The sequence below is a fragment of the Pseudomonas lini genome (genome assembly GCF_030812475.1).
Lineage (GTDB): Bacteria > Pseudomonadota > Gammaproteobacteria > Pseudomonadales > Pseudomonadaceae > Aquipseudomonas > Aquipseudomonas lini_A.
In genome coordinates this window covers 113,203-169,787 of record NZ_JAUSSR010000013.1, presented here as the reverse complement: position 1 = coordinate 169,787, position 56,585 = coordinate 113,203, and the positions used below count along the sequence as shown (strand labels likewise).

53 protein-coding genes and 3 tRNA genes (2 of these 56 only partly in view) are annotated in these 56,585 nt (G+C 59.9%); 26 read left to right on the top strand and 30 right to left on the bottom strand.

Features of this window, described 5'->3' with window-relative positions:
- A protein-coding gene (locus tag J2W17_RS23815) for an acetyl/propionyl/methylcrotonyl-CoA carboxylase subunit alpha (protein ID WP_307340289.1) crosses the window boundary here: on the top strand, positions 1-300 show its final stretch. The gene continues 1,656 nt to the left of window position 1, outside the view; 300 of the gene's 1,956 nt are visible here — the last part of the coding sequence; the start codon falls outside the window, past its left edge; its stop codon occupies positions 298-300.
- 40 nt (positions 301-340) lie between these two features.
- On the opposite strand, the gene J2W17_RS23810 is transcribed toward J2W17_RS23815, so the two are convergent.
- The gene (locus tag J2W17_RS23810) at positions 341-988 is read right to left on the bottom strand and encodes a LexA family protein (protein WP_307340286.1); all 648 of its coding nucleotides are present in this window, start codon (positions 986-988) and stop codon (positions 341-343) included.
- Between the two features lie 130 nt (positions 989-1,118).
- Here J2W17_RS23810 and J2W17_RS23805 point away from each other — a divergent pair, with 130 nt between their 5' ends.
- From J2W17_RS23805 to J2W17_RS23785, 5 genes are all read left to right on the top strand, one after another.
- On the top strand, positions 1,119-1,460 hold the full coding sequence (locus J2W17_RS23805) for a DUF6124 family protein (RefSeq protein WP_307340462.1): 342 nt from the start codon (positions 1,119-1,121) through the stop codon (positions 1,458-1,460).
- Positions 1,461-1,645: 185 nt separating this feature from the next.
- Positions 1,646-3,664, top strand: a complete 2,019-nt coding sequence (locus J2W17_RS23800; protein WP_307340283.1) for an S-type pyocin domain-containing protein — start codon at positions 1,646-1,648, stop codon at positions 3,662-3,664.
- Positions 3,661-3,924, top strand: a complete 264-nt coding sequence (locus J2W17_RS23795; protein WP_307340280.1) for an immunity protein — start codon at positions 3,661-3,663, stop codon at positions 3,922-3,924. The genes J2W17_RS23800 and J2W17_RS23795 overlap by 4 nt, the downstream gene beginning before the upstream one ends.
- Before the next feature lie 82 nt (positions 3,925-4,006).
- Complete coding sequence (locus J2W17_RS23790) at positions 4,007-4,279, top strand: colicin immunity domain-containing protein (RefSeq protein ID WP_307340279.1); 273 nt, start codon at positions 4,007-4,009, stop codon at positions 4,277-4,279.
- A 654-nt stretch (positions 4,280-4,933) separates the two neighbouring features.
- Positions 4,934-6,085, top strand: coding sequence for a M14 family metallopeptidase (locus J2W17_RS23785; RefSeq protein ID WP_307340277.1), 1,152 nt, complete (start codon positions 4,934-4,936; stop codon positions 6,083-6,085).
- A gap of 276 nt (positions 6,086-6,361) precedes the next feature.
- Here the strand turns inward: J2W17_RS23785 and J2W17_RS23780 are convergent, their stop codons facing one another.
- On the bottom strand, positions 6,362-6,808 hold the full coding sequence (locus tag J2W17_RS23780; protein ID WP_307340274.1) for a winged helix-turn-helix transcriptional regulator: 447 nt from the start codon (positions 6,806-6,808) through the stop codon (positions 6,362-6,364).
- Positions 6,809-6,902: 94 nt separating this feature from the next.
- On the opposite strand from J2W17_RS23780, the gene J2W17_RS23775 reads away from it, so the two are divergent.
- The gene (locus J2W17_RS23775) at positions 6,903-8,102 is read left to right on the top strand and encodes an MFS transporter (protein WP_307340271.1); all 1,200 of its coding nucleotides are present in this window, start codon (positions 6,903-6,905) and stop codon (positions 8,100-8,102) included.
- A 118-nt stretch (positions 8,103-8,220) separates the two neighbouring features.
- On the opposite strand, the gene J2W17_RS23770 is transcribed toward J2W17_RS23775, so the two are convergent.
- Complete coding sequence (locus J2W17_RS23770) at positions 8,221-8,766, bottom strand: cytochrome b (RefSeq protein WP_307340267.1); 546 nt, start codon at positions 8,764-8,766, stop codon at positions 8,221-8,223.
- Entirely contained in the window at positions 8,763-9,848 is a 1,086-nt protein-coding gene (locus J2W17_RS23765; RefSeq protein WP_307340265.1) for a catalase family peroxidase, read from the bottom strand. Before J2W17_RS23765 ends, J2W17_RS23770 begins: the two co-directional genes overlap by 4 nt.
- A gap of 158 nt (positions 9,849-10,006) precedes the next feature.
- On the opposite strand from J2W17_RS23765, the gene J2W17_RS23760 reads away from it, so the two are divergent.
- From J2W17_RS23760 to zapE, 3 genes are all read left to right on the top strand, one after another.
- Positions 10,007-10,513: an RNA polymerase sigma factor gene (locus tag J2W17_RS23760; protein ID WP_307340262.1), complete on the top strand. Its 507-nt coding sequence runs from the start codon at positions 10,007-10,009 to the stop codon at positions 10,511-10,513.
- On the top strand, positions 10,510-11,262 hold the full coding sequence (locus J2W17_RS23755) for an anti-sigma factor family protein (protein WP_307340259.1): 753 nt from the start codon (positions 10,510-10,512) through the stop codon (positions 11,260-11,262). Before J2W17_RS23760 ends, J2W17_RS23755 begins: the two co-directional genes overlap by 4 nt.
- A 363-nt stretch (positions 11,263-11,625) precedes the next feature.
- On the top strand, positions 11,626-12,750 hold the full coding sequence (gene zapE, locus J2W17_RS23750; protein ID WP_307340256.1) for a cell division protein ZapE: 1,125 nt from the start codon (positions 11,626-11,628) through the stop codon (positions 12,748-12,750).
- 264 nt (positions 12,751-13,014) lie between these two features.
- Here zapE and J2W17_RS23745 read toward each other — a convergent pair whose 3' ends face one another.
- Positions 13,015-13,719, bottom strand: coding sequence for a YebC/PmpR family DNA-binding transcriptional regulator (locus J2W17_RS23745; RefSeq protein ID WP_307340254.1), 705 nt, complete (start codon positions 13,717-13,719; stop codon positions 13,015-13,017).
- A 230-nt stretch (positions 13,720-13,949) separates the two neighbouring features.
- On the opposite strand from J2W17_RS23745, the gene J2W17_RS23740 reads away from it, so the two are divergent.
- Entirely contained in the window at positions 13,950-15,365 is a 1,416-nt protein-coding gene (locus J2W17_RS23740) for a type VI secretion system Vgr family protein (protein ID WP_307340459.1), read from the top strand.
- Positions 15,366-15,368: 3 nt separating this feature from the next.
- On the opposite strand, the gene J2W17_RS23735 is transcribed toward J2W17_RS23740, so the two are convergent.
- Both J2W17_RS23735 and J2W17_RS23730 read right to left on the bottom strand, forming a co-directional pair.
- On the bottom strand, positions 15,369-16,760 hold the full coding sequence (locus J2W17_RS23735) for an FAD-dependent oxidoreductase (RefSeq protein WP_307340251.1): 1,392 nt from the start codon (positions 16,758-16,760) through the stop codon (positions 15,369-15,371).
- A 10-nt stretch (positions 16,761-16,770) separates the two neighbouring features.
- Complete coding sequence (locus tag J2W17_RS23730) at positions 16,771-18,096, bottom strand: MFS transporter (RefSeq protein ID WP_307340248.1); 1,326 nt, start codon at positions 18,094-18,096, stop codon at positions 16,771-16,773.
- Positions 18,097-18,363: 267 nt separating this feature from the next.
- Here J2W17_RS23730 and J2W17_RS23725 point away from each other — a divergent pair, with 267 nt between their 5' ends.
- Positions 18,364-19,236 carry a LysR family transcriptional regulator gene (locus tag J2W17_RS23725; protein WP_307340245.1) on the top strand — a complete coding sequence of 291 codons (873 nt, stop codon included), beginning with the start codon at positions 18,364-18,366 and terminating at the stop codon, positions 19,234-19,236.
- Between the two features lie 237 nt (positions 19,237-19,473).
- Here the strand turns inward: J2W17_RS23725 and J2W17_RS23720 are convergent, their stop codons facing one another.
- Positions 19,474-20,337: a LysR substrate-binding domain-containing protein gene (locus J2W17_RS23720; protein WP_307340242.1), complete on the bottom strand. Its 864-nt coding sequence runs from the start codon at positions 20,335-20,337 to the stop codon at positions 19,474-19,476.
- A 109-nt stretch (positions 20,338-20,446) separates the two neighbouring features.
- On the opposite strand from J2W17_RS23720, the gene J2W17_RS23715 reads away from it, so the two are divergent.
- Positions 20,447-21,556 carry a 2-aminoethylphosphonate--pyruvate transaminase gene (locus J2W17_RS23715; protein WP_307340240.1) on the top strand — a complete coding sequence of 370 codons (1,110 nt, stop codon included), beginning with the start codon at positions 20,447-20,449 and terminating at the stop codon, positions 21,554-21,556.
- 169 nt (positions 21,557-21,725) lie between these two features.
- A complete protein-coding gene (gene phnX / locus J2W17_RS23710; RefSeq protein ID WP_307340237.1) occupies positions 21,726-22,553 on the top strand; it encodes a phosphonoacetaldehyde hydrolase in 828 nt (275 codons plus the stop codon).
- Positions 22,554-22,746: 193 nt separating this feature from the next.
- Here the strand turns inward: phnX and J2W17_RS23705 are convergent, their stop codons facing one another.
- Positions 22,747-23,676 carry a 1-aminocyclopropane-1-carboxylate deaminase/D-cysteine desulfhydrase gene (locus J2W17_RS23705; RefSeq protein ID WP_307340234.1) on the bottom strand — a complete coding sequence of 310 codons (930 nt, stop codon included), beginning with the start codon at positions 23,674-23,676 and terminating at the stop codon, positions 22,747-22,749.
- A gap of 300 nt (positions 23,677-23,976) precedes the next feature.
- Positions 23,977-26,016 carry an NADPH-dependent 2,4-dienoyl-CoA reductase gene (locus J2W17_RS23700; RefSeq protein ID WP_307340231.1) on the bottom strand — a complete coding sequence of 680 codons (2,040 nt, stop codon included), beginning with the start codon at positions 26,014-26,016 and terminating at the stop codon, positions 23,977-23,979.
- 210 nt (positions 26,017-26,226) lie between these two features.
- On the opposite strand from J2W17_RS23700, the gene J2W17_RS23695 reads away from it, so the two are divergent.
- Complete coding sequence (locus J2W17_RS23695) at positions 26,227-27,357, top strand: carbon-nitrogen hydrolase family protein (RefSeq protein WP_307340227.1); 1,131 nt, start codon at positions 26,227-26,229, stop codon at positions 27,355-27,357.
- A gap of 3 nt (positions 27,358-27,360) precedes the next feature.
- The gene (locus tag J2W17_RS23690; protein WP_307340224.1) at positions 27,361-28,401 is read left to right on the top strand and encodes an AraC family transcriptional regulator; all 1,041 of its coding nucleotides are present in this window, start codon (positions 27,361-27,363) and stop codon (positions 28,399-28,401) included.
- Positions 28,402-28,736: 335 nt separating this feature from the next.
- Here the strand turns inward: J2W17_RS23690 and J2W17_RS23685 are convergent, their stop codons facing one another.
- From J2W17_RS23685 to J2W17_RS23640, 10 genes are all read right to left on the bottom strand, one after another.
- The gene (locus J2W17_RS23685; protein ID WP_307340221.1) at positions 28,737-29,579 is read right to left on the bottom strand and encodes a DUF2242 domain-containing protein; all 843 of its coding nucleotides are present in this window, start codon (positions 29,577-29,579) and stop codon (positions 28,737-28,739) included.
- 218 nt (positions 29,580-29,797) lie between these two features.
- Positions 29,798-31,669, bottom strand: a complete 1,872-nt coding sequence (locus J2W17_RS23680) for a SurA N-terminal domain-containing protein (protein WP_307340217.1) — start codon at positions 31,667-31,669, stop codon at positions 29,798-29,800.
- A gap of 233 nt (positions 31,670-31,902) precedes the next feature.
- Positions 31,903-32,175: an HU family DNA-binding protein gene (locus J2W17_RS23675; RefSeq protein ID WP_002552737.1), complete on the bottom strand. Its 273-nt coding sequence runs from the start codon at positions 32,173-32,175 to the stop codon at positions 31,903-31,905.
- Between the two features lie 148 nt (positions 32,176-32,323).
- The gene (gene lon, locus J2W17_RS23670; RefSeq protein ID WP_307340212.1) at positions 32,324-34,720 is read right to left on the bottom strand and encodes an endopeptidase La; all 2,397 of its coding nucleotides are present in this window, start codon (positions 34,718-34,720) and stop codon (positions 32,324-32,326) included.
- 407 nt (positions 34,721-35,127) lie between these two features.
- Positions 35,128-36,411, bottom strand: coding sequence for an ATP-dependent Clp protease ATP-binding subunit ClpX (clpX, locus tag J2W17_RS23665; protein WP_007946893.1), 1,284 nt, complete (start codon positions 36,409-36,411; stop codon positions 35,128-35,130).
- 110 nt (positions 36,412-36,521) lie between these two features.
- Positions 36,522-37,157 (bottom strand): ATP-dependent Clp endopeptidase proteolytic subunit ClpP, encoded by a 636-nt coding sequence (clpP, locus tag J2W17_RS23660; protein ID WP_064680636.1) that lies wholly within the window; start codon positions 37,155-37,157, stop codon positions 36,522-36,524.
- A 92-nt stretch (positions 37,158-37,249) separates the two neighbouring features.
- Complete coding sequence (gene tig / locus J2W17_RS23655; protein WP_154852717.1) at positions 37,250-38,560, bottom strand: trigger factor; 1,311 nt, start codon at positions 38,558-38,560, stop codon at positions 37,250-37,252.
- A 399-nt stretch (positions 38,561-38,959) separates the two neighbouring features.
- A tRNA-Leu gene (locus tag J2W17_RS23650) sits at positions 38,960-39,044 on the bottom strand.
- 56 nt (positions 39,045-39,100) lie between these two features.
- Positions 39,101-39,176 (bottom strand) — tRNA-His (locus J2W17_RS23645).
- Positions 39,177-39,216: 40 nt separating this feature from the next.
- Positions 39,217-39,293: transfer RNA gene (locus tag J2W17_RS23640), tRNA-Arg, on the bottom strand.
- A gap of 279 nt (positions 39,294-39,572) precedes the next feature.
- On the opposite strand from J2W17_RS23640, the gene folD reads away from it, so the two are divergent.
- Complete coding sequence (folD, locus tag J2W17_RS23635) at positions 39,573-40,427, top strand: bifunctional methylenetetrahydrofolate dehydrogenase/methenyltetrahydrofolate cyclohydrolase FolD (protein WP_307340201.1); 855 nt, start codon at positions 39,573-39,575, stop codon at positions 40,425-40,427.
- A gap of 546 nt (positions 40,428-40,973) precedes the next feature.
- The gene (gene pbpG, locus J2W17_RS23630; RefSeq protein WP_307340198.1) at positions 40,974-41,912 is read left to right on the top strand and encodes a D-alanyl-D-alanine endopeptidase; all 939 of its coding nucleotides are present in this window, start codon (positions 40,974-40,976) and stop codon (positions 41,910-41,912) included.
- Between the two features lie 465 nt (positions 41,913-42,377).
- Here pbpG and J2W17_RS23625 read toward each other — a convergent pair whose 3' ends face one another.
- From J2W17_RS23625 to J2W17_RS23615, 3 genes are all read right to left on the bottom strand, one after another.
- Positions 42,378-42,590: a hypothetical protein gene (locus J2W17_RS23625; RefSeq protein WP_307340195.1), complete on the bottom strand. Its 213-nt coding sequence runs from the start codon at positions 42,588-42,590 to the stop codon at positions 42,378-42,380.
- An 18-nt stretch (positions 42,591-42,608) separates the two neighbouring features.
- The gene (locus tag J2W17_RS23620; RefSeq protein ID WP_307340193.1) at positions 42,609-42,815 is read right to left on the bottom strand and encodes a DUF6021 family protein; all 207 of its coding nucleotides are present in this window, start codon (positions 42,813-42,815) and stop codon (positions 42,609-42,611) included.
- Positions 42,816-42,928: 113 nt separating this feature from the next.
- Positions 42,929-43,603, bottom strand: coding sequence for a peptidase C39 family protein (locus tag J2W17_RS23615; protein WP_307340190.1), 675 nt, complete (start codon positions 43,601-43,603; stop codon positions 42,929-42,931).
- Positions 43,604-43,823: 220 nt separating this feature from the next.
- Between J2W17_RS23615 and J2W17_RS23610 the strand changes: the two genes are divergently transcribed.
- On the top strand, positions 43,824-43,994 hold the full coding sequence (locus tag J2W17_RS23610) for a hypothetical protein (protein ID WP_307340187.1): 171 nt from the start codon (positions 43,824-43,826) through the stop codon (positions 43,992-43,994).
- 79 nt (positions 43,995-44,073) lie between these two features.
- On the opposite strand, the gene J2W17_RS23605 is transcribed toward J2W17_RS23610, so the two are convergent.
- Together J2W17_RS23605 and J2W17_RS23600 are read right to left on the bottom strand one after the other, a co-directional pair.
- Positions 44,074-44,823: a TerC family protein gene (locus tag J2W17_RS23605; RefSeq protein ID WP_307340185.1), complete on the bottom strand. Its 750-nt coding sequence runs from the start codon at positions 44,821-44,823 to the stop codon at positions 44,074-44,076.
- Between the two features lie 28 nt (positions 44,824-44,851).
- Positions 44,852-45,094 carry a hypothetical protein gene (locus J2W17_RS23600; RefSeq protein WP_307340182.1) on the bottom strand — a complete coding sequence of 81 codons (243 nt, stop codon included), beginning with the start codon at positions 45,092-45,094 and terminating at the stop codon, positions 44,852-44,854.
- 362 nt (positions 45,095-45,456) lie between these two features.
- Here J2W17_RS23600 and nhaR point away from each other — a divergent pair, with 362 nt between their 5' ends.
- Complete coding sequence (gene nhaR, locus J2W17_RS23595) at positions 45,457-46,356, top strand: transcriptional activator NhaR (RefSeq protein ID WP_307340179.1); 900 nt, start codon at positions 45,457-45,459, stop codon at positions 46,354-46,356.
- 4 nt (positions 46,357-46,360) lie between these two features.
- Here the strand turns inward: nhaR and J2W17_RS23590 are convergent, their stop codons facing one another.
- Positions 46,361-47,515, bottom strand: a complete 1,155-nt coding sequence (locus tag J2W17_RS23590) for an MFS transporter (RefSeq protein ID WP_307340176.1) — start codon at positions 47,513-47,515, stop codon at positions 46,361-46,363.
- A 274-nt stretch (positions 47,516-47,789) separates the two neighbouring features.
- Between J2W17_RS23590 and sstT the strand changes: the two genes are divergently transcribed.
- The gene (gene sstT, locus J2W17_RS23585) at positions 47,790-49,022 is read left to right on the top strand and encodes a serine/threonine transporter SstT (RefSeq protein WP_307340174.1); all 1,233 of its coding nucleotides are present in this window, start codon (positions 47,790-47,792) and stop codon (positions 49,020-49,022) included.
- 200 nt (positions 49,023-49,222) lie between these two features.
- Here sstT and J2W17_RS23580 read toward each other — a convergent pair whose 3' ends face one another.
- A complete protein-coding gene (locus J2W17_RS23580; RefSeq protein WP_307340172.1) occupies positions 49,223-49,732 on the bottom strand; it encodes a DUF1993 domain-containing protein in 510 nt (169 codons plus the stop codon).
- A 138-nt stretch (positions 49,733-49,870) separates the two neighbouring features.
- Here J2W17_RS23580 and J2W17_RS23575 point away from each other — a divergent pair, with 138 nt between their 5' ends.
- Positions 49,871-50,518, top strand: coding sequence for a YceH family protein (locus J2W17_RS23575; protein WP_307340169.1), 648 nt, complete (start codon positions 49,871-49,873; stop codon positions 50,516-50,518).
- Positions 50,519-50,742: 224 nt separating this feature from the next.
- Here the strand turns inward: J2W17_RS23575 and J2W17_RS23570 are convergent, their stop codons facing one another.
- Positions 50,743-51,561 carry a shikimate 5-dehydrogenase gene (locus J2W17_RS23570; protein ID WP_307340167.1) on the bottom strand — a complete coding sequence of 273 codons (819 nt, stop codon included), beginning with the start codon at positions 51,559-51,561 and terminating at the stop codon, positions 50,743-50,745.
- A 244-nt stretch (positions 51,562-51,805) separates the two neighbouring features.
- On the opposite strand from J2W17_RS23570, the gene J2W17_RS23565 reads away from it, so the two are divergent.
- The 3 genes from J2W17_RS23565 to J2W17_RS23555 all read left to right on the top strand — a co-directional run bounded on the left by J2W17_RS23565 (position 51,806) and on the right by J2W17_RS23555 (position 53,055).
- Entirely contained in the window at positions 51,806-52,174 is a 369-nt protein-coding gene (locus tag J2W17_RS23565; protein ID WP_307340164.1) for a hypothetical protein, read from the top strand.
- A gap of 403 nt (positions 52,175-52,577) precedes the next feature.
- Complete coding sequence (locus J2W17_RS23560; RefSeq protein ID WP_307340161.1) at positions 52,578-52,772, top strand: hypothetical protein; 195 nt, start codon at positions 52,578-52,580, stop codon at positions 52,770-52,772.
- Between the two features lie 100 nt (positions 52,773-52,872).
- On the top strand, positions 52,873-53,055 hold the full coding sequence (locus J2W17_RS23555; RefSeq protein ID WP_307340158.1) for a hypothetical protein: 183 nt from the start codon (positions 52,873-52,875) through the stop codon (positions 53,053-53,055).
- On the opposite strand, the gene J2W17_RS23550 is transcribed toward J2W17_RS23555, so the two are convergent.
- A complete protein-coding gene (locus J2W17_RS23550) occupies positions 53,052-54,113 on the bottom strand; it encodes an AI-2E family transporter (RefSeq protein WP_307340155.1) in 1,062 nt (353 codons plus the stop codon). The two genes, J2W17_RS23555 and J2W17_RS23550, sit on opposite strands and share 4 nt — an antisense overlap.
- A gap of 175 nt (positions 54,114-54,288) precedes the next feature.
- Between J2W17_RS23550 and trhP the strand changes: the two genes are divergently transcribed.
- Positions 54,289-55,614 (top strand): prephenate-dependent tRNA uridine(34) hydroxylase TrhP, encoded by a 1,326-nt coding sequence (gene trhP, locus J2W17_RS23545; RefSeq protein WP_307340152.1) that lies wholly within the window; start codon positions 54,289-54,291, stop codon positions 55,612-55,614.
- Positions 55,615-55,729: 115 nt separating this feature from the next.
- On the opposite strand, the gene J2W17_RS23540 is transcribed toward trhP, so the two are convergent.
- A protein-coding gene (locus tag J2W17_RS23540; protein ID WP_307340150.1) for a LysR substrate-binding domain-containing protein crosses the window boundary here: on the bottom strand, positions 55,730-56,585 show its 3' portion. It continues 8 nt past the right edge of the window; the window shows 856 of its 864 coding nt (coding positions 9-864); the start codon falls outside the window, past its right edge; the stop codon is at positions 55,730-55,732.

The window sequence follows — 56,585 nt, the reverse complement described above, 5'->3', positions numbered from 1 at the left end:
CTGTACCTGCAATGGGGCGGTGAATTGCGCCGCATCGAGACCTACGACCCGATCAGTGCCGTCGAAGCCAGTCACAGCCATCAGGGCGGGCTTGCCGCGCCCATGAATGGCAGCATCGTGCGCGTGCTGGTGGAGCCCGGGCAATCGGTCGAAGCCGGGGCGCAACTGGTGGTGCTGGAAGCGATGAAAATGGAGCACAGCATCCGTGCACCCCATGCCGGGGTGATCAAGGCGCTGTATTGCCAGGAAGGCGAGATGGTCAGCGAAGGCAGTGCGTTGGTCGAACTGGAAGAAGCGTGACCTGAAGATCGGTCCGCGCGCCTGGCACGGACCGCTCTGATCAGAACCTGATTGTCGCCTGGACCACCACGCCGATGATTCGGCATTCCGGCGTGTAAAGGGCTTTGGGGTACGTCGGATTGAGCGGGACCAGGTAACGCTGCCCGCCCTCCTCGATCAGCTTGCGAAAGGTGGCTTCGGCGCTGTCGGGCCACTGGGCGATCACCAGTTTGCCCGGCAGCGCTTCCACGGCCGGGTCCACCAGGATCAACATGCCCTCGGCAATGCTGATGCCGGTGGGTGCCGTCATCGCATCGCCTGTCACCTCCAGCCAGAACGCCGCGCCAAGGGCCGGGTAATCGGACAGCTCGAAACGCTCCGGGGCGTAGGCCGCAGGCTTGTCTTCGCGCACCTCGGTGGGGGCTCGCCAGCCACTGACCGGGTAGCGAAAGTACGGGTTGTACTTTTTCGCCAGGTCCTGGCCGTCGGCCTGCGAGGCGTCCGGCTCGCGGATCACCAGCGCCACCTCGAGAAAATCCAGGCCCAGCGCCTGCAGCACCCGGTTCATGTCATCGATGCCGGGCTGGCGACGTTTGTTCAGCCAATGGCCGATACCGCCCTGGGACATTCCGACTCGCTCGGCGAGTATCTCTTGAGTGATTTTGAGTTCACTCATCTTGGCCTTGACCAATTCAATCCATTTATCCATAGGCGAAACGATACGTGGGCGCCTCCGGTCATCAAAACACAAATTGTAGTATTTAAATTCTCGTCACAAATACACTTTGTACTAGGATTGTTTCACGGATATGAACCCCATCACGGAGCTTGCCATGACCATGACCATCCCCTGCAATGACCTGCCAGAGATGCCGATCGACACCACCCTCAAATCGCCTGAAGGCATTGCGGCCGCGCAGCGCGCGCTGGACTATTACTTGAAACCTGCTGTTTCAGAGGAAGTGGTCGAAACACGCTTCTTTGACGTGAACCGCAATGTCAGCCGCGAAGAGGCCCTGATCCATGCATCGGACCTGCTGCGTTGTGCCGCCGCCACCGCTTACGAGTCGGGCAACAACATTCAGGGCCCCAACCGGCATCTGGCCTTTTCGACGGTGCACATGATCGACATGGCCAGGGCGCTGGTGGATCGGTCCCTGGAGAGTGTTCAGAACGGCTGAGAACGGGGATGAGTTCGAAGGAACACGGGAAAGAAATTTCGATCTCGCAGATTAAATCATTCCTGATTAAGTCTTATCTCCCACTTGCAGAGACTCATTCTCTGTACCCATATTTTTTCTTTCGAAGCATTGAGCATCATGTTTAGAACCTAGCTGTTGCAGCATCAATCATAAAGGAGAAACACATGCCACAAAACGGTATTACCCTACCTCCTACAGTCGTGACACCTGATCCGCAACTTCCCGATCCCCCAGCCCCTTTCCCTGGAGGTGGAGTGTTTGCCAGGCCACTTCCATGGGATGGCAAAAATCTCGCCAACTCTGAAATTGATGCGTTTTTTAATAAAAAAGATATTAGGTCTCAGCACCTTACAATGTCGGTGTTAGCAACTGTCATCAACGCTCAAAGTTATATCGAGAATTCCTATACGGCTTACCTGCCGCAATTGACGGCGGATGTTGATGCCGAAATAATTGCTGCACTAGGGCCTAATTCTCTCTCTGCGTTTGAAAAGGCCAAGACTGAAAAATCCATCGTCGATAGTCTGATTGCGCAGAACACCGTGGAGCTGGCCAACAGCAACGCAGCCGCTAATGCCTTTTTTGGTAGGAATATGCTGGCGGTGAGAATAGAACAAAACTCGGTGGAGTTTTTAAATATTCTTCTTGGTAGCTCAAGTGCGCCCATCGAAATTTACAGGAGCTGGGAAGCGTCAATTGCAGCGACCTATAGGGCAAAAGTCCTCGAAATGAAGATCCGAATTCTTACCGAAAAGTCCGCAGTACTGGCCCAGACCGTTGCTACTGCCCAAGCCGAGGAGGACACACGCCTAGCGGCAGAAGCCGTTGAACAGGCACGCATTGCAGCAGAAGCAGAAGCGCAACGCATAGCCGCCGAAGCTGCAGAACAAGCTCGACTGGCCGCTGAGGCAGAGGCCCAACGCGTAGCTGCCGAAGCCGCTGAACAGGCACGCATTGCAGCAGAAGCAGAAGCAGAAACACAGCGTGTGACGCAACAGCAAGCCGCTCGGCAGACCGTGTTCAGCGCAGCCGGTACTTTCGCTATTCCTGCCAATGCCAGCGCTATCTCAGTGGTCGGACAAGGGCTTGTTCAGGTAGGTGAAGGTGCAGCCACCCTGGCTCAAGCTATCGCCAAAGCCATTGCTGAGCTGGGCCGGATAGCCCTGGCAGGCCCTGGCGCATACATCGCCGCGTTTGTCTCATTAGCGCTGTACTCCAGCTCGACAGCTGACGACTCACATGACCGTACGCCTGACCGTATCCGCTATGGTTTTGGCACGAATGCCGATCAGTTGGGGCTCCCGCCAGGTACGGACCTGCAAAGCATAGCTTTGGCTCAAGGCACAGTCGATTTGCCATTGCGTTTGATCAACGAAGCCAAGGGAAATCGATCGGTCATCTCTGTGGTCAGTACCGGTGTGAGCGTGCCCAAGGGTGTTCCTGTGCGAGCCGCAACGCTTAATTCCACGACAGGTCTGTATGAGGTGGTATTGCCCAGCGCTATCCCTGATCAGCCGCCAATCACTTTGACCTGGACGCCTGGCGATGCGCCGGGGAGTGATAACCCATCGAGTACAACACCTGCCGTACCTCAAGAGATCCCGGTATACACCGGCGTCACTCTCCAGCCGATCAAGGTTGAGGCTGAGACCTACCCAGGTGTACTACCCGCAGCGAATGACTTGATCATCTGGTTTCCACCAGACTCAGGGATTGCGCCGGTCTATGTGATGTTCAACAGCCCTTACGGCGAAACCAACGCCAAGGGAAAATACAGCGATCGCGACTACCACACGGACAAAGCCGGTGGCCCTATTCTTGATCTTTACTGGAGTACGGCGATCTTTACTCAGGCTGGAATTGAAAAGGTCAAGCTGCATACTGGTCGGTATGAAGAGTCTGCCGATAATAAAGTAATGATCGATCGCTTGGAGAAAATTCTGAAGGGTGAGTTGCAGGCCACCGATATCGATAAACGCTTTTACACCCATGAGATCAGGGAGCTGGAACGTTATCGAAATCTTGGAATTGAAGACGGAAAAATTCCAAAAAATGCAGCAGAGGTTTGGAATAACGCTCACACAGCCACCCTAGAAGACTATAAAATAGACGAAAGACATGAACCTTTGTATACGCCAGAAGCTGAAGAAGCATATGCCAGAGAACAGGAGGGCAAACAATGATTGACTTAGAAGGCATTTACAAAAACGAAAGCGTAGAAGATGTTCTTTTGCATTTCGCCCCGAAAACCTCCTACCCGAGCATTGATCGAATGTATGTTAGATATAATTTTGATGTTGTAGGCAACGCTGAACTTCACAGAGTATGGGGGCGCCTTATGGATGAAGGAAAATTGGCACAAGATGAAAAAGGCCGCACAATTAAAGGACCAAACTGGAAGGAACCGGCTTTCGTCACTGAAAAGAAATACTTTTTTGAGTAAAGTGTGATGCCATTGTCAAGAAAGCCTAGCTTAAGATGGGCTTTCTCTTATCTGGGGCTTGACGGCGTCCCTGAGTACTGCAATGAGTCTCGAACTGATCAATTTCGCAAAGCAATTTGTAGCTGGCGATTTGTCTGCCGGAACTTTCGCTGATCCTTATATTTCCAAATGGAGCGATGAGCGTGATGCGAACAAACTTAAAGACGATGATGATAATGTGTCGGAATGTGCATCAAGTATATTCGTACTTGCCGACTGCTATAATCCTGATTTTGATCGCAGGGAAAGTGAACTCGACGAAGATGGATTGAAATGTGAGGTGAAAGCGACTTTAGAAAAATTCAAGTTATCTTGATTTTTCCGTAGGCAGTTCAGGTAAGCCCAGTCCCTCAACAAACCAGGTCTCAGAGTCAGGCAGCAAATTTCAGGGCCCAAACCGACACCTGGCTTTTTCGACGGTGCACATGATCGACTTGGCCCGGTCGCTGGTGGATCGGTCCCTGAAAGAGTGCTCAGAACGGCTGAAACGAGGAGGCTTTCGCGGAGGACGGGGAAAAACTTTCCCATCGCGCAGATGAAATCGTTTGACTTGCAAACGAGAATGATTATTATTGCATGCAGCTGGTCGCGAGATCAGTCGATTGTCCAAGGGACCTTAGGTCGGTCTCCTGGACACTCTCCTCATCAGGCTAATCACGGTTTTTGACCCGGCTTTTTGCCGGGTCTTTTTTTGCCAGTTTTTCTGGCTTTTACCTTCAGGCTAATGAAGTCTTTTAGTGTTACAAATCCGAATGGCGCGGATGATATCAAAAGAATATTCATTGGCAAGAGAAGCCCGGCCACATTGGCCTGAACTAATCAAAAATAGCGCTTGAGAATCATTTGCACAGTCTCTAAGCTGCCTCCGCGTCAAGGACGACGCCCCCCTTCCAGCCCGTAATTTCCCCCCGGTTTTTCCCTTCCCAGCGTGTAAAGTACCAGCCATAAAAATCATATTCAGGAATCGACTATGACCGTGGCCAAATCCTCTCTCGACATCAGCGCCAACTTCGACAGCGGCAACATTGAAGTGCTCGATACCAGCAATCCGCTGCATGCGTTGCTGGCCATCCGCCCGGACACCCGCAGCCAGCATTTCCAGTGGTTTCACTTCAAGGCCAGCGGCCTGCATGTCGGCCAGGAGCACTGGTTCCGCCTGAACAACGCCAGCAAATCCTCCTACAACAAGGCCTGGGACGGTTATCAGGCGGTGGCGTCCTATGACCACGTCAACTGGTTCCGCGTGCCGACCATCTTCGAGGGCGACTGCCTGCGCTTCAGCCTCGAAACCACCGCCACCCATGCCTGGTTTGCCTACTTCGAACCCTATAGCCGCGGTCGCCACGACTGGTTGATCGAACAGGCCCTGACCAAGGCCGGCACCGAGCTGCTGGCCACCGGCAAGAGCGTCGAGGGTCGGGACATCCAGCTGCTGCGCAAAGGCACGGGCGCCGAAGGCCGGCGCAAGGTGTGGATCATTGCCCAGCAACACCCCGGCGAGCACATGGCCGAGTGGTTCATGGAAGGCGTGATCGAACGCCTGGAAAAGCATGACGATCCTGTGCTGCAGAAATTGCTGGCCAGCGCCGACCTGTACCTGGTGCCCAACATGAACCCGGACGGCGCCTTCCACGGCCACTTGCGCACCAACGCCATGGGCCAGGACCTGAACCGCGCCTGGCAGAGCGCCAGCCAGGAATTGACCCCGGAAGTGTTGTTCGTGCAACAGCAGATGGAGCAATACGGGGTCGACCTGTTTCTCGACATCCATGGCGATGAAGAGATTCCTTATGTGTTTACCGCCGGTTGCGAAGGCAACCCGGGTTACACCCCGCGTATAGAGAAACTTGAAGAACAGTTCCGCAGCCATCTGAAGCACCAGACCAAGGATTTCCAGACCCGGCATGGCTATACCCGCGACCTGCCGGGCAAGGCCAATATGACGTTGGCGTGCAATGCGGTTGGGGAGAAATTCGATTGTTTGTCGTTGACGCTGGAGATGCCGTTCAAGGACAACAATGATGCGCCGAATGCGTTGACGGGGTGGTCGGGGAAGCGGTCGAAGCAGTTGGGCAAGGATGTGTTGGTGACGGTGGCTGATGTGGTCGATAGCCTGCGCTGAAACGCCGAACCCTGTAGGAGCCGGCTTGCCGGCGAAGGCGTCTGCATGGGCGATGCAAGGCTCAAGGCCGCCTTCGCTGCGGTGCGGCGATCCGACAAGCCAGCTCCTACAGGGGTTTATGTCGGACACAAAACCTGTAATCAATGCTGATCAAAAATGTGGGAGCGAGCCTGCTCGCGAAAGCTGTGTGACAGTCGACATAAATAGTGACTGTCACACCGCCATCGCGAGCAGGCTCGCTCCAACAGGGGGAATGCGGCTGCGATCTTCGAACGATTACTCGGCCGCTATGCGCACACAATCTTCCGGCCCCAGCAACCGCCCATCCTCAGCACGCGGTTCCAGCGCCTGCAACGGTCGCCCGCTTTCCCGGTCAACCAGCCGCGAGTGCGCCTCCCCCTCTTCGAAGAAAAACGCCTCGCCCCATTGCCGCAATCCGATGATCAGCGGGAACAGGCCCTTGCCCTTCTCTGTCAGCACGTACTCCTGATACGCACTGCCATCTGACGCCGGTACCAGATCGAAAATCCCGTTGGCCACCAGCGAGCGCAATCGCGTCGACAGGATGTTCTTGGCCATCCCCAGGTTGCGCTGGAATTCACCGAACCGGCGAATGCCATCGAAGGCATCGCGCACGATCAGCAGCGACCAGCCATCGCCAATGGCCTCAACGGAGCGGGCCACCGGGCATTCGGCGCCTTCCAAGCTTGTACGTTTGGCCATGTTCGCGTTAACCCAGATTATGTAGTTGCAATATAAAACCGGTTTCCTTACCGTACAACTGGTTTCACTTTGAAACCACTTAAGGAGACCTGTGATGAGACATGACCAGCCATTGAGCGGCACCGTGGTGCTGCTGTTTGCCGTCGCCTGCGGCCTGGCCGTCGGCAATGTCTACTACGCACAACCGCTGCTGGATGCCATGGCCGAGGCGTTTGCCATGGAGCCTGCCACTATCGGCATCGTCGTTACCCTGACTCAGGTCGGTTACGGCGTGGGTCTGTTGCTGCTGGTGCCGCTGGGGGATCTGCTCAATCGTCGGCGCTTGATCGTCACGCAAACCCTGCTGTCGGCGCTGGCGCTGCTGATGATCGCGTGGGCGCCGAACAGTGTCTGGCTGTTGCTGGGAATGACCCTGACCGGACTGCTGGCCGTGGTCACGCAAGTGCTGGTGGCCTACGCCGCCACGCTGGCCATCCCGGCACAGCGAGGACGGGTGGTGGGCGTGGTCACCAGCGGGATCGTGGTCGGCATTCTGCTGGCCCGGACGGTTGCCGGCGGTATGGCTGATCTGGCCGGTTGGCGGTCGGTCTATCTGTTGTCGGCCGGCTTGACCCTGGTGATGGCGCTGCTGCTGTTTCGTGTGCTGCCCGCGCAGGAACAGGCGCGACCCGCCAGTTCCTACGGCGCCTTGATCGGTTCGGTGTTTACGTTGTTCAAGGAAGAAACGGTGCTGCGCCAACGGGCGGTGCTGGCGTTGCTGACGTTTGCCAGTGCCATGGTGCTGTGGACGCCCATGGTGCTGCCGCTGAGCGCCCCGCCGCTGTCGTTGTCCCACACCCAAATCGGCCTGTTCGGACTGGCAGGCGCCGCTGGCGCGCTGGCCGCCGCCCGTGCCGGGCATCTGGCAGATCGTGGCCTGGGGCAGTGGACCAGCGGTTTGTCACTGTTGCTGATGCTGGTCTCGTGGCTGCCGATCGCCCTCACCCAATCTTCGTTGTGGGCGTTGCTGCTGGGGGTGATTACCCTGGACCTGGGCTTGCAGGCGGTGCATGTCACCAGCCAGAGCATGATCTACGGCGTGCGCCCCGAAGCCCAGAGCCGACTGACTGCCGGCTACATGGTGTTCTATTCGATCGGCAGCGCCCTGGGCTCGATCGGCTCGACAGCGATGTACGCCTGGGGCGGGTGGCTTGGCGTGTGCCTGCTGGGCGCAGGCATCAATGCCGTGGCGTTGATCTATTGGTGGCAAACCCTGGCCACCAAAGACCAACCGCTGGAAGTGCCGTCACCCTGAACCTGTAGGAGCCGGCTTGCCGGCGAAGGCGTCTGCATGGGCGATGCAAGGCTTGAGACCGCTTTCGCTGCGGTGCGGCGATCCGACAAGCCAGCTCCTACATGGGTGCGGTGTGGGGTCAGCCACGATCCTTGCCACGCAACATGCTGTCCAGCACGTCGTCGCGACGTACCCAGGCGTGGAACAGCGCTGCGGCCAGGTGCAACAACACCGTCAGGAACAGCAGATACGCCAGGTAGCCGTGCGCCTTGCGCAGGAACGCGAACAGCTGCGCATTGGCCGGCACGATCGATGGCAATTGCACCGAGCTGCTGAGCATCACCGGGTCCCCCGCCGCCGAGATCATCGCCCAGCCCAGCAGCGGCAAGATCAGCATCAAGGCGTACAGCAACCAGTGCGAGGCCTTGGCCGCCAGCACTTGCCAGCCCGGCAGGTCCGCCGGCAGCGGCGGCTGTCGCGTGGAAAAGCGCACGAGGATACGCACGATCACCAGCAACAGAATCGCCACGCCCAAGGGTTTATGCAGATTGATCAGCCATTCATGACGTTCGGACACCGAGGCGGCCATGCCTGCGCCGATGAACAGCATGGCGATGACCATCAGCGCCATCAGCCAGTGCAGCAGTCGCGCCAGCGGTGCGAAATGGTTCGTATGAGCGCTCATTGAGCAGACTCCTGTTTAGCGGCGGGCAACTGACTGACTTCGCCGGTGCGACGCAGGTAGGATTTGGCGTAACCGGCTGAGCGAGCAGCGAGCAGCGGGTCGTCGGAACCTTCGATGCCGGCGGGCAATATCAGTGGGTCATAGTTGATGTCACGGCATTCGCCATTGAGTTGGGGCTGGGTGCTTTCGAGCACCAGGGTCCCGGCGTTGACGACCTTGCGCCCGTCGGGCCAGGCCTTGCTGGCGTCGTTGACCGGGTCGCCGGGGTTGGCCAGGGTGATGTTCAATTGCCAGCGCAGCGGTCCGGCGGCGATCCGCTGGACCAGGTCTTTCTCGAGGAAATCACCGCCCTCCGCTGCCGTGGCGCCCGGCGCATCCTGCGCCACCGGCACCATGCTCCAGCGTACCGCTTGCCGCTGTCCGGCCGCGTTCACCAGGTAAAACGCGTTGACGCTGTTGTAGGTTTCGGTCACGTAGCTGGCGGAGGGCTTGGCGGTTTTGACCCAAGCCAGGAACGGAGCCGCTTCGGGGTGCGCTCCGAAGAACGCCGGCACGGCGGCAGGATTGGGTTTGCCGGTGGCCGGATCCGGCGACTGCGCCTGTTGCAGCTGATAGAACGCTTCGGGCGTGCCCACCGGAAACACCGGCATGCTGTTCATCCCGGTGCGCCACTGTTGACCGTTGGCCTGGGTGAAACGCAATGCCAGGCTGCGGATCGGCACGCTGTTGTCCGGCGCATATGGGTTGCCGGCCGGCAAGGCGAAACGTCCGACCACCGGCGTTCGCGGCTCATTGAACACCTGGGCGCTGGAGTAGGCTCGCGCCTCGCCGCTGCTCTCGAAATGCCCGACCACGCACACGCCTTTGGCGTGGTTACGCCGGAAGCCCGGGTGCACGCCGTTGTTGGTTTCCAGCACATTGATCAACTTTTTCGGCGTCAGACGTTGTGGGTCAAGGGTGCCGTTGACGTAGGCAAAGGCCCCGGCCACCGCGGCGACCACCACGGCAATAGCGGCCAGGCGCAACGTCAGGCTCGCGGCACTCAAGGGTGGCCGGGTTGGCGGTGATGAGCGATCTACCATGAAAGACTCCTGGGCCAGCGGCCACAAGTGAGAAGAATCAGGCAGACGCACCCGGTGCAGGTTTATTCCATGGCCCGGTGTTTATTTTTTCCGACGTGGAATAACCTCGGGCGCCGGACGTCTTCCTGGTACACAGCGTAGAGACTGGTGCGAACTTCATGAACGATATCGACGAACAGCTCAGAGAAATCATTCCCAGATTGCGCCGGTTCGCCTTGTCGTTGACGCGCAATCCCAGCAGCGCCGACGATCTGGTGCAGGCATGCCTGGAGCGCGCGCTGTCGAGCTGGGGCAACAAACGTCCCGAGGGCGACCTGCGCGCCTGGTTGTTTTCGATACTGTATCGGCAGTTTCTTGATGCACACCGGCGCTCCCGGCGGTATGCGCGGATGCTCGAATTCTTTACTGGGCGCGATGACGCGCAGCCCTCGGTCGAGCGCACGGTGATCGCGCAATCGACCTTGCAGGCCTTCGATCAGCTCAATACCGAACAACGCGCGCTGCTGCTCTGGGTCTCGGTCGAGGGTTTGAGCTACAAGGAGGTCGCCGGGATCCTCGACGTGCCCGTCGGGACCGTGATGTCGCGCCTGTCCCGGGCGCGCCAGGCCTTGCGCGAACTCAGCGATGGCGAAATCGCCCGTCCTTCCCTGCGGAGACTCAAATGATCAGCATGCCCCCAAGCGAGCGGGACCTGCACGCCTATGTCGACCACCAATTGAGCGATGACGAGCGACGTCAGGTGGAGACCTTTCTGGCCGGCGACGCCGAAGTGGCGGCCCAGGTACGGGCCTGGCAACAGGATGCCCAACAATTGCGCGCCGCCCTGAGCGGCGCCTTGCAGCGGCCAGCCAACCCGGACCTCGATCCGGTACTGATTCGCCAGCGCCGCACACGGCAATCCCGTCGTCACCTGGCGAGCGCCGCGGTGTTGTTGATCGCGGTCAGCGTCGGCGGGTTCAGCGGTTGGCAGGCGCGGGAGATGACCCTGGTCGGAGTCCCGCTGCCGATGACGGATGCCCTGCAAGCTTATCGCCTGATTGCCCAGCAAGGCATTTTGCCGGCGGACTACAAAGCCGGCGACGACGGCGACATGCAGGGCTGGCTCGACCGCTATTTCACCCGGGCCCAGCGCTTGCCTGACCTCTCGACCGCGGGTTTCAAACCGGCCAGCGGACGCTTGCTCAGCACCGAACAAGGGCCGGCGGCGATGGTGGTGTATGAGGATCGGGGTGGGCACAAGATCAGCTTTTACGTGCGGCCGCCGGGACCGAAAAACTTCCTGCTGCCCCGGGGCAGTCGCAGCGATGGCGAGCTGCAGGCGGAGTATTGGTCGGGGGGTGGGTATAACTATGCGATGGTCAGCCCAAGTGATACGCCGGCAGCGCAGATGCTCAGGCAGACCGTGAGGTTCTGAGCGCCTGCTCCTACCGGATCGCCGGCAACTCGCTGAATGGTGGTCAACGCCAAACACAGTCACCTGCGTACAGCTTGATTGCAAAAAACGCCGAACCCTGTAGGAGCCGGCTTGCCGGCGAAGGCGTCTGCATAGGCGATACATGGCTCGAGGCCGCCTTCGCTGGCAAGCCAGCTCCTACAGGATCTGCGTACGGCTCAGGCGATGCTGCGGTGGACGGACCGCCTTCGCTGCGATGCGGCGATTCGACAAGCCAGCGCCTACAGGGTTTGCGTGCGGTGCGGTGGTCGGGTTGTTCGCCCTTTGGTTAAACTACGCCGCCGCTCGGGGGAGCCGGGCTGACCATTTCGGGGTGACATCACAGTGGCTGTTCGACCGCCCAACCGTTCGCGACTCAAACCAGGCTGGCCTGTACTGCGCCGCCTGTTTGGCAAGGTATCGTCAGCTGGCGGTACCGCAACCGGTCGTGTCATCCACGACTACTTTCACCGCAAGGCGCATGCCCAGGGCTACACCCTCAGCCATAGTCAGCAGCGAGTGATCGACTGCATGGCGCAGCGCGCCTCGACGTTGCCCGGTTCATCGGCGCGCACGTTGCCCGGTCTGTATCTGCATGGCGCTGTAGGACGCGGCAAGAGCTGGCTGCTCGACGGTTTCTTCCAGGCCCTGCCTATCGCGGAAAAACAGCGCCTGCACTTCCATCAGTTCTTTGCGCAATTGCATCAAGGCATGTTCCGTCATCGCGATCAGCCCGATGCGCTGGCGGCCACCCTCGATGAGCTGCTGCTCGACTGCCGGGTACTGTGTTTCGACGAGTTTCACGTTCACGACATTGGCGACGCGATGCTCATCGCGCGGCTGTTCAAGGCGCTGTTCCACCGGGGCATCCTGCTGATGGTCACCTCCAATTACCCACCCGAAGGCTTGCTGCCCAACCCGCTGTACCATGCGCGCTTCAAACCGGTGATCGACCTGATCAACGCGCGGATGCAGGTCATGGAGGTCGGCGGCCCGCACGACTATCGGAGTCAGGCGCGAACCCACGCCCAGCAACTGTTTACCCAGGGCCATTACGTCTGGCCAGCCACGCTGGCGCAACGTCAGGCCTTGAACCTGCCCGAGCCGGACGCTCCCGCCATTGCGCTGCCCGTCGGCACACGGCACCTGCCGGCCCGATTCTGTGAAGGACGAACCGTTGGTTTTACCTTTGGCGACCTGTGCGACCACCCCACGGCGGTCATGGATTACCTGGAGCTGTGCCGGCGTTTCGACCACTGGGTTATCGATGAACTGCCCGATCTCGCCGATTGTTCGATTGCGGCCCAGCAGCGGTTTATCAATCTGGTGGATGTTTTGTACGATCAGGACAAGCATCTGGTGTTGTTGGGGCAGCGTTCGTTGCAGGAAAGCCTGGGAGGTGATGCGATCGATCTGGCGCGCACGCGGAGTCGGTTGGGGCAGTTGGTGAAAGTGAGGGGAGTGGGCTGATCAGTATTGTCAGGTGTGGCTGCTGGCCCCTTCGCGAGCAAGCTCGCTCCCACAGGAGTCAGCGGTGGAACGCAGGTATGTGAACGACGCTCCACGCCCTGTGGGAGCGAGCTTGCTCCGGGCGGCGTTCCGACGATGGTCGTTAACGATGACGCGTACTTACAGGATAAACGCGGCGCTCTCGGGTTTTTCGCGAGCAGGCTCGCTCCTACGGGGTTTTGTGTACACCTGCAGGAGCTGCCGCAGGCTGCGATCTTTTGATCGTCAGCCCGCCAACCCGACAAACATGTCCTGCACATCATCATGGTTGTCCAGGCCTTCGAGGAATGCCTCGACTTCGGCCATCTGCTCGTCGCTGAGGCCGCTGACCGGGTTCTTCGGCTGATAGCCCAGCTTGGCCGACAATACCGTGAAGCCGTGATCCGGCAGTGCTTTCTGGACCGCGTCCAGGTCCGCAGGCTCGGTCAGGAACAGGGTCGCGCCGTCTTCACCCGGCTCGAAATCCTGGGCGCCGGCTTCGATGGCGGCCATTTCCGGATCGGCGTCCGGGGTGTTCGGGGAGGCCTCGATCATGCCGACGTGGTTGAAGTCCCAGGCCACCGAACCGGAAGCGCCGAGCTGGCCCTTGCGGAACGCGACGCGGATTTCAGCGACGGTGCGGTTGATGTTGTCGGTCACGCATTCAACGATCAGCGGCACCTGATGCGGGGCGAAGCCTTCATAGGTCACGCGATGGTATTGCACGGTTTCGCCCAACAGGCCCGCGCCTTTCTTGATCGCGCGATCCAGGGTTTCCTTGGGCATCGAAGCTTTCTTGGCCTGCTCGACCACCAGACGCAGGTGTGCGTTGGTGGCAGTATCGGCACCGTTGCGGGCAGCAATGGTGATTTCTTTCACCAGTTTGCCGAAGATCTTGCCCTTGGCGTTGGATGCCGCTTCTTTGTGTTTAACCTTCCACTGTGCGCCCATTACTCACTCTCTTATCTGTGGCGCCGAGACATCTATTGGCCGACGCTTTGCGCAAGTTTATACGGCCTAAAGTTGGCAATCGACCAAAAAATCCACCTGCTCGATCGGGCCATGAATCGACATCTTCACCGGTGTTTGTAGGGCGTTTCTGAATCGTCGATTTGCGGTGACTAAAAGGGGCCGTGGTTTCGTACCCTCTGCGCCTGTATTCCATGGCGGAAGCGCATTCGATGCTCAACGACAACGAAAGCCCCTTCACCCTGACACTGCTCGAGGACGATTTGAGTTTTCAGGTGGTGCAGTTCAGCGGACATGAAGCCCTCAACCAGCCCTATCGATTCGAGGTCGAGGTGATCGGCCTGCCGCCGGCCATGCCCTTCGATCAGTTGTTGCAACAGCCGCTGTTCCTCAGCCTGGGGCATGGCCAGGGCTTTCACGGCATCCTCCACAGCGTCAGTCGCGAATACCGGGGCGCATACCGGGTCGGTTACAACGTGGTGATGGTGCCCTACCTGCAGGCACTGGATCGCAATGGCCGGCGCCGGGTATTCCATGACCTCAGTGTGCCAATGATCTTGCGCCAGCTTCTGGAGGACCATGACCTGCCCGCCGACAGCTATCGCTTCGAGCTGGCGAACGGGCACTATCCATCGCGGCCGTTTTGCATCCAGTACGAGGAGAGCGACCTGGCGTTGCTGCAGCGCCTGTGCGAGGAAGAAGGCATTCACTACCACTTCGAGCATCAGTATGACGGTCATGTGCTGGTGTTGGCCGACGACTGCCTGAGTTTCCCCCAGGAGCCGCTGCTGACGCCGTTCCAGGCGAACGCTGCGCTGGACACTGCGCGGCCGGCGATCAGTGAGTTGTTCCAGCGCCATGACGCCCTGCCCTCGCACCCGCGAAGGGATGCCAGCAACCGGGGCGCGCAGAACGCCGGCGATGGCGCGGCCAACCATGCCTTCGGCAAGACAGCGCCGAGGATGGCCAGGCCTGATCCCGAGCAGGATCAACGCAGCCGTCGACAGTTGCAGCGCCTGCGATGCCTGCAGCAGCAGATTCATGGTCACAGCGATCACGTGGCCCTGCGCAGCGCGCGGATCGTGCAGGTGACGGAGCATCCGCTCGCTTGCTTCAACGATCAATGGCTGCTCATCGAGACTCGCCACCAGGGGCGCCAGCCTTCGAATCCGGCCCGGGACAGCAATGCCCTGATGTATCGCAATCAGTTCAGTGCCATTCCCTGGTCGACGGAATTCCGCCCGGCGTTCAAACAGCCCAGGCCCAGCATTCCGGGCTATCAGCCGGCCCAAGTGCTGGGCCCGACCGGGCAACCGCCGGCGCTGGACGATCGCGGCCGGATCCAGGTCAGGCTGTGGCCCACGACGCACGCCGATCCGGAGGAATCCGTCGGCCTCTGGCTGCCGCTCGCCGTGACAACGCCCCACGGCTGGATCGATCCCGGCCAACTGCCGAAGGCCGGCAGCGAGGTGTTCATCAGTTTTCTCGACAGCGATCCGGACCGGCCGGTGCTGTGTGTCGGCCTGGGACAGATTCACCCGCCTGAACCTGCCCGCCCCCGCGAACCGCGCAACGACACCCGCTTGCTGCTTGACTGGCTGGTGAATCGCTCGGACCTCACGCCCTGATGCTCAGCCCTTGTCGGCCTTGCCCGCCGCCGCGGCGAACTTCGCCAGGCGCACGTCGAGGTGTCGGGGCCGGCGCCCGTGATCCTCGGCGCGCTCCTTGCGGCGGATGGCGTTGCGCACCAGCAGTGAGCCGAGATAACGGATCGGCTCCGGCGGAAAAAAGCCCAACGGACCGTTGACCAGCGGCGAGCGGGTCCAGGCATTGTCCAGCCCCTGGACCATCGAGGCGAGAATCTGCCCGCCCATATGACAGGGGCCGACCCCGCTGCCGGAATAACCGAAACCGTAGAACACATTGCCGCTGGCGCTCATCTGGCCGAAGAACGGCAAGCCCGTCACCGAGCGATCCGAGGGACCGTTCCAGGTCGCCTCGATGTTCACCTCGGCAAACGCCGGGAAGAACTCGTTCAAGCTGTGCCTCAACAGACCGGCATAGGGCGATGGCTGATCGAACACCGGCAACATCCGTCCACCATAGGCGAAGGTGTTGCCGCCCTTGCCGAGCATGATCCGGCCGTCCGGGGTGTTGTGGTAGTAGTGCACGAAAATCCGCGAATCGAGCACCGTGACTCCGCTGGTCAGACCTATCTCGTCGAGCAGGTCCGGCCGCGGTTCGGTGATTGCCATGTCGCTGGAAACAATCGCCACGCTGCGCTCGAATTGCGGGAATGCCCGGGCCATCCAGGCATTCATCGCCAGCACCACCCGGTCGGCGCGGACGCTGCCGTTGGCAGTTTGAATGACCGCCGGGCGGCCCTCCTGCAGCCCGGTCATGGCAGTGCGCTCGTGAATTCTCACCCCCAGTTGCAAGGCGACCCGACGCAGGCCGCGCACCAGTTTGCCCGGCTGCACACTGGCGGCGGCCGGCGAGAACCAGCCTTCCAGGTGTTTGCCGGAGCCGGCCATGCGTTGCACATCCGCCACCGGTCGCTGGGCGAACGAGTTGATGCCGTTGCGCTCCAGCGCCGCGATCACCGCGTCGGTCGAACCGCATTGAGCACGGTTGGTGGCGGTGTAGAGCGTACCGTCGAGGCGGTAGTCGGCATCCACGCCGTACTGTTCGCAGAACGTACCGATGGCGTAGATGCTGCGCTCGGATTCCTTGACCAGACGCACCGCTTCTTCGACGCCGAACAACCTTTGCAGGGTGAAATATTTCGCCGACCACGACAGCGCGCAGCCACCGTTGCGGCCACTGGCGCCCGCTCCACAAATGTCCGCCTCGATCAGCAGCACATCGAGTTCGGGATTCTGTTGCTTGAGCATGATTGCGGTCCACAACCCGGTGTAGCCACCGCCGACAATGCAGACATCGGTGCGGGTGTCACCCGGCAAGGGTTCGCACGGCGCGCAGGACTCGGCTGCCAGCGCCTGTTCCAGCCAGAAAGGTCTCATGGGTCAATCCTTATGTACGCAGGGGTTTTACGCTCATCGGCCGATTCGGCACGTTTACACTTTCGGCAAGCAGGGCAGCCGGGCGGCTGTTCCAGTGCGGGATCAACACCAGCGCGGAGAACATCGCGCAGCCGGCGAAGACGATGAATACGGTGACGGAATCGAAGTAGCCCGGCAGCAATCCACCGAGAATCGCCCCGACCGAGCCGCAGCCATTGACGAATCCGGCGGCGGTGGCGCCCGCCTTGGCGGTGCCGAAATCGATGGCGGCCGCGCCACTGATCATGGAGTCGGGTCCGTACAAGGTCAGGCCCATGACGAACAACAAAGCGACCACCAGCATCACGCTGCCGGTGTGCAACGCGCCCATGAACAGCGCCAGGGATACGGTCAGCGCCAGCAGACTGATCACGCAGGCTGGCATGCGCCGGGCGCCGAACAGTTTGTCCGAGGCCAGGCCCAGCAGGATCGGCCCAAGCAATCCGGCCAGTTCGAACGCGGTCGGAATGATCGCCGCGCCGACCTTGCCCACCGAGGGCATCTGCTCGAAGACGATCACCGGGCCCCAGAGCAGGATCGCGTAGCGCGCCGGTTTCAATAGAAAGTAGGCCAGCCCCAACACCAGCACCGTTCGGTTGCGCAGGATTTCCCGTAGCGGCTCCAGGACGCTGATCCGGCTTTGCGCGTAAGCCTCGTCGGCGGTCAATTCGGGCTCGGGTTCCACCGCCGGCAGACCGACGTCCTCGGGTTTGTTGCGCTGGAAAATGAAGAACAGCACCGCCACCAGGCCGACCACCGCCGCGCTGGAAATGAACGCCGCGTGCCAGGTACCGATCAGCGTGTAGGCCCACCAGCCGGCGAACGGCGAAGCCACCAGGCCGCCGAAGGCGTAGCAGGAACTCCATAGCCCCAGCACCCGCCCGCGCTGCTCGGCGGGGAAAAAGCTGCCGATGTTCTTGCACAAGCCCGACCATCCCGTGGACTGCGCCAGGCCCTGGATCAACATGCAGGTGGCGAAGATCGGCAAGGTCGCGAAGCTGCCCATCACCAGCGCCGCGGCGGCGGAAATCAGCAAGCCACCCAGCACCACGACCCTTGGACCAAAGCGGTCGGCGAGGATGCCCCAGGTGAATTGGCCGATGGCGTAAGCGGCCAGGTAAATGGCGTCGAGGTTGGCCATGGCCATTTTGTCGAGGGTGAAGCCGGGGTCCTCGGCGATCCCCAGTTTTGCTACGGAAAAGGCTTTGCGGGTGAAATAGAACGCAGCGTAAGCGAGCCAGGTGATCGCGAAGATCTGCACGCGCCAACGTTTGATGGTGCCGATAGGGTTGTTCATTGTGGTTCTGACCTCAGGGTGTGAGTGTGCCGGCAGAATTGGAAGAAAACGCCTGTGTTTTTATTTTTGAGCACTGCGATATCGCCCCGTCCCTCTGGCGATACCGGTCAGATGAGTCCTGCAATCGCACGCACAGGCTCATGGCCACGGATGCTGTTCGACTGACCAGTCACCGGAGCTGGAGTAGATAAAAACAATTACTGATTAATAAGTGAAATCGATTTATCGTATTTCCAATATAAGCTCAGCTTGTTACTGGAGGTTTCGATGTCGGTTTCCCACGCCCAGCTCAAAGCCTTCCATGCGGTGGCCGTCCACGGAAGCTTCACTCGAGCCGCTGAGCGGCTATTTCTCACACAGCCGGCGATTTCCGACCAAGTGCGCAAACTGGAAGAGCGCTTTGGGGTGTTGCTGTTCCACCGCAATAAACGCTCGGTGCGCCTGACCGATCTGGGCGAGCGCTTGTTGAGCGTCACCCAGCGCTTGTTTGTCATTGAGGCCGAGGCGCAGGAGTTGCTGCAGGCCTCCCAGGCGCTGCAGACCGGCAGTCTGATTCTGGCGGTGGATGCGCCGGTGCATGTGCTGCCGCAGATCGCGCGTTTCTGCGAGCGCTACCCTGGCATCAGCGTGAAGATCGAGACCGGCAATACCGATGAATCGCTGTTTCGCCTGTTCAACTATCAGGCGGACCTGGCGTTGCTGGGGCGGGAGGTCAGCGACGAGCGGCTGATCTCGTTGCCGCTGCGTAATGACCCGATGGTGGCGTTTGTTTCACGTAGCCATCCATGGGCCGACCGCGAATCCATCTGCCTGGCGGACCTGGACGACACTCCGCTGGTGTTGCGGGAAATCGGCTCGGTGACGCGCCAGACCCTGGAGGAGGAAATGGCCCGGGCCGGATTTCGCATCCGCCCGGCGATCCAGGTCGAAGGACGGGAAGCGGCGCGCGAGGCGGTGGTGGTTGGGATCGGCGTCGGGGTGGTATCGGCTGCCGAGTTCGGCGCGGATTCGCGGGTGTGTGCGTTGCCGATCACCGATTGCACCCGGCGATTGACCGAGACATTGGTGTGCTTGCGCGAGCAGAGTTCGCGGCGGGTGGTGGCGACGTTTCTGGAGATGGTGCGTGGGAGTCTTGTATAAGCAGGTCCGGCCCCTTCGCTGGCAAGCCAGCTCCTACAGGGATCCGGGTCGCCGCAGATCTTGCGCACGACGCCAACCCTGTAGGAGCCGGCTTGCCGGCGAAGGCATCTTCATTGGCGACGCAAGACTTGCGGCCGCCTTCGCCGGCAAGCCGGCTCCTACAGAGGTTGGCGCACAATCCCACGGTATGCAGGTGTTCCCTGTGGGCGGGCTTGCCCGCGATGGCCACGCCGCGGTTTATCTGACAGGCGCCAACTCGAAAAACGCCTGAATCAGGCGCAAATCCCGCCGCCGTTCCATGCACCCCATCATGTGCCGATTCACCAACCCCTCTCCAATAATCGGCACCGCCACCACCCGCGGATCATGGCTGACCTCCACCGATGACACCACGCCCACCCCCAGTTCCGCTGCCACGGCTTCGGTCACCGCTTCACGACTGTCCAGCTCCAGCAGCACCCGCGGGTTGACGCTGGCCTGGGTGCAAGCTTCATCGAACGTGCGCCGTGTGATCGAACTCGGCTCGCGCAACACCATGATCACTTGATCCAGTTCTTTAAGTTGCACACCTTCAGGCTTCTGCGCCCAAGGATGACCGGCAGGCACCAGTGCGCAGATCCGCGATTCGCTCAGGGCCTGCAGGTGCAAGCCCTTGCGCGGCTCGACCTCGGTCAGCACCGCCACATCGGCATGTTCCGAGAGCAACGCCGCCAGGGTTTCCTGGGCATTGCCCAGCCGCAGGTTCACGGTGATTCCCGGAAAGCGCGCGCGCAGGCTGGCCAGCATCGGCATGACCATGTGCGGCCCGTCCGCCGCCACTTCCAGGCGCCCGGTGAGCAGCTGCCGATTGGCTTCGAGCATCGCCTGGGCCTCTTCCGCCAACCCGAACATGGCCCGGGTGATCGCGGCCAGCTTGGTGCCCTCTTCCGTCAATTCCACCCGTCGCGCGGTGCGGCGCAACAAGGTGATCTGGTAGTGCTCCTCCAGCGCCTTGATGTGTCCGGTGACTGCCGGCTGGCTGATGAACAGCCGTGCGGCGGCCCGGGTAAAGCTGCCTTCGCGGGCAACGGCATCGAACGCGCGGAGCTGGAACAGGTTCATGAATAACTCTCACTGATGGCTGGCATAACAACAAACAATTTGATTGATAGCTCGGCAAATTGCAATTTAGGCCCCGTAGCTTCATCCCATCGATTGCGAGGACACGAGAATGAGTACTGCCGAACCCATCCTGCTCACCCCCGGCCCGTTGACGACTTCGGCCCGCACCCGCCAGGCGATGATGGTCGACTGGGGTTCATGGGATGACCGTTTCAATCAGCTGACCGCCAGCCTCTGCGAGCAACTGCTGGCGATCATCAACGGCGGCGCCAGCCACCACTGCGTCCCCCTGCAAGGCAGCGGCACCTTCGCCGTCGAAGCGGCGATCGGCACCCTGGTGCCCCGGGACGGCAAAGTCCTAGTGTTGATCAACGGTGCCTACGGCAAACGCCTGGCGAAAATCTGCGAAGTGCTCGGCCGCCCCTTCAGCACCTTTGAAACCGCCGAGGACGAACCGACCACCGCCGACGACGTCGACCGCCTGCTGCACGCCGACCCCGCCATCACTCACATCGCGCTGATTCACTGCGAAACCAGCACCGGCATCCTCAACCCGCTGCCGGAGATTGCCCGGGTCATCGCGCAACACGGCAAACGCCTGATCATCGACGCCATGAGCTCCTTTGGCGCGCTGCCAATCGATGCACAACAGGTGCCGTTCGACGCGCTGATCGCCGCTTCGGGCAAATGCCTGGAGGGCGTCCCGGGCATGGGCTTCGTCTTCGCTCGCAAGGAAGCCCTGGCCAATGCCGCCGGCAACTCGCACTCCCTGGCGATGGATTTGTTCGACCAGCACAGCTACATGGCCAAGACCGGGCAATGGCGCTTCACCCCGCCGACCCACGTGGTCGCCGCGCTGCACGAAGCCCTGCTGCAATACAACGAAGAAGGGGGGTTGCCCGCCCGGCATCAGCGCTACGCCAATAATTGCCAGGTGCTGCTCGACGACATGGCCAGGCTCGGCTTGCGCAGCTTCCTGCCCGCCGCGATCCAGGCGCCGATCATCGTCACCTTTCACGCGCCGAAAGACCCGCGCTATCAGTTCAAGGAATTCTACGAACGGGTCAAGGCCAAGGGCTTCATCCTCTACCCGGGCAAATTGACCCAGGTCGAAACCTTTCGTGTCGGCTGCATCGGCCACGTCGATCAGGCCGAGATGCATGCGGCGGTGGCGGCGGTGGCCGAGGTACTGCGCGAGATGGAAGTGCTCGAAATCTAACCCACACCGCACTTCCCTGTGGGAGCGAGCTTGCTCGCGATGAGGCCCGATCAGTCGACATCAATGTTGAATGAAAGACCGCTATCGTCGGAACGCCGCCCGGAGCAAGCTCGCTCCCACAGGTACATCGAACTCCCAAATATCTCGTTCTCACAGGAATCTGATCACCATGAACTACACCAACCCAACCAAACTCCAGGCCGCCATCCTCGACTGGGCCGGCACCGTGGTCGATTTCGGCTCCTTCGCTCCGACCCAGATTTTTGTCGAGGCCTTTGCCGAGTTCGACGTCCAGGTCTCCATCGAAGAAGCCCGCGGGCCGATGGGGATGGGCAAGTGGGACCACATCCGTACTCTGTGCAATCAGCCGTCAGTGGCCGAACGTTATCGCGCCGTGTTCGGCCGCACGCCGACCGATGATGACGTCACCGCCATCTACAAACGCTTCATGCCCCTGCAAATCGAGAAAATCGCCGAGCACTCGGCGCTGATCCCCGGCGCCCTGGACACCATTGCCCACCTGCGCCAGCAAGGCATCAAGATCGGCTCCTGCTCCGGCTACCCGAAGCAGGTCATGGACAAAGTGGTCGAACTGGCCGCCACCAACGGTTACGTGGCCGATCACGTGGTCGCCACTGACGAAGTCCCCAACGGTCGCCCATGGCCGGCCCAGGCCCTGGCCAATGTGATCGCCCTCGGCATCGATGATGTCGCGGCCTGCGTGAAGATCGACGACACCGTGCCGGGCATTCTCGAAGGCCGTCGCGCCGGTATGTGGACCGTTGCGTTGATCTGCTCGGGCAACGCGCTGGGCCTGGACTACGAAGGTTATCGCGCCCTCGGCAGCGACCAGCTGGCCAGCGAACGCAAGCGTATCCACGGGATGTTCGAAGGCTCGCGCCCGCACTACATGATCGACACCATCACCGACTTGCCGGAAGTGATCGCCGACATCAACCGGCGTCTGGCCAAGGGTGAATTGCCGCAAAGCAGCTGATCACCTTTCCCCCTGTAGGAGCGAGCTTGCTCGCGATGGACTCAAGAGCGCCGCGTTTTCCCAGGAAACACGCGTCATCGTTAACGACCATCGCGAGCAAGCTCGCTCCTACATTAACGCCGCGTTTTACCAGGTAAACACGCGTTATCGTTAACGACCTTCACTACGGTGCGACGACTCGACAAGCCAGCTCCTACATTATTTGTAGATTGAACCCCCGACGGCCCTGCAAGCCGCCGGTGTGGATGAAGATCAGGCGCGTGCCACGGGCAAATCTACCGGCCTCGACGTGCTGCTTGAGCGCCAGCAGCGCCTTGCCGGTGTACAGCGGTTCGAGGGGAACGCCGCTGGCCTGTTCGGTCCGCTCGATGAATTCCAGTAGCAGTGGATCGATCCTGGCGAAGCCGCCACGGCTGGCGTCGAACAGTTCACAGGCGACATCGACCCGCCCCGCTTGCTGCACAATCCTCCCGACCTGCTGCGCCACACCATGATCGTCGGGTACTGCCAATGCGCCGTACACCGGATGCTCGCCCGCTTCGGCCAGTACCAGGCCGGCCAGGGTCGTGCCGGTGCCGCAGGCCAGCCACCAGCCGTCGTAGTCGTTCCAGCCCAGAGCGTTCAACTGCTCGCTGACCATGGCTTTCAGTGGCCTGCAGCCCTTGGCGCCAGGTAAACCGCCGCCACCTTCCGGCACCGGCTGCAGATCGGGGTATTGTGCCTGCCATGGCTGCCAGAAACCGGGAGCGTGTCGCGCGCGATAACCGCCGTAACCCAACCAGTGCAACTGCATGCCGAATGCTTTCAAGTCCTTCACCGTGGGGGTGTCTTGCGGATGACCGCGCAGCAGGCCGACAGTAGGGAAACCGAAGCGTTTGCCCGCCGCGGCCAGTGCATGCAGATGATTGGAGTGGGCGCCACCCAGACTGATAATTCCTTTGGCACCGAGCTGGTCAGCGGCTTTCAGGTGCTCGGTGAGTTTGAACCACTTGTTGCCACTGATCAGCGGGTCGATCTGATCGAGGCGCAGGATGGCGACTTCGATGCCTGATCGGCTTAGCCAATCCAGATGAAGAAGTTCCAGGGGAGCTTCGGGTTGCCAGTTGGCAGGATAAGAAAGCATTGGTGCCTGATGTGGCTGGGAAAGAGCGAGCATTCTAGTCGCTCATAGGCCGCCTTCGCGAGCAAGCCCACTCCCACATGGGCACGGTGGCAGGCACGGATCTCCCAGATGCCGACGATCCCCTGTGGGAGCGAGCCTGCTCGCGAAGGCGGCGGCAGATTCAACATTCGCAGCGACAGACATACCGCTTTCGCGAGCAGGCTCGCTCCCACATTGGCACGGTGTCAGGCATAAATCTCCCAGATGTCGGCGATCCCGGCGACTTGCCCGCGATAGCCATTGGCACGTTTGACCTGCAATTTACAACTGCGCAGCCAACCGCGACCCTTGATTGATCGCCCGCTTCGCATCCAGCTCCGCCGCCACGTCCGCGCCGCCGATCAAATGCACATTCTGCCCCGCCGCCACCAGGCCGTCATGCAATTCGCGCAGCGGATCCTGCCCGGCGCAGATCACGATGTTATCCACCGGCAACACCTGTGGCTCGCCGGTTTCGCCGATGCGGATGTGCAAGCCCTGGTCGTCGATCTTCAGGTATTCGACGCTGTTGAGCATCTGCACCTGTTTGTTCTTCAGGCCGGTGCGGTGAATCCAGCCCGTGGTCTTGCCAAGGCCGTCGCCGACCTTGGACTTCTTGCGTTGCAGCAGGAACACGTCACGGGCCGGCGCATGGGGCTCGGCCTGGATGCCGGCCACACCGCCCCGGGCTTGAAGATGGGTATCGATGCCCCACTCCTTCCAGAACGCTTCACGGTCCTGACTAGTGGCCACACCCTGGTGCACCAGAAACTCCGACACGTCGAAACCGATCCCCCCGGCACCAATCACCGCGACACGCTTGCCCACCGGTTTGCGCTCGAGGATCACGTCCAGGTAGCTCAGCACCTTGGCATGCTCCACGCCCGGGATCGCCGGGGTTCGCGGGGCGATACCGGTGGCGAGGATGATCTCGTCGAAACCGCCTGCGACCAGTTGCGCCACATCGACCCGAGTGTTCAGGCACACCTCGACGTGGGTGGTCTGCAGCTTGCGATTGAAGTAGCGCAGGGTTTCGAAGAACTCTTCCTTGCCCGGTACACGCTTGGCGATGTTGAACTGGCCACCGATTTCGCTGGCCGAATCGAACAGCGTCACCTGGTGGCCACGCTCGGCAGCCACGGTCGCCGCGGACAGCCCGGCAGGGCCGGCACCGACCACAGCGATTTTCTTGATCTGCTGCACCGGCAGGTAATTGAGTTCGGTCTCATGGCAGGCCCGCGGGTTCACCAGGCAGCTGGTCAACTTGCCGCCAAAGGTGTGATCGAGGCACGCCTGGTTGCAGCCGATGCAGGTGTTGATTTCATCGGCACGGCCAGCCGCGGCCTTGTTGACGAAGTCCGGGTCGGCAAGGAACGGCCGCGCCATGGAGACCATGTCGGCATCGCCTTCGGCCAGGATCTGCTCGGCGACTTCCGGGGTGTTGATGCGGTTGGTGGTGATCAGCGGAATGCTCACCGAGCCGCGCAGCTTGGCCGTGACCTTGCTGAACGCACCGCGTGGCACCTTGGTGGCAATGGTCGGGATTCGCGCTTCGTGCCAGCCGATGCCGGTGTTGATGAGGGTCGCGCCGGCCTGCTCGATGGCCTGGGCCAACTGCACGATTTCTTCCCAGCTGCTGCCGCCTTCCACCAGGTCGAGCATCGACAGGCGGAAGATAATGATGAAGTTCGGGCCGACCGCTTCGCGCACCCGGCGCACGATCTCCACCGGCAGACGCATGCGGTTTTCGTAGCTGCCGCCCCAACGGTCGGTGCGATGGTTGGTGTGAGCGGCGAGGAACTGGTTAATGAAATAGCCTTCCGAGCCCATGATCTCGACACCGTCGTACTCGGCTGACTGCGCCAGGGTCGAACAGGTGACGAAATCGCTGATCTGTTTCTCGATGCCCTCCTCGTCCAGTTCCTTGGGCTTGAACGGGTTGATGGGCGCCTGGATCGCACTTGGCGCAACCTGTTTCGGGCTATAGGCATAACGACCGGCGTGCAGGATCTGCATGCAGATCTTGCCGCCGGCCTCATGCACCGCGCGGGTCACGATCCGGTGTTTGAGCGCTTCTTCCTCGGTGGTCAGCTTGGCTGCTCCGGAATACACCCCACCCTCATCATTCGGGCCAATCCCGCCGGTGACCATCAGGCCCACGCCGCCCCGGGCTCGCTCGGCGAAGTACGCGGCCATGCGTTCGAAACCGCCGGGTTTCTCCTCAAGGCCGGTGTGCATCGAGCCCATCAGGGTGCGGTTGCGCAACGTGGTAAAACCCAGGTCCAGCGGGGCCAACAGATGCGGGTAATGAGCGGCGGCCATCGGTAACTCCACAACGAGCGATCACGGAAAAAATGTGGGTGCTCTTTGGCACCCCTCTGTCATGTTTCACAGACTATGAGCACTCCACCGGTCGCTCAATGACCGTAACTGACAACTTATTGATCCAAATGCGCAGCGCCCCTTGGCAAGCGCCGGCATGGGCCCTACCCTAGTCAGCGAACCCTGCACACGGCTGTCGACTGTTTTCCCATGCGCAAACTTCTGTACCTGACGTTCTCCATGGCATTGATTGCCGCCCTGACGACCTACGCGATGTGGGCCGCTGACCGTCCGGTGGGTCACTACCTGTCGGACCTGCGCATCGATCTCGCCGTCGATCACGGCACGCCTGCCGATCGCGGCAACCTGCTGGGCATCCAGCCCGAACTGTTTCCCACCGACTACCAAAGCTCCGAACGCTTGCACCGCAAGCTCGCCGCCTATCTGCACAAGGCCCGGGACGAGGGCCTGCTGAATGAAAAAACCATCGTCGTGCTGCCGGAACACATCGGCACCTGGCTGATGGTCAGCGGCGAGAAAGACGAGCTGTACCAGGCCACCACCCTCAAGGAAGCCATGAACTGGCTGGCGGCGAGCAATCCCTTGAAGTTCATCCGCGCCCTGATCGGTGCCCAGGGCGACAGTCGCCTGGACGACGCTCACCTGCGGATGAAAGCCAAAGGCATGGCCAAGGACTACCAGGCCTTGTTCGGTGGCCTGGCCAAGGAGTTTCAGGTGACCCTGGTGGCGGGCTCCATCGTGTTGCCCGAACCCAGCATCATCGACGGCAGGCTGAAAATCGGCGGCGGTGCGCTGTATAACAGCAGCGTGGTGTTCGGCCGGGACGGTCTGCCGATCGGCCAACCCCAGCGCCAGATTCATCCGGTATTCGATGAACATGAAGTCATTGCGGCCAATGGTGAGCGTACCCTCAGTGTCGTCGATACCCCGGCCGGACGCCTGGGGGTGCTGATCGGCAGCGACAGCTGGTACCCGGACGCCTACCGCAAGCTTGACGAACAGGGCGCGAAGTTTGTTGCGGTGCCGGCCTTCGTGACCGGGCGCGGCACCTGGGATAAACCGTGGCGCGGCTACAAGGGCTTGTCCACGCCCGCCTCCGTCAGTCTCAAGGCCGAAGAACTCAGCGAAGGCCAGGCCTGGCATCACTTGACCCTGACCGCTCAACCGCCCAGCAGCCAGGCAATCGCAGGTATGAGCGTGTTTTTGCGCGGTCAGTTCTGGGATCAGGGCAGCGCCGGGCAGAGTTTTCTCAGCAGCAACGGCCAGCATTTCGCCGATGGCAATGCCCGTGGCGCGCGTTTGCTGAATCTGTGGTTGTAACCCATGAAACCCTTGCCCATGCGCCTGGGCGATCTGTCGGTGGGCTTTGTGCACAGCCTGGCCGATGCCGTGCGCAGTCACGGTGCAGATCCTCAGCCGCTACTTGAGCAATACGGCCTCGATGCAGCACGCCTGGGCGAAGCCGGCGCCCGGCTCTCGATCCCGCGCTACATGCGCCTGGGCCACAGCGCCATTCAACTGACCGGCGACCCGGCGTTGGGGTTGCGCATGGGCCAGCTCAGTCGCCTGAACCAGGTCGGCCTGGCCGGAGTGACCGCCGCCCAGGCGCCGACGGTGCGAGAAGCGGCGCGCTGCCTGATTCGTTTCGAAGCTTTATATGGCTCCAACTATCGCGGGCAATCCAGCTTTCATGAGGACGCCCAAGGCGCCTGGCTGCGCTTTTATTCCATCAGCCCCTACAACGCCTATAACCGCTTCGTGGTGGATTCGATCATCGCCAGCTGGCTGCAACAACTGTCCAGCGTCGGCCCTGCCACGCTGCGGGCCGAACGCATCGAGATCGAGTTCCCGGCGCCGGATTACCGTGAGGCCTATGCCGTGCTGGGCGACTGCCCGATTCAGTTCGGCGCCGAACAGAATCAGCTGCGCCTGAGCCTGGCCAGCCTCGCCCAGCGCAATCCGCTGCATTGCCCGAGCACCTGGCGGCACTTGCTGCAAGTGTGCGAACGGGAACTGGAGCAATTGACACGCACCCGCAGCCTGCGTGAACGCATCACTCAGTTGCTGGGGCCATTGCTCAATGGTGGTCGGGAGCCCGACCTGGAAGAAGTGGCGGCACGTCTGAAGCTGCCGACCTGGACCTTGCGCCGCAAACTGGCCGAAGAAGGCACGCAATTTCGCGCAATCCTCAACGACACACGTCGCGACCTGGCCATGACCTATATTCGCGACACCGAACTGGCGTTCGGAGAAATCGCCTACCTGCTGGGTTTTGCTTCAGCCGAAGCCTTTCAACGGGCCTTCAAACGCTGGAATGGCCAGACCCCCGGCGAGTTTCGCCGCAGCCATCGCCAATCCGCCTGACGCCTACAGCTCGGTGGCGTCTTCGGCAGGTTCCAGCGGGTCGAGTTCGAATGCCTGATACTCGAGCAGTTCTTCTTGATAGTCGTCCATTTTCAATCCCCCACGGTTTGGTTTAAAAAATGCCTGAATAAGTGACCTGCGCACTGAGCATAAAGTGCCCATGTGAATAACAAATGACGCAGGCAAGACACGACGCGGCTACTTGATAAAACGTAGCAGGCGATCAGGAATTTATCCCGGGATTTTTCCTATACGGGCCGCAGAATTGTGACCAGGGTTGACGCGGATCAACGATCAAGGGGCGCCGGCAAAGGCGCCCCTGACCTCGGCCTCGATTACTGGGCAGTGACCGGCATCGCCGGAATCGGCTCGCTCGGTGGTGGCAGGCTCGAGCCCGCCGGTGCGGTGCCGCTGTCGGTAGATGACGCCGGCTCGCTGTTCTCGGCCGGGGTAATCGGTGCGGTTTCAGGCGGCGGTGCCACCGGCTCGGCGGACGCCGGTGCCGGTTGCTGTTCAGGCTCCTGGGCCGGCGCAGGCGCAGGCGCGGCCGCCGGTGCAGGCGTCGGCGCCAATTGAGCCGGTTCGGCCTTGGCCTCAGGCACGCCCAGGTCGGTTTTCGGTTTTTCCTTGATGTGTGCAGCCTTCTTCGCTTCCGGTGGCAGGAACAGCTCGACCAGGGTGAAGAAACGCTCGTAGAACTTGGCCGAGGACACGGTTTCGCTGGCGACCTTGACCATCGAGTCGTCGGACGAGCCGATCGGCATCGATACCGAGCCCAACACACCCACGCCAAGGCTGGCGGAGTTGTTGGTCTTCTTCAGCGCATAGCGGTCCTGCAGGGCGTTGGCGAACATGGTCGCATGATGACCCTCGGAGCCATCATCGGCGCAGACCACACTGAAGCTGATCTCCATGTGGGTATCGCCGGTCTGCTGGAAGCTCTTGTGGCCGCTGACCAGTTTCGGGTCGCTGCTGGTGATGATGTAGCCCTGGCTGAGCAACGCCCGACGGGCGGCCTCGCAGGTCTGCGCATCGGTCACCGGGTAATTGCGGGAAAAGGTACCGGAGTCGTCGAAGTTCTCATGCTCATAAATGGCGGTCTTCTCCGACGAGCAGCCGGCAGCGGCGGCCAATACCAGAGCCAGCCCGACGACATGCATGGGAATTGATTTAGACATTGAACATCCTGAAGAAACGGTACGGGGCACATTGTGCAACAGATCGATGCTTAGCGTCGCACCGATTGGTGTCTTAAAACGGTTACACGACAACTGACCGTTTATGGGCAGGAAAGTCCCTTGATGATTTCAGCGTTCCGATGGGCAGGGCATTTTGCAAAAAAAAAGACCCCGGCGATGGGCCGGGGTCCTTGTGTTGCGCAAACCTCAATCAGGCATCAGAACCGCTCGATGTCCGCTTCGGCTTCCAGCTGTTTGCGATAAGCCGCAAAGTCTTGCTGGCCAATGCGCGACGCGAGGAAGCGACGGTACTGGTCCTTCTCTTCATCGGTCGGTGCCGCCGCTTCGTTCACGCCATCGAGACGCACGATCACCAGACTGCCATCGGCCAGGGTCACGCTGTTGAAGGTCGGTTTGTCCTTCGCGGCGGGCTTGGGCATCCGGAACAGCGCTTGCAGTACAGTCGGGTCGATGCCTTCCTGAGTCCGAGTGGCTGCAGTGGTGACTTTCCAGTTCTGGCCATCGAAGGCCTGGTCCGCAGGGGCCTTGCCCTCGCGCAGGCTGACGATCAACTCATCGGCCTTGGTCTTGGCGGCAGCACTGGCGTGCTCCTTGGTCAATTGCCCACGGATCGCGGCAGATACGCTTTCGAGCGGCAATTGCGCCGGTTTCAGGTGCTCCTTGGCGCGCAGCACGATCACGGTTTCCGGATCGAGTTCGATGGCGGTGCTGTTGGCACCCTCATCCAGCACTTCAGGACTGAATGCAGCGGTGACCACGGCGCGGTTGGCCGCCAGCCCTTCGCCGCCTTCACGACCGAACGGCTTGGAGGTGTGCACGGTCAGCTTCAAGTCTTGCGCCGGCTGGGCCAGGTCGGAGGACTCGAACGCCGAGTCTTCCAGTTGCTTGGTCGCCTCGACGAAACGCTGTTCGACCTGCTGGGTTTTCAGCTCGCGGGTCAGCTTGTCTTTCAGGCTGGCGAAGGTCGGGATTTGCGGCGCTTCGACACCCAGCAGCTTGATCAAGTGGAAACCGAAGTCGGTGCGAACCGGCTCCGAGACCTGATCCTTGGCCAACGCATACAGCGCGGTTTCAAAGGCTGGATCGTAGACACCAGGACCTGCGAAACCGAGGTCGCCGCCGTTATTGGCCGAACCCGGGTCCTGGGAGAATTCCTTGGCCAGCGCCTCGAATTGCTCGCCCTTGGCCAGACGTGCCTGGACTTCTTCGATCCTGGCCTTGGCTTGCGCCTCGGTCACCTTATCGTTCACTTCGATCAGAATGTGCGCGGCCCGACGCTGTTCGGACAAGTTCGCGGTTTCTTTCTGATACGCCGTTTGCAGGTCTTCGTCCTTGACGCTGACCTGATCGAAGAAGGATGACTTCTTCAACTCGAGGTAATCGATGACCACCTGATCCGGCGTCATGAATTCCTTTGCGTGCTCGTCGTAGTAGGCTTTGACTTCGTCGTCGGTCAGCTTCACCGCCGCCGGGTCGGCCTTGACGTTCAGCGCAGCGAAATCGCGGGTCTGTTTTTCCAGACGGGCGAAGGCCAGCACCTGTGCGTCGGTGACGAAACCGCTGCCTGCCAGGCCGGCACGCAGCTGGCCGATCAACATTTCCTGAGCCAGCATCTGGCGGAATTGCAGGCGGCTGTAACCGAGTTGACGGATGACCTGGTCGAAACGCTCGGCGTTGAACGCACCGTCCACCTGGAATTCAGGCGTTTGCAGGATCACCTGGTCCAAAGCCGCTTCGGAAAAAGCGAAATCGGATTTTTCTGCGCCCTGGAGCAGCAGTTTGCGATCGATCAAGCCTTTGAGGGCCGATTCGCGCAACATTTTTTCGTCGAGCAAGGAAGCATCGAAGTCCTTGCCCAGCTGTTGCATGAGTTGACGGCGTTGCATATCGACCGCCTGGCTCAGCTCGCCCTGACTGATTTCTTCACCATTGACCTTGGCCGCGTTCTGGCTGTTCGTCGTGGCCTGGAAAATGGCTTCGACACCGGTGAACGCCATCAGTACAACGATGATCCCGATGATGGTCTTGGCAATCCAGCCTTGTGAATTGTCCCTGATATTCTGCAGCATGCGTCCCCCAGAAACGGTTGAACTTCAAAATTAGGCAACCGTGGAGCGTGGGTAGAATCCGGATAGAAGAAAGGCGCATCCGAGGATGCGCCTTCTCGTAACTGGCGGAGCGGATCGAGGGTTCGAACATGCGACCCTCGGTGTCTCGGCACGGCGAATTGCCGACTGGACGACCGCTCCGCTGCCAGGTCAGGTATGACCCCGACCCGGATAGGCAAAAACCTGAATCGAACTTAGTTGACAGCTTCTTTCAGTGCTTTACCAGCTTTGAAACCTGGTTTTTTGGCGGCTGCGATTTCCAGCGTCTTACCGGTCTGTGGGTTACGACCAATGCGAGCTGGACGATCGGTGACGGAGAACGTACCGAAACCCACCAGAACAACAGAGTCGCCAGCCTTGAGAGCGCCAGTGACGGATTCGATTACAGCGTCCAGCGCGCGGCCAGCAGCAGCTTTCGGGATATCAGCGGATGCAGCGATAGCATCAATCAGTTCCGACTTGTTCACTCTAAGTCCCCTTATATCTATTTGAGTATGATTCTAAGTTTTTTGGTGAAAGCAAAAAAACGAGTGCTGAATGGCCTACAGACACTTAAGAGCCGCTTTATAACAAGGGCCCTAAACAGCGTCAACAAGCCCCTCAGGCAAATGCGTACTAATGCGTGCTAATTCTTTCCTTAGAGTCAGACTCGCGTTTTTCATCCTTTGCGACGATCTCGGGAGCCACATCCGGCAAGGGCTCCGGCGCGTATTGCAGCGCAATTTGCAGGACCTCGTCAATCCATTTAACCGGTTTAATCTGAAGATCTGCTTTGATATTGTCCGGAATTTCCTTCAGATCGCGTACGTTCTCTTCAGGAATGATCACCGTCTTGATTCCACCACGGTGAGCCGCGAGCAGTTTTTCTTTCAGGCCACCGATCGCCAGCACCTGGCCACGCAGGGTGATTTCACCGGTCATGGCGACGTCCGCGCGAACGGGAATCCCGGTCAATGCCGAGACCAGGGCCGTGCACATGCCTACACCAGCGCTAGGGCCATCCTTCGGGGTCGCCCCTTCCGGCATATGGATGTGGGTGTCACGCTTCTCGTGGAAGTCCAGGGGAATGCCGAGGCTCTTCGCGCGGCTGCGCACCACGGTCAGGGCTGCGGTGATCGATTCAACCATCACGTCACCCAGGGAACCGGTCTTGATCAGTTGGCCCTTGCCTGGAACGACAGCGGCTTCGATGGTCAACAATTCGCCGCCCACCTGAGTCCACGCCAGGCCGGTGACCTGACCGATCTGGTCCTGGGATTCAGCCAGGCCGTAGCGGAATTTACGCACCCCGAGGAAATGCTCCAGCATGTCGGCGGTGACCTTCACCGAGAAGCGTTTTTCCAGCGCATGCTCTTTGACCGCCTTGCGGCAAACCTTGGCAATCTGGCGCTCAAGCCCACGTACACCGGCTTCGCGGGTGTAGTAGCGGATGATGTCGCGGATCGCTTCGGCGTCGAATTCCAGCTCGCCTTTCTTCAAGCCGTTGGCAGTGATCTGCTTGGGCGAAAGGTATTTGACGGCGATGTTGATCTTCTCGTCTTCGGTGTAGCCCGGCAGACGAATCACTTCCATCCGGTCCAGCAGCGCCGGCGGAATGTTCATGGAGTTGGAGGTGCACAGGAACATCACATCGGACAGGTCGTAGTCGACTTCCAGATAGTGATCGTTGAAGTTGTGGTTCTGCTCTGGATCGAGCACTTCCAGCAACGCCGAGGCCGGATCGCCACGCATGTCGCTGCCCATCTTGTCGATTTCATCCAGCAGGAACAGCGGGTTGCGCACCCCTACCTTAGTCATCTTTTGAATCAATCTTCCTGGCATCGAACCGATATACGTCCGGCGATGACCACGAATTTCCGCTTCATCGCGTACACCGCCGAGGGCCATGCGCACGAACTTGCGGTTGGTGGCGTGGGCAATCGACTCCGCCAGCGAGGTTTTACCCACCCCCGGAGGACCGACCAGGCACAACACCGGACCGCGAATCTTCTTCACGCGCTTTTGCACGGCGAGGTATTCGAGGATCCGCTCCTTGACTTCTTCCAGGCCGTAGTGGTCGGCGTCGAGAATGTCTTCGGCACGGGCAAGGTCCAGACGCACCTTGCTCTGGGCCTTCCACGGCACCTGGACCAGCCAGTCGATGTACGAACGCACCACGGTCGCTTCAGCGGACATTGGCGACATTTGTTTCAGCTTGTTCAGTTCACCCTGGGCCTTGGCCAGGGCGTCCTTTGGCAGGCCGGCGGCATCGATGCGCTTTTTCAGCTCTTCGATTTCGTTGTGGCCTTCCTCGCTGTCGCCGAGTTCTTTCTGAATGGCCTTCATCTGCTCATTCAGGTAGTACTCGCGCTGGCTGCGCTCCATTTGTTTCTTGACGCGACCGCGAATGCGTTTTTCGACCTGCAGCAGGTCGATCTCGGCATCCAGTAACGCCAGGACGTGCTCGACCCGGGCAGACAAATCGATGATTTCGAGGATTTCCTGCTTCTGCTCGATCTTCAGGGCCATGTGCGCGGCCATGGTGTCGACCAGGCGGCCTGGCTCGTCGATGCTGTTGAGCGACGACAGGACTTCAGCCGGGACTTTCTTGCCCAGCTGTACATATTGTTCGAACTGAGCCAGCAGGCTGCGGACAAACACTTCCGACTCGCGCTCGGGCGCGTCGGTTTCGTCGATCAGCGAGACTTCGGCGCGGCAGTGGCCGTCCACTTCGCTGAAGCGCTCCACGGCGCCCCGCTGCTCACCTTCGACCAGAACCTTGACCGTGCCATCAGGCAGCTTGAGCAGCTGCAGGACGGTCGCAATCGTACCTACGCGATAGAGTGCATCTTCACCGGGATCGTCGTCAGCAGGGTTTCTCTGAGCCAGCAGAAGGATCTGCTTGTCGCCGGTCATCGCTGCCTCGAGGGCTTCGATGGATTTCTCGCGCCCCACGAACAGCGGGATAACCATGTGCGGATAAACCACAACATCACGCAATGGCAGGAGAGGCAATTCGATGGTCGTCTTCATGATTTCGCCTCTACGGCGGCCATAAGGCCGTAAACAGATGGAAGTAAGCTTGAAACCAAGATGGGGGCTGGTTTGGAAAAAAACAAGCGGATAAAAGAATGGCTTTGTAGATCGGTGATTCAGGTGGTGTTTGTGAAGGTTTGGATATATCGAAAAACCGGGTTGGCTGTTGGGCCGTTTTCGCTGGCAAGCCAGCTCCTGCACAAGCATGCGACCGCAATAGCAAAGGGGCCCGCAGCACTAATGCCGGTCAGACTGTAGGAGCGAGCTTGCTCGCGATGATCTCAAGGGCAACGCGTTCATTCAGAAAGAACGCGTTATCGTTAACGTCCATCGCGAGCAAGCTCGCTCCTACAGCTGACCGGCATTAGCCCGAAGGCCCCTTCTTTGTTGCGGCGGCGTGACGCTTAGGCGTCTGGTGCTGCCTTGGCAGCCGGCTCACTGTTTTCGTAGATATACAGTGGCTTGGACTTGCCTTCGATGACGCTTTCGTCGATCACGACTTTACTCACCTCGGACTGCGAGGGGATTTCGTACATGGTGTCGAGCAATACGCCTTCGAGGATCGAACGCAGTCCACGGGCACCGGTCTTGCGTTCCAGGGCACGTTTGGCGACCGATTTCAGCGCGTCGGCCCGGAATTCCAGATCAACACCTTCCATCTCGAACAACTTGGCATACTGCTTGGTCAGTGCATTTTTCGGCTCGGTGAGAATCTGCATCAACGCAGCTTCATCAAGCTCGTCCAGCGTGGCCAGGACCGGCAGACGACCGACGAACTCCGGGATCAGACCGAACTTGACCAGATCGTCAGGTTCGACTTCACGCAGGGATTCACCGACTTTCTTGCCTTCTTCCTTGCTGCGCACTTCTGCGTTGAAACCGATGCCGCCCTTGGTGGAACGGTTTTGAATAACCTTTTCCAGACCGGAGAACGCACCACCGCAGATGAACAGGATGTTACGGGTGTCGACCTGAAGGAATTCCTGCTGCGGATGCTTGCGACCGCCTTGAGGCGGAACGGAAGCGACCGTGCCTTCGATCAACTTGAGCAGGGCCTGCTGCACGCCTTCACCGGAAACGTCCCGGGTGATCGACGGGTTGTCAGACTTGCGCGAGATCTTGTCGATCTCATCGATGTAGACAATGCCCATCTGGGCTTTTTCCACGTCGTAATCGCACTTCTGCAGCAGCTTCTGAATGATGTTCTCGACATCTTCACCCACGTAACCCGCCTCGGTGAGGGTGGTTGCGTCGGCGATGGTGAACGGAACGTTCAGCAAGCGGGCCAGTGTTTCGGCAAGCAGGGTTTTACCCGAGCCTGTCGGGCCGATCAGCAGGATGTTGCTTTTGCCGAGTTCGACGTCGTCATTCTTCTTGTCACGCTGGTTCAAGCGCTTGTAGTGGTTGTACACCGCTACGGCCAGAACCTTTTTCGCACGCTCTTGACCAATCACGTACTGATCAAGGATGCCGCTGATTTCTTTAGGCGAAGGCAATTTATGCGCGCTGCTCTCGGCCTGGGCTTCCTGCACCTCCTCGCGGATGATGTCATTGCACAGGTCGACGCATTCGTCGCAAATAAAGACCGAGGGGCCGGCAATCAATTTGCGCACTTCATGCTGGCTTTTGCCGCAGAAGGAGCAATAGAGCAATTTGCCGTTGTCCTCGCCGTTGCGGGTGTCAGTCATTCGTTCGATCCAAATCCGATAGGCTTGCAACACAAGATGAAGGCTATTGCGGGCTTTTTCAAGCCCGCGGGTGGCCAGACAAGCCAACCAACCTTATTTTGAGCTGCTTATTAAGCGGGGCGCTGGTCGATCACTTGATCGATCAACCCGTATTCACGGGCGGCTTCTGCACTCATGAAGTTGTCGCGGTTGGTGTCGCGCTCGATTTCTTCAAGCGTGTGTCCGCTGTGCTTGGCCATCAGCGTGTTGAGACGCTCACGAATGAAGAGGATTTCCTTGGCATGGATTTCGATGTCCGACGCCTGGCCCTGGAAACCGCCCAGCGGCTGGTGAATCATCACTCGCGAGTTCGGCAGGCAGTAACGCTTGCCGGCGGCACCAGCCGTGAGCAGGAACGCGCCCATGCTGCACGCCTGACCGATACAGGTGGTCGACACGTTCGGCTTGATGAACTGCATGGTGTCGTAGATCGACATGCCCGCCGTCACCGAACCGCCCGGGGAGTTGATGTAGAGATGGATGTCCTTGTCCGGGTTTTCCGCTTCAAGGAACAACAGCTGCGCACAGATCAGGTTGGCCATGTAGTCCTCTACCGGACCCACCAGGAAGATCACTCGTTCCTTGAGGAGGCGCGAGTAGATGTCATAGGCGCGCTCGCCGCGAGCGGACTGCTCGACAACCATCGGGACCAGGCCGCCTGCGGCCTGGATATCAGAGTTCTGCTGAATATAAGAATTACGGAACATGCTCTGCAGTCGCTCCCAAATAGTTTTGTCTTGAATACGCATAAGCCAGCTCGAGAGCTGGCTTATGGTGTGTACTTCTAACGCAAAATCAATCAGTCGGCTTGTGGAGCTTCTACCGGCTTGACCGCTTCTTCGTAAGAGACCGATTTATCGGTCACGCTAGCTTTCTGCAGAACAGTATCCACAACTTGTTCTTCCAGCACAACCGAACGGACTTCGTTCAGTTGCTGGTCGTTCTTGTAGTACCAGGACACGACCTGCTCTGGCTCCTGGTAGGCCGAAGCCATTTCCTGGATCATTTCGCGAACGCGGGCTTCGTCAGGCTTGAGGTCGAATTGCTTGACCACTTCAGCCACGATCAGGCCCAGCACTACGCGGCGCTTGGCTTGTTCTTCGAACAGCTCGGCCGGCAGTTGGTCAGGCTTGATGTTGCCGCCGAACTGTTGAACGGCCTGCACGCGCAGACGGTCGACTTCGTTGGACAGCAGCGCCTTTGGCACTTCGATCGGGTTGGTTTCCAGCAGACCGTCCATGACCTGGTTCTTGACCTTGGACTTGATCGCCTGACGCAGTTCGCGCTCCATGTTCTTGCGAACTTCGGTGCGGAAGCCTTCCAGGCCGGTTTCCTTGATGCCGAATTGAGCGAAGAATTCTTCGTTCAGCTCTGGCAGTTTTGGCTCGGAAACAGTGTTCACGGTCACGGTGAACTCAGCGGCTTTGCCAGCCAGCTCGAGGTTCTGATAGTCCTCGGGGAAGGTCAGGTTCAGCACGCGCTCTTCGCCAGCCTTGGCGCCAACCAGGCCGTCTTCGAAGCCAGGGATCATGCGGCCGGAACCCAGCACCAGCTGAGTACCCTTGGCGGAACCGCCGGCGAACACTTCACCGTCGACCTTGCCGACGAAATCGATGTTCAGTTGGTCTTCGTTCTGGGCAGCGCGATCGGCCACTTCAAAACGGGTGTTCTGCTTGCGCAGCACATCCAGCATCTTGTCCAGGTCGGCATCGGCCACGTCGGCGCTCAGGCGCTCCACAGCGATACCTTCGAAGCCGGCAACGGTGAACTCAGGGAACACTTCGAAAACCGCAACGTATTCCAGGTCCTTGCCCGCTTCGATCGATTTAGGCTCGATCGACGGCGCGCCGGCCGGGTTCAGCTTTTGCTCGACGACCGCTTCGTAGAACGAAGACTGAATCACGTCGCCTACCGCTTCCTGGCGCGCATCGGCACCAAAACGACGCTTGATTTCGCTCATTGGCACTTTGCCTGGACGGAAACCAGCGATCTTGGCCTTTTGGGCAGTCTGCTGCAGACGCTTGTTGACCTGAGTCTCGATGCGCTCAGCCGGCACGGTGATGCTCATGCGGCGCTCAAGAGCAGAAGTATTTTCAACAGAAACTTGCATGGATATTCCTCGTTGCACAGACGTTAGCCGGCCGTTTCCGACCCCAGAATCAAGGGCATGCATTCTAGTGGGTCAAACTCAAGAAGTCACCCTACTGAAAACGGGTAAAAACGCAGCAGGCAATTTATAGGCGGGGACAAACGGTATGCCTCGCCCTGTTAGCAAATACAGTCAGTCAGGCCAAGGCTCTGCAGCAGTCCTTCTATATATAGGAAGGAGCGGCCATGTGGCCCTGACAGCGGGCGAATCGGCATCATCGAGAAACAAAAATGCGACGAGTCGATCTGCCCTACCAACCCGAAATCCGCGGCTGGTTTGAAAATTCCGACTTCTAAAACAAAAACGGCGCAGCCCTTTTCAGGTGCTGCGCCGTTTTCTGCTATTAAATAGCGACTTGTATGGTGCGGACGGAGAGACTCGAACTCTCACACCTTGCGGCGCTGGAACCTAAATCCAGTGTGTCTACCAATTCCACCACATCCGCGTATCAAGCTTTTAAAGCAAAGGCGCCAGACTGTTAATCTGGCGCCTTTCTAAATATGGGGTGGACGAAGGGGATCGAACCCTCGACAACGGGAGTCACAATCCCGTGCTCTACCAACTGAGCTACGCCCACCATATTGCCATGTTGCGTTACTTGTGCCAAAGCTGCCTAATGGCGCACCCGGCAGGACTCGAACCTGCGACCATCCGCTTAGAAGGCGGATGCTCTATCCAGCTGAGCTACGGGCGCCTTGTTAATCTGTATTCTTGGACGATTACAAACTAAGTGCTTTCAGTCTCGCCGAATCAAACATCAACTCCGCTCAACCTTCTTAACCAGTGCTAGGCTGTGCCCGACAAGTGCGACGAATGTTATAGGTGACCCTGAAGGTCGTCAACTCTTTTTTAAAAAAAATTCATTTAATTAAAGGGCTTAGGGGAATTTGCAGACCAAGCGCCTTTGCCCTCACCTCATGGCATGCGAGAATGCGCTCTCTTTTTTTCACCTCTCGATGGTTAATCACGCGCAATGACTGCACAACTAATCGACGGCAAATCGATCGCCGCCAGCCTGCGCCAGCAGATCGCCAAACGCGTCACCGAGCGTCGCCAGCAAGGCCTGCGCACGCCCGGCCTCGCGGTGATCCTGGTCGGCAGCGATCCTGCCTCTCAGGTTTATGTCTCGCACAAGCGTAAAGACTGTGAAGAGGTCGGCTTCCTATCCCAAGCCTATGACCTGCCTGCTCAAACCACTCAAGAAGCATTGACCGACCTGATCGATCGCCTGAACGACGACCCGGCCATCGACGGCGTTCTGCTGCAGCTTCCTTTACCTGAACACCTGGACGCCTCCCGATTGCTGGAGCGCATTCGTCCGGACAAGGACGTTGACGGTTTCCACCCTTATAACGTCGGTCGCCTGGCCCAGCGTATTCCGCTGCTGCGTCCCTGCACCCCTAAAGGCATCATGACGTTGCTGGAAAGCACCGGTGCCGATCTTTACGGGATGGACGCGGTGATTGTTGGCGCCTCCAACATTGTCGGTCGCCCGATGGCGATGGAATTGTTGCTGGCCGGCTGCACCGTGACCGTGACCCACCGCTTCACCAAGGACCTGGCGGGCCACGTCGGTCGTGCCGACCTGGTCGTGGTTGCAGCCGGCAAGCCGGGCCTGGTGAAAGGCGAGTGGATCAAGGAAGGCGCGATCGTGATCGACGTCGGCATCAACCGCCAGGCTGACGGCAAGCTGGTGGGTGACGTGACCTACGACGCCGCCCTGCCCCGCGCCGGCTGGATTACACCGGTTCCGGGTGGCGTTGGCCCGATGACTCGTGCATGCCTGCTGGAAAATACGTTGTACGCCGCGGAAACGCTGCACGGCTGATTGCGGTATTGCCCAGGCGGCCTGCGGGCCGACCTGGCTCTCTGGTCCGCATGCAATTCAAAATGTAGGAGCCGGCTTGCCGGCGAAGGCGCCCTGACAGCCAACCCATTCATCTCGACCGCACTCGCCCCCCCTGATCACCTGATCCCCTGTAGGAGCTCGCTCGCGATGGTCGTAAGGACAACGCGTTCATTCAGAAGAAACGCGTAATCGTTGACGCCCAGCGCGAGCAATCGAGCGTCGACCGGCTGCTCCTACAGGGGGGTTCGGCGGAAACCATAAATACCCCCTCCAAAAGAAATCCATCCGGCCGCCAGCCATCTCCTCAAGTGAACCGCCTTTACGCCCAACGGCAGGGTTCTTTCTGCCCATAGAAAATCCTTTGACCACCCGCCGGAAATTAGCTTTTTTTTCATGTTTCCAAGGACTTTGACCCCTTCCTTGAACAACCATCGACAGTTATTCAGCCATACTCCAGAATGTCGCGCTTTTTTACGAAACAGCCCGTTACATAACGGCTTATCAACACCTTATGAGTCTGCCAGCGTGAAAATCCGTCTTTCCATCCTGAGCCTTTTTTTTGCTGTTACAGGGGCTTTCATCACGCCAATTTCCATCGCTGCCGAAACCACCCTGGCGCCACGCGATACGAAACAACTCAAGATCGCTTCCGGCAGCGCCTTGCTGATGGATATGCAAACCAACAAGGTCATCTATGCCACCAATCCTGACGTGGTGGTACCGATCGCTTCCGTCACCAAACTGATGACCGGCCTGATCGTGGTCGAAGCCCGGCAGAACATGGACGAGTACCTGTCCATCAACATCAGCGATACGCCGGAAATGAAAGGCGTGTTTTCCCGGGTCAAGCTCAAGAGCGAATTGCCGCGTCGGGAAATGCTGCTGATTGCCCTGATGTCCTCGGAAAACCGCGCCGCCGCGAGCCTCGCCCATCATTATCGGGGCGGCTATGTCGCGTTCATTGCTGCCATGAACGCCAAGGCCCGCGCGCTGGGTATGACCAGCACCCATTTCGTCGAGCCGACCGGCCTGTCCCCACGTAACGTGTCCACCGCACGCGACCTGAGCAAGCTGCTGGTGGCCGCACACAAGTATCCGATACTGACCGAATTGAGTACCACCAAGGAGAAGACCGTCTCGTTCCGCAAACCCAACTACAGCCTGGGTTTTCGTAACACCGACCATTTGGTCAGGAAGCCGAACTGGGACATCAAACTGACGAAAACCGGTTTCACCAACGCGGCCGGCCATTGCCTGGTGCTGGTCACCCGCATGGGTAACCGCCAGGTGGCGCTGGTGATTCTCGATGCCTTTGGTAAATACACTCACTTTGCCGATGCCAGCCGTATTCGCAGTTGGGTCGAGACTGGCAGGGGTGCTGATGTTCCGTCGGTGGCGCTGCAGTATAAATCCGACAAAAACCTCAAGAGCCGGCAGAGTGGTGTGGTGGAGGCGTCGAAGTAGGACGGGAAACCCGCAATTGCCGCGCCTGCGGACTCTTGCCCGCTGACCGCTTCTGTAGGAGCAAGCTTGCCCGCGACGGACGTCAACGATAATGCGTTTATCCTGAATAAACGCGTTGCCCTTGAAACCATCGCGAGCAAGCTCGCCCCTACAGGTCATGGGTTTATTCAGGGTTAGCGCGTTGTCGTTGACGTCCTTCGCTGGCAAGCCAGCTCCTACAGGTCATGTGTTTATTCAAAGTTAACGCGTTTTCGTTGACGTCCTTCGCTGGCAAGCCAGCTCCTACAGGTCATGGGTTTATTCAGGGTTAGCGCGTTATCGTTGGCGTCCTTCGCTGGCAAGCCAGCTCCTACAGGTCATGGGTTTATTCAGGGTTAGCGCGTTGTCGTTGGCGTCCTTCACTGGCAAGCCAGCTCCTACAGGTCATGGGTTTATTCAGGATTGGCGCGTTATCGTTGATTAACGTTAATCATTGGGCAGCGGCATCTGGTCGTCGTCCGGGATGCCATCGCCCGCGCTTGGGTCTTTGTGACCCTGATGCCCGGTGGGCGTCACCACCGGCCTGGCCAAGGGATCGCGCAACGGGCTGTTCGGATCCATCACCGGATCGGTATCCGCTTCGGGGGTGGTTGGAACGCTGTCCGGACGTTTGTCGTTGAAACTCGAATCGGTAGACATACGCACCTCACTTGGGGGTCAAGGTTTCAGGTCGGCGAGAGGGTCATAAGGCTTCGCCGGTGCCTTGTCGTCATCGCCTGGTTTCACGTCCCTGGGGGCCTTGGCCGGTCCGATGGGATCGACCTGGGGATCGGCAAGGTCCGGCGAATCGGGGTCGAAGTCCAGCTCATCGCCGGACGAATGCTCGGACGAGTGCGGGCCATCGGGGGTATTGGAATGTGCCATCGGCGCCTCCTTGGATATGTCCCGAACAAAAGGACTGGCCCGGAAATGTCCGGGCCCTGTTATCTCAGAGGCCTGTTGCGGGCGACAGTGCCCTGCAAATGACGAACGGAACGCTACTGCGCGGACAGCGCCTTCTTCGCCCGTGCAGCCGCTTGCTCCTGGCCTGCCTGAGCCAGATCGCTGGCCGCCTTCAGCCAGCGCTGCTGATCGACGTTGGCCGGAAGCTGCTCCGGCTTCTGCAGCAGGACCGCCCACCCCCCGGCATCCTTGAATGCCGACTCGAATGAACTGAAGCTCATCAGCGTCCGCCGGTTCATCCCGGCACGCAGCAGCACGGTCTGCTTTTCACGGTTGTAGCCGGCAAGAATGGCGTAACGTGGCCCCGCCCAGAACGCCGAGCCTTCGGTAAATCGCACCATCACCGGATAACCGGCCGCGACCTGGGCCAGCAGCGCGGGGAGGTTGGCATCCAGGGGATAGACCACCATGCCGTATTCGCGGGCGAGGTTCAGCATGTTCTGCTGCAACCGGGCTTCGGCGCCGGGCAACTGCAGGGGCTTGTCGAGCAGCCCCGGCGTGATCACGATGCCCTGCTGGGACAACAGGCTGGCCAGCACCTGGGGCCCGCTCTGATTGTCCTTCCCGCGGTAGAAGGTACCGCTGAGCTCGACCCGCTCCGGCAGCCGTTTGATTTGCGGCGCAACGCTTCCCGCGCAACCCGCCAGACCTGCAACACTGCCTATCAGCACTGCCACAGAAAGAATCCGAGAAAATAACCGCACCATCATTACTCACTTGTTCAGGCGCCAGGCGTACGTATTCCCGGCTTGGCGTGGATCATAGGGCGCGGGATCGCAGCGGTATAGCCTTCAGCGCCAGTTGATTGCATTCGATAGAGCGAACTCGTTGATGACAGCCGACCTTTGGTCAATAGCCTGAAACACGGCAGCGGCTAAACTGTCATTTGCAGAGAGTGTTCGCCCGAGCAAGGGCAAGGAGGAGGCACTGATGAGCCTGACAATGACCATAATAATGCTGGTAGCCGGTTGGCTGGCGGTGGCTACTGCCATGTTGTGGGGCGTCCTGCGCATAACTCGCCGGCACCATCACCCTCCTGTGCAACCGGCGTCGCCAGCCGCCACCGACAAACCGGCCACGCGTCACGCCAGCGCGCATTGAAAGGCGCTTTTCGGTCGTACAAACAAAAACGGCCGCCCGGATTCTTGCGAGTCCGGGCGGCCGTTTCGTTCAGTGCAGGTTACGCTTGAGCGGCAACCTTCTTCTGCTTCGCCCGTCGGGACATCATGTTCAGCCCCTCGATCGTGGCCGAGAATGCCATCGCCGCGTAGACGTAGCCTTTCGGTACGTGGGCGCCGAAGCCTTCGGCGATCAGGGTCATGCCGATCATGATCAGGAAGCCCAGGGCCAGCATCACCACGGTCGGGTTGTCGTTGATGAACCTGGCCAACGGGTCAGCCGCCAGCAACATCACCAGCACCGACACCACTACCGCAATGATCATGATCGGCAAATGCTCGGTCATGCCGACAGCGGTGATGATGCTGTCGATGGAGAACACCATGTCCAGCATCAGGATCTGCCCGATCGCGGCGGCGAAACCCAGGGTCACAGTGGAGGTCGCCGACTTCGGATCTTCTGGCGCCGGGTCCATGCTGTGATGGATTTCGGTGGTCGCCTTCCACAACAGGAACAGGCCACCGGCGATCAGGATCATGTCTTTCCAGGAGAACGCGTGGCCGAGAATATCGATCACCGGCTCGGTCAGCTGGACGATGAACGCGATGGTGCTCAACAGCCCCAGTCGCAGGATCAGTGCCATGCCGATGCCGATGCGCCGCGCCTTCTGCCGATGCTGCTCGGGCAGTTTGTTGGTCAGGATCGAGATGAAGATCAGGTTATCGATGCCGAGCACGATTTCCATCACGATCAACGTGGCCAGGGCGACCCAGGCGGTAGGGCTTGCAGCAAGTTCTAAAAGGTATTCCATGGGTCAGTCCTGACTCGTTTAAGGCGGTTTAGATTTCTTGGGACGAAGACTCGGCTTTGCGTTTTTCTTCGGCCGATGGTTCTTTTTTGCTGATCAACCCGCCGGTGGCGTCGCTTATCGCTTGCTCGGCGGCTTTGTGCGTGTCATCGATCGCTTGTTTTGCGCTTTCGGCGGCCTTGCCCATCAGTTGTTGAGCGCTTTTCTCGGCCTGGTCGCAACCGGCCAGTACCAGTAAAGACGTGATCAGCAAGGCCGTGGTTTTAAGCTTCATGATGTTTCCTCGATAGAACAGACAGAGCCGAAAAGGCCTCCCGTCGATAGCGGAGCATTCTAGGGAGACAGACACTTCAGGAAAATTCGTATTTTCGGCTGCTATACTTCGGTTTTTACGAACTCACTATCGAAATCCCGTGTGCGTACCTGTAGGAGCAAGCTTGCTCCGGACGGTGTTCCGACGATGGTCGTCAACGATAACCCGTGCTGACTGGTTAAACACGGGGCTCTGTAGGAGCAAGCTTGCTCGCGATGGTCGTCAACGATAACCCGTGCTTACTGGTTAAACGCGGGGCTCTTGAATCCATCGCGAGCGAGCTCGCTCCTACAGGGGGTTTGTGTGATTTGGGGATATAAAGAATGTTGAATTACCGACAGCTGCACTACTTCTGGGTGGTGGCCAAGACCGGCAGCATCGTGCGCGCCTGCGAGCAGTTGAACCTGACGCCGCAGACCATCAGCGGGCAGATCTCCCTGCTTGAGCAAACCTATGGCATCGAGTTGTTTCGCCGGGTTGGCCGCCAGCTGGAGCTGACGGAGGCCGGGCGCCAGACCCTGCCCTACGCCGAACAGATGTTCCAGCTGGGCGGCGAGCTGGAATTGATGTTGCGGGCACAGCCCAACGAGCAACAGATTCTGTTCCGGGTGGGCGTGGCGGACGTGGTGCCCAAATCCATCGTCTATCGGCTGATCGCGCCGACCATGGAGTTGAGCGAGCCGCTGCGCATCGCCTGCCGTGAAGACAAACTCGAACGTTTGCTCGCCGACCTGGCGATCCAGCGCCTGGACCTTGTGATTTCCGACAGCCCGATGCCCTCGCACCTGGACATCAAGGGCTACAGCCAGAAGCTCGGCGAATGCGGAATCAGCTTTTTTGCCACCCCTTCACTGGCGGCACAGTACGGCCAGGATTTTCCGCGCAGCCTGCACGGCGCACCGCTATTGATTCCCGGGCCGGAAACCGTGGTGCGCAGTCGCTTGCAGCGCTGGTTTGCCGAGCAGCAGATCCAGCCCCGCATTGTCGGCGAGTTCGACGACAGCGCCTTGATGCAGGCTTTCGGTCAATCCGGCAGCGGGATTTTCATCGGCCCGAGCGTGATCGCCGACGAGGTCAAACGCCAATACGGCGTGGAGTCGATTGGCCAGACCAACGCCGTCACCGAGTCGTTCTACGCCATTTCCGTGGAACGCAAGGTCAAGCACCCCGGCATTGTCGCCATTACCGAAGGGGCCCGACGGGAACTGTTCACCGCGCTGTGAAGCGTCAGGCGCAGACTTCCCGGGGCTTGAAGGTCATCAGCGCCATGGCCAGCAGGATCGAGACCAGGATAAAAGCGGCCGCGGCAAAACCCAGCCCTTGCAGGCCGACGCTATTGATCACCCGGCCACCGACCATGGCGCCCAGGCCGATCCCGAGGTTGGCCCCGGCAATGTTCAACGACGCGGCAAAGGCCGGCGCCTCGGGTGCCGCTTTCATCAAACGTACATGGCTGACCAGGAACAAGGCCGCCTGGGTCACGCCCCAGATCCCCATCGCCGCCGCCAGGCCCAGCGGCGAGTGAATGTTCGGCACCAGCGCGACCATGCCGGCAATCATGAACGCGCAGAAGGTCACCGACGCGATCAGTGGGTGACGATCCACTGCGCGGCCACCCAGTGAGTTGCCGATCAGCCCCACCGCGCCGAAGCCCATCAGGCACCAGCCGACCACCGTGCCGTTGAAACCGGCCAGGCGCTCGAGGATGTCCGCCAGGTAGGTGTAGGCGGTGAACATGCCGCTGAACACCAGGATCGACAACAGCACATGGCCGATCATCAGCGGGCTGCGCAGGATCTTGAACTGCGAACGAAAGCTCACTTGATGCTGATGCAGGTTGGTGGACGGCAGGTAAATGAACAGCAGCAGCGCCTTGGCGAAGGCGATCACCGCCAGGAGGCCGAAGGCACTGCGCCAGCCGAACGCGTCGGAAATCAGTGTGCCCACCGGAATGCCGAACACCGTGGCGCAGACAATCCCGAAACCGATCTTGGCGATGGCGCGACCGGCGAAGTCCGGTCCGACGATGTCCACTGCCGTTTCGCTGGCCAGGGCCCAGAACACCGGTAACCCGAGCGCGGGAATCAGGCGGGCGATGGCCATCACCCAGATGTTCGGGGCAAACGCCGCCAGGGTGTTGGCCAGGCCGAACATGATCAGCACCGAAATGAACAGCTTGCGTCGCTCGAACCTGGCGAAGTATGCGGTGAGGAAGGGTCCGAAGGCGGCGACGGTGAAGGCGAACAAGGTCACCAGCAAACCCGCTTGCGGGATGCTGACATCAAGGTCGCGGGCGATGGCCGGCAACAGGCCGACGATGACGAATTCCGTGGTCAATACCGTGAAACCGGCAGCGGACAACAGAAGGATGGGCAACAGCATGCAGAACTCCAGGAAAACGACGACACCAGCGACAGCCCGAAGGCCCGCTGGCAGAACATGAAAGTGAGGATGGGCCATCTTAACAGAGTGATTCCGCGGGCGGTTGCACGAACCTGCCTTTCTCGTTTAACACGCGGGCGGCAGATCGTCACAGCTCTGAAGGATCAGGACGACGCTGTGATAAAGTCCGCGCCCTGCGATACCTGCTTATCAGCCCTCGAGTGGCATTGATGCCGCGCTACCCAGCACTTAATAAAATCAGAGATGTCGTTTTATGACCGCTTCATCCCCTTCGCTATTGCATCGTTTGACACGCTTGAGCCTGGTCTCGCAAATCATCATCGGCCTGATCGCCGGGATTGTCCTGGCGCTGGTCGCGCCCGACGTGGCGAAGTCTACGGCGTTCATCGGCAAAGTCTTCGTCTCGGCCCTGAAAGCCGTCGCACCGATCCTGGTGTTCGTGCTGGTCATGGCGTCGATCGCCAACCATAAGCACGGCCAGGAAACCCACATCCGGCCGATTCTGTTCCTGTACCTGCTGGGCACCTTTGCCGCCGCGGTGGTCGCGGTCGCTGCCAGCATGATGTTCCCTTCCAGTCTGGTGCTCGTCACTCACGACGTCGCGGTGACCGCCCCGGGCGGCATCAGTGAAGTGCTGCAGAGCCTGTTGCTGAGCGTGGTCGACAACCCGGTCAGCGCCTTGATGAACGCCAACTTCATCGGCATCCTGGCCTGGGCGATCGGCATGGGCATTGCCATTCGCCATGCCGGTGACACCACCCGCGAGGTGCTCGGCGACTTGTCCAACGGCGTGACCCTGATCGTGCGCCTGGTGATTCGCTTCGCGCCGCTGGGGATTTTTGGCCTGGTGGCATCGACCCTCGCCACGTCCGGTTTCGGCGCCCTGCTCGGCTACCTGCAGCTGCTGGCCGTGCTGCTGGGCTGCATGCTGTTCGTGGCGCTGGTGATGAACCCGATGATCGTGTTCTGGAAACTGCGCCGCAACCCCTATCCGCTGGTGTTGATGTGCCTGCGGGAAAGCGGCATCACCGCGTTTTTCACGCGCAGTTCGGCGGCGAACATTCCGGTCAACCTGGAGTTGAGCAAGCGCCTGGGCCTGCATGAAGACACCTACTCGGTGTCGATCCCGCTGGGCGCCACCATCAACATGGCTGGCGCGGCGATCACCATTACCGTGCTGACCCTGGCGGCCGTGCATACCCTGGGTATTGCGGTGGATATTCCAACGGCCATCCTGCTGAGCGTGGTCGCGGCGATCTGTGCCTGTGGCGCTTCGGGCGTGGCCGGTGGGTCGTTGCTGCTGATTCCACTGGCGTGCAGTTTGTTCGGCATCCCGAGTGAAATCGCGATGCAGGTGGTGGCGGTTGGATTCATCATCGGGGTGTTGCAGGATTCGGCGGAGACCGCGCTGAATTCGTCCACGGATGTGCTGTTTACTGCCGCTGCATGCCTGGGTGAAGTAGAGAAGGCACAGCGATTGGCCTGACACCCGCTTAGGAGCCTGGCTAAAGAAATTGTAGGAGCGAGCTTGCTCGCGATGGACTCAAGAACGCTGCGTTTACCCCGTAAACACGCGTTATCGTTAACGACCATCGCGAGCAAGCTTGCTCCTACAAGCGCAGCGTTTATTCCGCAAGCACGCGTTATCGTTAACGACCATCGCGAGCAAGCTTGCTCCTACGGGGTTTAGAACGCGCCCATGTAGTCGCGCTTGCCCACTTCCACACCGTTGTGACGCAACAAGGCGTAGGTGGTGGTGACGTGGAAGAAGAATTGCGGCAGGCCGTAACTCAGCAGGTAAGCCTGGCCGGTGAAGCGCTTCTCTTTAGGCGTGCCTGGACGGGTGACGATCTCGATGCCTTCCTTGCCGACGATCTGCTCGGGCTTGATCTCGCCTATGTAGGCCAGGACCTTGGCGATCAGCGCTTGCAGTTCGGCGAAGGTGGTTTCGGTGTCGTCGTACTTCGGCACTTCGATCTCGGCCAGGCGCGAGGAAACGCCTTTGGCGAAATCAACGGCGATCTGCACCTGGCGTACCAGCGGGAACATGTCCGGATACAGACGGGCTTGCAACAACGCGTTTGGATCGATGTTTTTCGCGGTGGCGTGGGCTTCGGCCTTGTTCAGCACATCGCTCAGGGCGTTGAGCATTTGCGTGAATACCGGAATGGAAGCGTCGTACAGGGAAATAGTCATGGCAGTCTCGTGTTGTGACAGGAGGTAAATGTGGGCCGATTATAGCCATGCGCGACGCTCCTGCGACTTGTCTTTTGTTCAGCAAGGATTACGCTAGGCGCCTTCGACTGCATGCTTCGACTGCATAGGGAAAGCGCGATGAGCACTGAGCAAGAAACCACTATCGACGAGCCGCGCCTCAACAGCACGGAAATCCGCATCCTGGGTTCGCTGATAGAGAAACAGGCCACCAGCCCGGAAACCTATCCGCTGACCCTCAATGCCCTGGTGATCGCCTGCAACCAGAAAACCAGCCGTGAGCCGGTGATGAACCTCACCCAGGGCCAGGTCGGCCAGAGCCTGCGCGCCCTTGAAGGCCGCGGTTTTACCCGACTGGTGATGGGCAGCCGGGCCGATCGCTGGGAGCACCGGGTCGACAAGGCGCTGGAACTGGTGCCGGCCCAGGTCATCCTGACCGGCTTGCTGTTCCTGCGCGGCCCGCAAACGGTCAACGAACTGCTGACCCGCAGCGGCCGCATGCATGAATTCGAGGACACCGAGCAGGTGGTGCATCAGCTGGAACGCTTGATTGCCCGCGGTCTGGCACTGCTGATTCCACGCCAGGCGGGGCAACGTGAAGACCGCTACATGCACGCGCTGGGGGATCCGGCGGACATCGAGGTGATTCTGGCGGCGCGCAGCAATCCGGTCGAACGAGGTGCTGCCGGCGGCGTGTCTGTCGAGCGAATCGAAGAGCTGGAGGCGCGGATCGCCGCACTCGAAGAGCGTCTGGCACGCCTTGAGTAGCCTGACAACAACGATCAAATTGTGGGTGCGACGCCGGCTCGGGAAGCGGTCTGCTAGACACAGCATTGTTGGATGTACCGCCATCTTCGTCGGAACGCCGCCCGGAGCAAGCCCGCTCCCACAGGTTTTGCGTCGGTCACAATAGGTGCGTACACCAAAGATCTCTGTGGGAGCGGGCTTGCCCGCGATGGGGCCGGTACAGCCAGCAGATAACTTTTGGGGCCTCAGCTGCGAGCAAACTCCACCGCTTTCTGAAACTGCTCAACCGTCGGCCGCACACCGGTATAGAGCACAAACTGCTCCAGCGCCTGGATCGCAATCACTTCCAGCCCGGTAATCACCCGCTTGCCTTCAGCGCGAGCGCGCACGATCAGCGGTGTTTCCGAGGGAATCGCCACTACATCGAACACCGTCTCGGCCGCGGCAATGGCGTCAGGGTCGAACGCCAGTTGATCGGCTTCCGGCCCGCCGGTCATGCCTATCGGCGTGACATTGATCAACATCTGCGGACGCTGCGCGCCGAGTTCAGCCTGCCATTCAAAGCCCAGCGACTCGGCCAGGGTACGCCCGGCGCGCTCGTTACGGGCGACGATCAGGCCATTCGCGTAGCCGCCATCACGCAAGGCACTGGCCACGGCCTTGGCCATGCCACCGCTGCCGCGCAGGGCGAAGGTCGACGCCGTGGGCACCTGGTGGGTTTCCAGTAGCTGGGCGATGGCGATGTAGTCGGTGTTGTAGGCCTTGAGATGGCCGTTAGTGTTGACGATGGTGTTGATCGATTGAATGGCCGCGGCCGAGGCGTCCAGCTCGTCGACCCGCTCAATGCAGGCCTCCTTGAACGGCATCGACACGCCGCAGCCACGAATCCCCAGGGCGCGGATGCCCGCGATGGCACCGGGCAGGTCCTGGCTGCTGAAGGCCTTGTAATAGAAATTCAGGCCCAATTGCTCGTACAGATGATTGTGGAATCGCAAGCCAAAGTTTCCAGGGCGCCCGGAAAGGGACATGCACAGCTGGGTGTCTTTGTTGGGGTTCATCTGCATGTGAATCTCCTTCGATGGCGCTATCGGATGGACGGGATTAGCCATTCCACCCGGTCTGATCGATCATGTTCGCGTACCTGCCGGTGGCAGCGTACGACGCTAAGAAAGCCGGTACAGACCTTACACAAAATTTACCCAACGGCTGTGCTGATTTACAAAAAAACGCTGTCTTAGAAGTATCCCCGCGACAATCCCTGGGTCTATTGCAGAGCCAGGCGCCGGGTCGAAGAGCCGAGGAATTATCATGATCCGTAAAATCCCCATAGTGGCCTTGCTGATCGGTGCTTTTGCTATCACAGGCCAGGCAGAGGCAGGCGGCGGTCACGGCCACGGTTGGCAGGGTCCGGCGGTATTCGGTGCGATCGTCGGCTCGGCGATCGTGGGTTCGGCCATCATCAACAGCAACCGGCCGGTTTATGTGCAGCAGCCGGTTTACGTGCAGCCACAACCGGTGTACATGCAGCAACCGCCTCCGGTTTATTACCAGCCGGCACCGGTCTATGTGCAGCAACCGGTGTACTACGGCCCGCCGCCGGTTTACTACGGCCCGCCCCGTGGTTACTACCCTCCGCGCGGCTACTACGGCCCTCCCCACGGTTATCGCCGTTGGTAACGCCTTACCTGTAGGAGCGAGCCTGCTCCGGGCGGCGTTCCGACGATGGACGCCAGAGCGCCGCGTTTATGTAGGAGCGAGCTTGCTCGCGATGGACGCGAGAGCGCCGCGTTTATTCAGAAAGCCCGCGTTATCGTTAACGACCATCGCGAGCAAGCTTGCTCCTACAGGCAGACAGACCGTGTTAGGCCCGACAGTGGGCTCCTTTTGTGGCCGTTTGTCGGTACAGGTCTGAATAAATCGCCTCAAGGTCGCTGTCGGGACAGTCTTTGCGGTGCAAGTTGGCAAGATTGACTTGCCACCCTTCCCCCCGCTTGGGGAAAACGGTCATATTCATGTCATGTCAGGTCCCGAAACTGGATCTGTCCTGAAATTACAGGTTGATAATAACAAGGACGACCTCATGCCCACGCAAAACCCGCACCGCATCGTCGGCTTGTGCACTTCCAGCAAGGTGTACAACGCACTGACCGAACTCAAGCACCTGGAAGGCCATCGCAGCGCCAAGTTTCTCTCGCTGCTGGCGGAAAACCTGGTGCGCAAAGGCCTGCTCAACGAGCGGGAAGTGGTTCATATGCTGGATCTGGTGGTCGACTGAACCCAAGACTCATTGGCGTCAATGACCACTATCGAAAGCGTTGATTGTCCGTTTCAGCGTCGTGTCCGTAAGGTAGCTCCATAGATTGATGGAGGTACTTATGTCACAGGTTCAGATCATGTCCGTTATCGGCAGCGCCGTTCCCGCACCGCTCAGAGCGCTGGGCTTGCTCGCCTGTTGGTATCTGGTGCTGGACGGCGAACCGATCAGCGGCCCGCTGACTTCGTTGCCGGACGCCCAGGCACTGTCGCAACAGATCGGCCAGGGTCAGCTCAGCGCTTAAGGCAGCTGCACCCGCGGCTTGGTTTCGATGAAAATGCCCCAGCTCGACATGAACAGCGCGGCGATCAGTGGCCCGATGACAAAACCGTTGAGCCCGAAGACCGCCAGGCCACCCAGGGTGGAAATCAGGATCATGTAATCCGGCATCTTGGTGTCCTTGCCGACCATGATCGGTCGCATCACATTATCCACCAGGCCGATCACGAAGACCCCGAACAACGCCAGTACCGTGCCCTGCCAGATCGCCCCGCTGAGCAGGAAGTACAGGGCCACCGGTGCCCAGACGATGCCGGCGCCCACTGCCGGCAACAGCGACAAAAACCCCATCAGCACCGCCCAGAGCAACGCGCTCGGGATGTCCAGAAACCAGAAAATCGCCCCGCCCAACGCGCCCTGGGTGATCGCCACCAGCAGGTTGCCCTTGATCGTGGCCCGTACCACGCGGTTGAACTTGAGCTGCAAACGACGCTTCTGGTTGTCTTCCAGCGGTACGGCGGCGCGGACCTTGCGTGCCAGCTCGGAGCCGTCGCGCAGGAAGAAGAACAACAGATACAGCATGATGAAAAAGCTGACGATGAATTCGAACGTACCCTGGCCGAAACTGAATGCCTGGCTGGCCAGCACCTGTCCGCCCTGCATCGAACTCTTGACGATCTTATCGCGCAATCCGTTCAAATTACCCAGGCCGAATCGATCGAGCAGGTTCTGGAAATACGGCGGCAGGCTGTGTTTGAACTGCGCCAGATACTTGCCGATGTCCAGTTCGCCGCTCTCAATGGTTTTATAGAAGGTCGCGCCTTCCTGGATCAGCAAGGTACCGACGATGATCACTGGCAGGATCGCAATCACCAGGCAGATGCTCAAGGTGCATAGGGATGTCAGGTTGCGTTGCCAGCCAAACTTCAGTTGCAGTCGATGCTGCAGCGGGGCAAAGACAATGCCCAGGATCACCGCCCAGAACACCGCTCCGTAGAATGGCAGCAGGATCCAGATGAAAGCGATGGTCACCAGTCCCAGCAAGACCGCCAGTGACTTGTTTTGCAATTTCTCTTCGTTCATGTCCGATCCATGTCAGTCCGCAAGGTGCCTGCTCTTGCACTCAAGAGCCGTCCTGATGCTTAGTCCGCCACGGTTCGCGCGAGTGCCATCCGTTTGTTCATCAAGCATAGATCCAGATCAATGAAACCCGCGGGCAAGCCGATTACCCTCGTCGGCTTTTGCGATCGACTCGTCAATGAACCTCATCCCACCAGAACTACTCGCCCCCGCCGGCACCCTGAAGAACATGCGTTATGCCTTCGCCTACGGCGCCGACGCGGTGTACGCCGGCCAGCCGCGCTACAGCCTGCGAGTGCGCAACAACGAATTCGATCACGCCAACCTCGCCCTCGGCATTCGCGAGGCCCAGGCCCAGGGCAAGCGCTTTTATGTGGTGGTGAATATCGCCCCGCACAACGCCAAGCTGAAAACCTTTCTCAAGGATCTGCAGCCGGTGATTGCCATGGCGCCGGATGCGCTGATCATGTCCGACCCGGGCCTGATCATGCTGGTGCGCCGGCATTATCCGCAGATGCCGATCCACCTGTCGGTGCAGGCCAACACGGTGAACTGGGCGAGTGTCGAGTTCTGGCAGCAACAAGGTCTGAGCCGGATCATCCTGTCGCGGGAACTGTCCCTGGAAGAAATCGCCGAAATTCGCGGGCAGGTCCCGGCCATGGAGCTGGAGGTGTTTGTCCATGGCGCGCTGTGCATGGCCTACTCCGGCCGTTGCCTGCTGTCCGGCTACATGAACAGGCGCGATGCCAATCAGGGCAGCTGCACCAATGCCTGTCGCTGGAAATATTCGGCACAGCCGGCCACGGAAAATCAACTCGGCGAAATCGTCCAGCGCTTCCAGCCCGAACCGACCCTGGGCATCGGTACCCCGACCGATCAGGTGTTCCTGTTGCAGGAAGCCAATCGACCGGATGAACTGATGCCGGCCTTCGAGGACGAGCATGGCACTTACATCATGAATGCCAAGGACTTGCGCGCCGTGCAGCATGTCGAGCGCCTGACCCGGATGGGCGTACATTCGCTGAAAATCGAAGGCCGGACCAAATCCCACTTCTATTGCGCGCGGACCACCCAGGTGTACCGCCGGGCCATCGACGATGCGGTGGCCGGTCGCGCCTTCGACCGTAACCTGATGACGGATCTGGAATCCCTCGCGCAACGTGGCTACACCGAAGGTTTCCTGAGACGGCATGTGCATGACGAGTATCAGAACTACCAGCACGGCAGTTCGGTGTCGGAGCGGCAACAGTTTGTCGGCGAATTGACCGGCGAGCGGCACGACCGGCTGGCCGAAGTCAAGGTGAAGAACCGTTTCGGCTTGGGTGACCACATGGAACTGATGACGCCCAAGGGCAACTTCCACTTCGATCTGCATCAGTTGCAGAACATCAGGGGTGAACCGATCGAAGTCGCGCCGGGGGATGGGCATACGGTGTATGTGCCGATTCCGGATGCGGTGGAGTTGAATTTTGGGTTGTTGATGCGGGATATCAGCGAGCGCTGAAGCTCATGTGGGAGCGGCGTGCAACGATTCGGCTTGCTCGAGAAGGCGGTGTGTCAGTCGACATCAACTCTGCCTGATATACCGCCTTCGCGAGCAAGCCCGCTCCCACAGGGGGTCAGGCGAACTCTTCGCGCAACATCGCCACAAACGCCTCGCGCGCCGGGTGAACCCCGGCGTTTTCATGCCAGTAGAACAGGTTGTCGATGGCCGTCAGGTCGGGGAATTCATAGCCCGCGCAACCGGCGCCTTTGGCGAACTGGTCGAAAACCCCTTTCGGCACCAGCGCCACACCGGCCCCGGCGCTGACGCAGCCGACGATCGCGCCGTAACTGGCCAGGCTGACAATCGGCAACGCCTGCCCCTGGCGCAACAACCAATGCTCCAGCGCCGCCCGATAGGGGCAACCCTGTGGCCACATGAACACGGTCTTGTCCTGCAAATCGGCGATATCTCGCACCGGCCCCAGGGACGTCGAGGCAATCAACAGCAGCTCCTCGCGGTACATCGGCGTGCGCTTGAGTTGCAAGCGTTCGACATCCACCGCGACTATCGCGCCGTCGAGCCGGTGGTTGAAGGTGTCATCGAGCAGTTGGCTCCAGGGGCCCGTGGTCAGTTCCAGGGCCACTTTGGGGAACCGCTTGTGGAACTTGGCCAGCAAGCGCGGCAAGCGCCCCGTGGCCGAGGACTCGATGGCGCCGATGCGCAACGGACCGGACGGCTCCGCGGCGGGATCGAGCGCGCGCTTGGCCTCCGCCGCGAGCGCAAGCATCTTTGCGGCATAGGCGAGGAAGGTCTGCCCCGACGGGCTGATCTGCAATCCCCGGCCCTCGCGCAGGAACAGCGCGACCCCCAACTCCGCCTCCAGCGCCTTGATCCGTGCCGTGATATTCGACGGCACGCAATGCAACAACTCGGCGGCGCGGGCAATGCTGCCGACGTCGGCGACGGTCTTGAACATGCGAATCTGCGCC

Coding starts and splice junctions, on each gene's coding strand:
- J2W17_RS23770 (WP_307340267.1), bottom strand. CDS start 8,766: ATGAGCGCTCATACGAACCATTTCGCACCGCTGGCGCGACTGCTGCAC.
- J2W17_RS23685 (WP_307340221.1), bottom strand. CDS start 29,579: ATGTCTAAATCAATTCCCATGCATGTCGTCGGGCTGGCTCTGGTATTG.
- J2W17_RS23700 (WP_307340231.1), bottom strand. CDS start 26,016: ATGGCCGCCGCTCATTACCCGCATCTGTTGGCCCCGCTGGACCTGGGT.
- J2W17_RS23695 (WP_307340227.1), top strand. CDS start 26,227: ATGCGCAAACTTCTGTACCTGACGTTCTCCATGGCATTGATTGCCGCC.
- J2W17_RS23565 (WP_307340164.1), top strand. CDS start 51,806: ATGATCCGTAAAATCCCCATAGTGGCCTTGCTGATCGGTGCTTTTGCT.
- J2W17_RS23780 (WP_307340274.1), bottom strand. CDS start 6,808: ATGGCCAAACGTACAAGCTTGGAAGGCGCCGAATGCCCGGTGGCCCGC.
- J2W17_RS23790 (WP_307340279.1), top strand. CDS start 4,007: ATGAGTCTCGAACTGATCAATTTCGCAAAGCAATTTGTAGCTGGCGAT.
- J2W17_RS23590 (WP_307340176.1), bottom strand. CDS start 47,515: ATGCTGTTGCCCATCCTTCTGTTGTCCGCTGCCGGTTTCACGGTATTG.
- J2W17_RS23800 (WP_307340283.1), top strand. CDS start 1,646: ATGCCACAAAACGGTATTACCCTACCTCCTACAGTCGTGACACCTGAT.
- J2W17_RS23785 (WP_307340277.1), top strand. CDS start 4,934: ATGACCGTGGCCAAATCCTCTCTCGACATCAGCGCCAACTTCGACAGC.
- J2W17_RS23620 (WP_307340193.1), bottom strand. CDS start 42,815: ATGGCACATTCCAATACCCCCGATGGCCCGCACTCGTCCGAGCATTCG.
- J2W17_RS23740 (WP_307340459.1), top strand. CDS start 13,950: ATGCTCAACGACAACGAAAGCCCCTTCACCCTGACACTGCTCGAGGAC.
- J2W17_RS23805 (WP_307340462.1), top strand. CDS start 1,119: ATGACCATCCCCTGCAATGACCTGCCAGAGATGCCGATCGACACCACC.
- J2W17_RS23765 (WP_307340265.1), bottom strand. CDS start 9,848: ATGGTAGATCGCTCATCACCGCCAACCCGGCCACCCTTGAGTGCCGCG.
- J2W17_RS23550 (WP_307340155.1), bottom strand. CDS start 54,113: ATGAACGAAGAGAAATTGCAAAACAAGTCACTGGCGGTCTTGCTGGGA.
- J2W17_RS23680 (WP_307340217.1), bottom strand. CDS start 31,669: ATGCTGCAGAATATCAGGGACAATTCACAAGGCTGGATTGCCAAGACC.
- J2W17_RS23795 (WP_307340280.1), top strand. CDS start 3,661: ATGATTGACTTAGAAGGCATTTACAAAAACGAAAGCGTAGAAGATGTT.
- J2W17_RS23735 (WP_307340251.1), bottom strand. CDS start 16,760: ATGAGACCTTTCTGGCTGGAACAGGCGCTGGCAGCCGAGTCCTGCGCG.
- J2W17_RS23560 (WP_307340161.1), top strand. CDS start 52,578: ATGCCCACGCAAAACCCGCACCGCATCGTCGGCTTGTGCACTTCCAGC.
- J2W17_RS23555 (WP_307340158.1), top strand. CDS start 52,873: ATGTCACAGGTTCAGATCATGTCCGTTATCGGCAGCGCCGTTCCCGCA.
- J2W17_RS23720 (WP_307340242.1), bottom strand. CDS start 20,337: ATGAACCTGTTCCAGCTCCGCGCGTTCGATGCCGTTGCCCGCGAAGGC.
- J2W17_RS23745 (WP_307340254.1), bottom strand. CDS start 13,719: ATGGGCGCACAGTGGAAGGTTAAACACAAAGAAGCGGCATCCAACGCC.
- nhaR (WP_307340179.1), top strand. CDS start 45,457: ATGTTGAATTACCGACAGCTGCACTACTTCTGGGTGGTGGCCAAGACC.
- J2W17_RS23775 (WP_307340271.1), top strand. CDS start 6,903: ATGAGACATGACCAGCCATTGAGCGGCACCGTGGTGCTGCTGTTTGCC.
- J2W17_RS23725 (WP_307340245.1), top strand. CDS start 18,364: ATGTCGGTTTCCCACGCCCAGCTCAAAGCCTTCCATGCGGTGGCCGTC.
- J2W17_RS23570 (WP_307340167.1), bottom strand. CDS start 51,561: ATGCAGATGAACCCCAACAAAGACACCCAGCTGTGCATGTCCCTTTCC.
- lon (WP_307340212.1), bottom strand. CDS start 34,720: ATGAAGACGACCATCGAATTGCCTCTCCTGCCATTGCGTGATGTTGTG.
- J2W17_RS23705 (WP_307340234.1), bottom strand. CDS start 23,676: ATGCTTTCTTATCCTGCCAACTGGCAACCCGAAGCTCCCCTGGAACTT.
- J2W17_RS23715 (WP_307340240.1), top strand. CDS start 20,447: ATGAGTACTGCCGAACCCATCCTGCTCACCCCCGGCCCGTTGACGACT.
- trhP (WP_307340152.1), top strand. CDS start 54,289: ATGAACCTCATCCCACCAGAACTACTCGCCCCCGCCGGCACCCTGAAG.
- clpP (WP_064680636.1), bottom strand. CDS start 37,157: ATGTTCCGTAATTCTTATATTCAGCAGAACTCTGATATCCAGGCCGCA.
- J2W17_RS23605 (WP_307340185.1), bottom strand. CDS start 44,823: ATGGAATACCTTTTAGAACTTGCTGCAAGCCCTACCGCCTGGGTCGCC.
- J2W17_RS23610 (WP_307340187.1), top strand. CDS start 43,824: ATGAGCCTGACAATGACCATAATAATGCTGGTAGCCGGTTGGCTGGCG.
- J2W17_RS23600 (WP_307340182.1), bottom strand. CDS start 45,094: ATGAAGCTTAAAACCACGGCCTTGCTGATCACGTCTTTACTGGTACTG.
- J2W17_RS23575 (WP_307340169.1), top strand. CDS start 49,871: ATGAGCACTGAGCAAGAAACCACTATCGACGAGCCGCGCCTCAACAGC.
- J2W17_RS23810 (WP_307340286.1), bottom strand. CDS start 988: ATGGATAAATGGATTGAATTGGTCAAGGCCAAGATGAGTGAACTCAAA.
- folD (WP_307340201.1), top strand. CDS start 39,573: ATGACTGCACAACTAATCGACGGCAAATCGATCGCCGCCAGCCTGCGC.
- sstT (WP_307340174.1), top strand. CDS start 47,790: ATGACCGCTTCATCCCCTTCGCTATTGCATCGTTTGACACGCTTGAGC.
- clpX (WP_007946893.1), bottom strand. CDS start 36,411: ATGACTGACACCCGCAACGGCGAGGACAACGGCAAATTGCTCTATTGC.
- J2W17_RS23625 (WP_307340195.1), bottom strand. CDS start 42,590: ATGTCTACCGATTCGAGTTTCAACGACAAACGTCCGGACAGCGTTCCA.
- J2W17_RS23690 (WP_307340224.1), top strand. CDS start 27,361: ATGAAACCCTTGCCCATGCGCCTGGGCGATCTGTCGGTGGGCTTTGTG.
- phnX (WP_307340237.1), top strand. CDS start 21,726: ATGAACTACACCAACCCAACCAAACTCCAGGCCGCCATCCTCGACTGG.
- J2W17_RS23580 (WP_307340172.1), bottom strand. CDS start 49,732: ATGACTATTTCCCTGTACGACGCTTCCATTCCGGTATTCACGCAAATG.
- J2W17_RS23615 (WP_307340190.1), bottom strand. CDS start 43,603: ATGATGGTGCGGTTATTTTCTCGGATTCTTTCTGTGGCAGTGCTGATA.
- J2W17_RS23730 (WP_307340248.1), bottom strand. CDS start 18,096: ATGAACAACCCTATCGGCACCATCAAACGTTGGCGCGTGCAGATCTTC.
- J2W17_RS23760 (WP_307340262.1), top strand. CDS start 10,007: ATGAACGATATCGACGAACAGCTCAGAGAAATCATTCCCAGATTGCGC.
- tig (WP_154852717.1), bottom strand. CDS start 38,560: ATGCAAGTTTCTGTTGAAAATACTTCTGCTCTTGAGCGCCGCATGAGC.
- J2W17_RS23755 (WP_307340259.1), top strand. CDS start 10,510: ATGATCAGCATGCCCCCAAGCGAGCGGGACCTGCACGCCTATGTCGAC.